General features: G+C 32.2%; 63 protein-coding genes (1 of these 63 cut by a window edge). 30 read left to right on the forward strand and 33 right to left on the reverse strand.

All coding sequences use genetic code 11. The features are described 5' to 3' along the window. Positions 1-229: 229 nt before the first annotated feature. Positions 230-748: a hypothetical protein gene (locus tag ACKGJY_RS06215; RefSeq protein ID WP_413973004.1), complete on the reverse strand. Its 519-nt coding sequence runs from the start codon at positions 746-748 to the stop codon at positions 230-232. A 310-nt stretch (positions 749-1,058) separates the two neighbouring features. Here ACKGJY_RS06215 and ffh point away from each other — a divergent pair, with 310 nt between their 5' ends. The 3 genes from ffh (at position 1,059) to folD (ending at position 3,768) form a co-directional block, all read left to right on the forward strand. After that, positions 1,059-2,387 (forward strand): signal recognition particle protein, encoded by a 1,329-nt coding sequence (gene ffh / locus ACKGJY_RS06220; protein WP_413973005.1) that lies wholly within the window; start codon positions 1,059-1,061, stop codon positions 2,385-2,387. A gap of 43 nt (positions 2,388-2,430) precedes the next feature. Continuing rightward, complete coding sequence (locus tag ACKGJY_RS06225; protein ID WP_413973006.1) at positions 2,431-2,808, forward strand: four helix bundle protein; 378 nt, start codon at positions 2,431-2,433, stop codon at positions 2,806-2,808. A gap of 84 nt (positions 2,809-2,892) precedes the next feature. Beyond that, positions 2,893-3,768, forward strand: a complete 876-nt coding sequence (gene folD, locus ACKGJY_RS06230) for a bifunctional methylenetetrahydrofolate dehydrogenase/methenyltetrahydrofolate cyclohydrolase FolD (protein ID WP_413973007.1) — start codon at positions 2,893-2,895, stop codon at positions 3,766-3,768. A gap of 7 nt (positions 3,769-3,775) precedes the next feature. Here the strand turns inward: folD and ACKGJY_RS06235 are convergent, their stop codons facing one another. The 8 genes from ACKGJY_RS06235 to ACKGJY_RS06270 all read right to left on the reverse strand — a co-directional run bounded on the left by ACKGJY_RS06235 (position 3,776) and on the right by ACKGJY_RS06270 (position 10,247). Then, complete coding sequence (locus ACKGJY_RS06235) at positions 3,776-4,201, reverse strand: VOC family protein (protein WP_413973372.1); 426 nt, start codon at positions 4,199-4,201, stop codon at positions 3,776-3,778. A 4-nt stretch (positions 4,202-4,205) separates the two neighbouring features. Next, positions 4,206-4,967: a pseudouridine synthase gene (locus ACKGJY_RS06240; RefSeq protein WP_413973008.1), complete on the reverse strand. Its 762-nt coding sequence runs from the start codon at positions 4,965-4,967 to the stop codon at positions 4,206-4,208. Between the two features lie 21 nt (positions 4,968-4,988). Next, complete coding sequence (locus ACKGJY_RS06245) at positions 4,989-5,816, reverse strand: alpha/beta fold hydrolase (protein WP_413973009.1); 828 nt, start codon at positions 5,814-5,816, stop codon at positions 4,989-4,991. Continuing rightward, positions 5,817-6,182 (reverse strand): cupin domain-containing protein, encoded by a 366-nt coding sequence (locus tag ACKGJY_RS06250; RefSeq protein ID WP_413973010.1) that lies wholly within the window; start codon positions 6,180-6,182, stop codon positions 5,817-5,819. It lies immediately after the preceding gene. A 1-nt stretch (position 6,183) separates the two neighbouring features. Next, positions 6,184-7,158: a YitT family protein gene (locus ACKGJY_RS06255; RefSeq protein WP_413973011.1), complete on the reverse strand. Its 975-nt coding sequence runs from the start codon at positions 7,156-7,158 to the stop codon at positions 6,184-6,186. 10 nt (positions 7,159-7,168) lie between these two features. Further along, positions 7,169-7,726, reverse strand: coding sequence for a hypothetical protein (locus tag ACKGJY_RS06260; protein WP_413973012.1), 558 nt, complete (start codon positions 7,724-7,726; stop codon positions 7,169-7,171). Between the two features lie 36 nt (positions 7,727-7,762). Further along, positions 7,763-9,307, reverse strand: coding sequence for a helicase HerA-like domain-containing protein (locus tag ACKGJY_RS06265; protein ID WP_413973013.1), 1,545 nt, complete (start codon positions 9,305-9,307; stop codon positions 7,763-7,765). Positions 9,308-9,470: 163 nt separating this feature from the next. After that, positions 9,471-10,247, reverse strand: coding sequence for a hypothetical protein (locus ACKGJY_RS06270; RefSeq protein ID WP_413973014.1), 777 nt, complete (start codon positions 10,245-10,247; stop codon positions 9,471-9,473). Positions 10,248-10,366: 119 nt separating this feature from the next. Between ACKGJY_RS06270 and ACKGJY_RS06275 the strand changes: the two genes are divergently transcribed. Continuing rightward, the gene (locus ACKGJY_RS06275) at positions 10,367-10,996 is read left to right on the forward strand and encodes a 7-carboxy-7-deazaguanine synthase QueE (protein ID WP_413973015.1); all 630 of its coding nucleotides are present in this window, start codon (positions 10,367-10,369) and stop codon (positions 10,994-10,996) included. Positions 10,997-11,046: 50 nt separating this feature from the next. Here the strand turns inward: ACKGJY_RS06275 and ACKGJY_RS06280 are convergent, their stop codons facing one another. Beyond that, on the reverse strand, positions 11,047-11,592 hold the full coding sequence (locus tag ACKGJY_RS06280) for a DUF2911 domain-containing protein (RefSeq protein ID WP_413973016.1): 546 nt from the start codon (positions 11,590-11,592) through the stop codon (positions 11,047-11,049). Positions 11,593-11,789: 197 nt separating this feature from the next. Between ACKGJY_RS06280 and ACKGJY_RS06285 the strand changes: the two genes are divergently transcribed. From ACKGJY_RS06285 to ACKGJY_RS06305, 5 genes are all read left to right on the forward strand, one after another. Then, positions 11,790-12,113 carry a DUF202 domain-containing protein gene (locus ACKGJY_RS06285; protein ID WP_413973017.1) on the forward strand — a complete coding sequence of 108 codons (324 nt, stop codon included), beginning with the start codon at positions 11,790-11,792 and terminating at the stop codon, positions 12,111-12,113. A 349-nt stretch (positions 12,114-12,462) separates the two neighbouring features. Continuing rightward, positions 12,463-13,395 (forward strand): peptidylprolyl isomerase, encoded by a 933-nt coding sequence (locus ACKGJY_RS06290; RefSeq protein WP_413973018.1) that lies wholly within the window; start codon positions 12,463-12,465, stop codon positions 13,393-13,395. A 169-nt stretch (positions 13,396-13,564) separates the two neighbouring features. Next, positions 13,565-13,987: a hypothetical protein gene (locus ACKGJY_RS06295; RefSeq protein WP_413973019.1), complete on the forward strand. Its 423-nt coding sequence runs from the start codon at positions 13,565-13,567 to the stop codon at positions 13,985-13,987. A gap of 45 nt (positions 13,988-14,032) precedes the next feature. Then, positions 14,033-14,578 (forward strand): YfiT family bacillithiol transferase, encoded by a 546-nt coding sequence (locus ACKGJY_RS06300; protein WP_413973020.1) that lies wholly within the window; start codon positions 14,033-14,035, stop codon positions 14,576-14,578. 1 nt (position 14,579) lies between these two features. Beyond that, a complete protein-coding gene (locus ACKGJY_RS06305) occupies positions 14,580-15,065 on the forward strand; it encodes an N-acetyltransferase family protein (protein ID WP_413973021.1) in 486 nt (161 codons plus the stop codon). On the opposite strand, the gene ACKGJY_RS06310 is transcribed toward ACKGJY_RS06305, so the two are convergent. Then, entirely contained in the window at positions 15,062-15,619 is a 558-nt protein-coding gene (locus tag ACKGJY_RS06310; protein ID WP_413973022.1) for a thioredoxin family protein, read from the reverse strand. The two genes, ACKGJY_RS06305 and ACKGJY_RS06310, sit on opposite strands and share 4 nt — an antisense overlap. A 51-nt stretch (positions 15,620-15,670) precedes the next feature. Here ACKGJY_RS06310 and ACKGJY_RS06315 point away from each other — a divergent pair, with 51 nt between their 5' ends. After that, positions 15,671-16,006, forward strand: coding sequence for a tRNA-binding protein (locus ACKGJY_RS06315; protein ID WP_413973023.1), 336 nt, complete (start codon positions 15,671-15,673; stop codon positions 16,004-16,006). A 59-nt stretch (positions 16,007-16,065) separates the two neighbouring features. On the opposite strand, the gene ACKGJY_RS06320 is transcribed toward ACKGJY_RS06315, so the two are convergent. Then, positions 16,066-16,440: a PUR family DNA/RNA-binding protein gene (locus tag ACKGJY_RS06320; RefSeq protein WP_413973024.1), complete on the reverse strand. Its 375-nt coding sequence runs from the start codon at positions 16,438-16,440 to the stop codon at positions 16,066-16,068. A 159-nt stretch (positions 16,441-16,599) separates the two neighbouring features. Further along, positions 16,600-18,360, reverse strand: coding sequence for an ABC transporter ATP-binding protein (locus tag ACKGJY_RS06325; protein ID WP_413973025.1), 1,761 nt, complete (start codon positions 18,358-18,360; stop codon positions 16,600-16,602). A gap of 204 nt (positions 18,361-18,564) precedes the next feature. Here ACKGJY_RS06325 and nusB point away from each other — a divergent pair, with 204 nt between their 5' ends. From nusB to yajC, 3 genes are all read left to right on the forward strand, one after another. After that, positions 18,565-19,512, forward strand: a complete 948-nt coding sequence (gene nusB / locus ACKGJY_RS06330) for a transcription antitermination factor NusB (RefSeq protein WP_413973026.1) — start codon at positions 18,565-18,567, stop codon at positions 19,510-19,512. 87 nt (positions 19,513-19,599) lie between these two features. Further along, the gene (locus tag ACKGJY_RS06335) at positions 19,600-20,073 is read left to right on the forward strand and encodes a DUF1573 domain-containing protein (RefSeq protein WP_413973027.1); all 474 of its coding nucleotides are present in this window, start codon (positions 19,600-19,602) and stop codon (positions 20,071-20,073) included. Between the two features lie 11 nt (positions 20,074-20,084). Beyond that, a complete protein-coding gene (gene yajC / locus ACKGJY_RS06340; RefSeq protein WP_413973028.1) occupies positions 20,085-20,384 on the forward strand; it encodes a preprotein translocase subunit YajC in 300 nt (99 codons plus the stop codon). Positions 20,385-20,469: 85 nt separating this feature from the next. Here yajC and pepT read toward each other — a convergent pair whose 3' ends face one another. Beyond that, positions 20,470-21,714: a peptidase T gene (gene pepT / locus ACKGJY_RS06345; protein ID WP_413973029.1), complete on the reverse strand. Its 1,245-nt coding sequence runs from the start codon at positions 21,712-21,714 to the stop codon at positions 20,470-20,472. 142 nt (positions 21,715-21,856) lie between these two features. Between pepT and ACKGJY_RS06350 the strand changes: the two genes are divergently transcribed. Next, positions 21,857-22,888: a quinone-dependent dihydroorotate dehydrogenase gene (locus ACKGJY_RS06350; protein ID WP_413973373.1), complete on the forward strand. Its 1,032-nt coding sequence runs from the start codon at positions 21,857-21,859 to the stop codon at positions 22,886-22,888. 12 nt (positions 22,889-22,900) lie between these two features. On the opposite strand, the gene ACKGJY_RS06355 is transcribed toward ACKGJY_RS06350, so the two are convergent. After that, entirely contained in the window at positions 22,901-24,910 is a 2,010-nt protein-coding gene (locus ACKGJY_RS06355; RefSeq protein ID WP_413973030.1) for a T9SS type A sorting domain-containing protein, read from the reverse strand. 89 nt (positions 24,911-24,999) lie between these two features. Further along, entirely contained in the window at positions 25,000-25,929 is a 930-nt protein-coding gene (locus ACKGJY_RS06360) for a spondin domain-containing protein (RefSeq protein ID WP_413973031.1), read from the reverse strand. A gap of 108 nt (positions 25,930-26,037) precedes the next feature. On the opposite strand from ACKGJY_RS06360, the gene ACKGJY_RS06365 reads away from it, so the two are divergent. The 6 genes from ACKGJY_RS06365 to guaB all read left to right on the forward strand — a co-directional run bounded on the left by ACKGJY_RS06365 (position 26,038) and on the right by guaB (position 35,140). Continuing rightward, positions 26,038-26,901: a hydroxymethylglutaryl-CoA lyase gene (locus tag ACKGJY_RS06365; protein ID WP_413973032.1), complete on the forward strand. Its 864-nt coding sequence runs from the start codon at positions 26,038-26,040 to the stop codon at positions 26,899-26,901. A gap of 197 nt (positions 26,902-27,098) precedes the next feature. After that, positions 27,099-28,304 carry a DUF4856 domain-containing protein gene (locus ACKGJY_RS06370; RefSeq protein WP_413973033.1) on the forward strand — a complete coding sequence of 402 codons (1,206 nt, stop codon included), beginning with the start codon at positions 27,099-27,101 and terminating at the stop codon, positions 28,302-28,304. 109 nt (positions 28,305-28,413) lie between these two features. After that, complete coding sequence (locus tag ACKGJY_RS06375; protein WP_413973034.1) at positions 28,414-29,544, forward strand: imelysin family protein; 1,131 nt, start codon at positions 28,414-28,416, stop codon at positions 29,542-29,544. A 57-nt stretch (positions 29,545-29,601) separates the two neighbouring features. Next, positions 29,602-30,963, forward strand: coding sequence for an HTTM domain-containing protein (locus tag ACKGJY_RS06380; RefSeq protein WP_413973035.1), 1,362 nt, complete (start codon positions 29,602-29,604; stop codon positions 30,961-30,963). Next, complete coding sequence (locus tag ACKGJY_RS06385) at positions 30,944-33,367, forward strand: TonB-dependent receptor domain-containing protein (RefSeq protein ID WP_413973374.1); 2,424 nt, start codon at positions 30,944-30,946, stop codon at positions 33,365-33,367. Before ACKGJY_RS06380 ends, ACKGJY_RS06385 begins: the two co-directional genes overlap by 20 nt. Before the next feature lie 300 nt (positions 33,368-33,667). Beyond that, entirely contained in the window at positions 33,668-35,140 is a 1,473-nt protein-coding gene (guaB, locus tag ACKGJY_RS06390; protein ID WP_413973036.1) for an IMP dehydrogenase, read from the forward strand. Positions 35,141-35,149: 9 nt separating this feature from the next. On the opposite strand, the gene ACKGJY_RS06395 is transcribed toward guaB, so the two are convergent. The 5 genes from ACKGJY_RS06395 to ACKGJY_RS06415 all read right to left on the reverse strand — a co-directional run bounded on the left by ACKGJY_RS06395 (position 35,150) and on the right by ACKGJY_RS06415 (position 39,429). Continuing rightward, positions 35,150-35,638 carry a DUF192 domain-containing protein gene (locus ACKGJY_RS06395; RefSeq protein ID WP_413973037.1) on the reverse strand — a complete coding sequence of 163 codons (489 nt, stop codon included), beginning with the start codon at positions 35,636-35,638 and terminating at the stop codon, positions 35,150-35,152. A 3-nt stretch (positions 35,639-35,641) separates the two neighbouring features. Continuing rightward, positions 35,642-36,565: a prolipoprotein diacylglyceryl transferase gene (gene lgt, locus ACKGJY_RS06400; protein WP_413973038.1), complete on the reverse strand. Its 924-nt coding sequence runs from the start codon at positions 36,563-36,565 to the stop codon at positions 35,642-35,644. Positions 36,566-36,739: 174 nt separating this feature from the next. Continuing rightward, positions 36,740-37,867, reverse strand: a complete 1,128-nt coding sequence (locus tag ACKGJY_RS06405) for a peptidylprolyl isomerase (protein ID WP_413973039.1) — start codon at positions 37,865-37,867, stop codon at positions 36,740-36,742. A gap of 1 nt (position 37,868) precedes the next feature. Further along, complete coding sequence (gldI, locus tag ACKGJY_RS06410) at positions 37,869-38,417, reverse strand: gliding motility-associated peptidyl-prolyl isomerase GldI (protein WP_413973040.1); 549 nt, start codon at positions 38,415-38,417, stop codon at positions 37,869-37,871. Further along, positions 38,410-39,429 (reverse strand): DHH family phosphoesterase, encoded by a 1,020-nt coding sequence (locus ACKGJY_RS06415; RefSeq protein WP_413973041.1) that lies wholly within the window; start codon positions 39,427-39,429, stop codon positions 38,410-38,412. The genes gldI and ACKGJY_RS06415 overlap by 8 nt, the downstream gene beginning before the upstream one ends. 77 nt (positions 39,430-39,506) lie before the next feature. On the opposite strand from ACKGJY_RS06415, the gene ACKGJY_RS06420 reads away from it, so the two are divergent. After that, entirely contained in the window at positions 39,507-39,926 is a 420-nt protein-coding gene (locus ACKGJY_RS06420) for a nucleoside-diphosphate kinase (protein WP_413973042.1), read from the forward strand. Between the two features lie 84 nt (positions 39,927-40,010). Here the strand turns inward: ACKGJY_RS06420 and ACKGJY_RS06425 are convergent, their stop codons facing one another. The 4 genes from ACKGJY_RS06425 to recF all read right to left on the reverse strand — a co-directional run bounded on the left by ACKGJY_RS06425 (position 40,011) and on the right by recF (position 42,042). After that, positions 40,011-40,202 (reverse strand): cold-shock protein, encoded by a 192-nt coding sequence (locus ACKGJY_RS06425; RefSeq protein WP_413973043.1) that lies wholly within the window; start codon positions 40,200-40,202, stop codon positions 40,011-40,013. A gap of 108 nt (positions 40,203-40,310) precedes the next feature. Next, on the reverse strand, positions 40,311-40,502 hold the full coding sequence (locus ACKGJY_RS06430) for a cold-shock protein (protein WP_092579443.1): 192 nt from the start codon (positions 40,500-40,502) through the stop codon (positions 40,311-40,313). 160 nt (positions 40,503-40,662) lie between these two features. Beyond that, complete coding sequence (locus ACKGJY_RS06435) at positions 40,663-40,959, reverse strand: DUF721 domain-containing protein (protein WP_413973044.1); 297 nt, start codon at positions 40,957-40,959, stop codon at positions 40,663-40,665. Between the two features lie 3 nt (positions 40,960-40,962). Then, positions 40,963-42,042: a DNA replication/repair protein RecF gene (recF, locus tag ACKGJY_RS06440; protein ID WP_413973045.1), complete on the reverse strand. Its 1,080-nt coding sequence runs from the start codon at positions 42,040-42,042 to the stop codon at positions 40,963-40,965. 135 nt (positions 42,043-42,177) lie between these two features. On the opposite strand from recF, the gene ACKGJY_RS06445 reads away from it, so the two are divergent. The 8 genes from ACKGJY_RS06445 (at position 42,178) to ACKGJY_RS06480 (ending at position 48,640) form a co-directional block, all read left to right on the forward strand. After that, positions 42,178-42,948, forward strand: a complete 771-nt coding sequence (locus ACKGJY_RS06445) for a tetratricopeptide repeat protein (protein ID WP_413973046.1) — start codon at positions 42,178-42,180, stop codon at positions 42,946-42,948. Positions 42,949-42,959: 11 nt separating this feature from the next. Then, positions 42,960-43,445: a 6,7-dimethyl-8-ribityllumazine synthase gene (gene ribH / locus ACKGJY_RS06450; RefSeq protein ID WP_413973047.1), complete on the forward strand. Its 486-nt coding sequence runs from the start codon at positions 42,960-42,962 to the stop codon at positions 43,443-43,445. 157 nt (positions 43,446-43,602) lie between these two features. Then, the gene (locus tag ACKGJY_RS06455; RefSeq protein WP_413973048.1) at positions 43,603-43,830 is read left to right on the forward strand and encodes a hypothetical protein; all 228 of its coding nucleotides are present in this window, start codon (positions 43,603-43,605) and stop codon (positions 43,828-43,830) included. A gap of 17 nt (positions 43,831-43,847) precedes the next feature. Continuing rightward, entirely contained in the window at positions 43,848-44,126 is a 279-nt protein-coding gene (locus ACKGJY_RS06460) for a riboflavin synthase subunit beta (protein ID WP_413973049.1), read from the forward strand. Positions 44,127-44,132: 6 nt separating this feature from the next. Beyond that, on the forward strand, positions 44,133-45,983 hold the full coding sequence (mutL, locus tag ACKGJY_RS06465) for a DNA mismatch repair endonuclease MutL (RefSeq protein ID WP_413973050.1): 1,851 nt from the start codon (positions 44,133-44,135) through the stop codon (positions 45,981-45,983). Between the two features lie 6 nt (positions 45,984-45,989). Next, complete coding sequence (locus ACKGJY_RS06470; RefSeq protein WP_413973051.1) at positions 45,990-46,766, forward strand: rhomboid family intramembrane serine protease; 777 nt, start codon at positions 45,990-45,992, stop codon at positions 46,764-46,766. A gap of 1 nt (position 46,767) precedes the next feature. Further along, on the forward strand, positions 46,768-47,613 hold the full coding sequence (locus ACKGJY_RS06475; RefSeq protein ID WP_413973052.1) for a rhomboid family intramembrane serine protease: 846 nt from the start codon (positions 46,768-46,770) through the stop codon (positions 47,611-47,613). A 1-nt stretch (position 47,614) separates the two neighbouring features. Further along, complete coding sequence (locus ACKGJY_RS06480) at positions 47,615-48,640, forward strand: endonuclease/exonuclease/phosphatase family protein (RefSeq protein WP_413973053.1); 1,026 nt, start codon at positions 47,615-47,617, stop codon at positions 48,638-48,640. 45 nt (positions 48,641-48,685) lie between these two features. On the opposite strand, the gene ACKGJY_RS06485 is transcribed toward ACKGJY_RS06480, so the two are convergent. The 7 genes from ACKGJY_RS06485 to ACKGJY_RS06515 all read right to left on the reverse strand — a co-directional run bounded on the left by ACKGJY_RS06485 (position 48,686) and on the right by ACKGJY_RS06515 (position 54,392). Continuing rightward, the gene (locus ACKGJY_RS06485) at positions 48,686-48,994 is read right to left on the reverse strand and encodes a DUF6122 family protein (RefSeq protein ID WP_413973054.1); all 309 of its coding nucleotides are present in this window, start codon (positions 48,992-48,994) and stop codon (positions 48,686-48,688) included. Continuing rightward, a complete protein-coding gene (locus tag ACKGJY_RS06490) occupies positions 48,994-49,617 on the reverse strand; it encodes a WbqC family protein (RefSeq protein WP_413973055.1) in 624 nt (207 codons plus the stop codon). The genes ACKGJY_RS06485 and ACKGJY_RS06490 overlap by 1 nt, the downstream gene beginning before the upstream one ends. Before the next feature lie 99 nt (positions 49,618-49,716). Continuing rightward, positions 49,717-51,303, reverse strand: coding sequence for a signal peptidase I (lepB, locus tag ACKGJY_RS06495; RefSeq protein ID WP_413973056.1), 1,587 nt, complete (start codon positions 51,301-51,303; stop codon positions 49,717-49,719). Positions 51,304-51,372: 69 nt separating this feature from the next. After that, positions 51,373-52,077 (reverse strand): 4-hydroxy-tetrahydrodipicolinate reductase, encoded by a 705-nt coding sequence (gene dapB / locus ACKGJY_RS06500; protein WP_413973057.1) that lies wholly within the window; start codon positions 52,075-52,077, stop codon positions 51,373-51,375. A 26-nt stretch (positions 52,078-52,103) separates the two neighbouring features. Further along, complete coding sequence (locus tag ACKGJY_RS06505) at positions 52,104-52,721, reverse strand: DUF5683 domain-containing protein (RefSeq protein ID WP_413973058.1); 618 nt, start codon at positions 52,719-52,721, stop codon at positions 52,104-52,106. Next, entirely contained in the window at positions 52,711-53,625 is a 915-nt protein-coding gene (locus tag ACKGJY_RS06510; protein WP_413973059.1) for a ParB/RepB/Spo0J family partition protein, read from the reverse strand. Before ACKGJY_RS06510 ends, ACKGJY_RS06505 begins: the two co-directional genes overlap by 11 nt. A 2-nt stretch (positions 53,626-53,627) precedes the next feature. Beyond that, positions 53,628-54,392: a ParA family protein gene (locus ACKGJY_RS06515; protein ID WP_413973060.1), complete on the reverse strand. Its 765-nt coding sequence runs from the start codon at positions 54,390-54,392 to the stop codon at positions 53,628-53,630. A 186-nt stretch (positions 54,393-54,578) separates the two neighbouring features. Between ACKGJY_RS06515 and ACKGJY_RS06520 the strand changes: the two genes are divergently transcribed. Beyond that, positions 54,579-57,347 (forward strand): M16 family metallopeptidase, encoded by a 2,769-nt coding sequence (locus tag ACKGJY_RS06520; protein WP_413973061.1) that lies wholly within the window; start codon positions 54,579-54,581, stop codon positions 57,345-57,347. Positions 57,348-57,423: 76 nt separating this feature from the next. Here the strand turns inward: ACKGJY_RS06520 and ACKGJY_RS06525 are convergent, their stop codons facing one another. Beyond that, positions 57,424-57,490, reverse strand: partial view of a TonB-dependent receptor domain-containing protein gene (locus ACKGJY_RS06525; RefSeq protein WP_413973062.1) — the 3' portion only. The gene runs 2,336 nt beyond the window's last position; the window shows 67 of its 2,403 coding nt (coding positions 2,337-2,403); the start codon falls outside the window, past its right edge; it ends in the stop codon at positions 57,424-57,426.

The raw sequence follows: 57,490 nt of genomic DNA on the forward strand, positions 1-57,490 counted from the left end.
TAAAATAGTCTAATAACGTTCTTTCTTTTGCTACTTTTTTTTCTTTACAACTAATTGTAAATAGAACTAATAATAATGTAATAAAAGTTTTGTTCATTGGTTTGGTTAAATGCACTACAACGTTCTCGGCTAAGAGTAGTTGCGTGGGTTAGTACTAAACTTTTCAAGTACACACCAAGCTGAAAATCCGCGAGGATTTTCAGAAGTAGGCGAGAACAAGCAATTACTTTTAGCCATTGTTGTGCATAGTTTTTTTATTCATTAATATTTTTATCACGTAGAAAATAGGAAGTCCAATCAATAAAATTGGAAAAAGCGGTCCAAGATATTTGTCAAGTCCATTTTCAATTTCAAGTCCGTCTAAAACTGACATTAAAGTCAGCGATATGCATAAAAATCCAATAAGCAAGTTTAAAATCCGCAGCATTTGTGTTGCTTGTCGGTAATTATATTCCGCATTATTTTCATTTATTTCGGTGGGATAGTTAAAAATCCACGGATATTGATTCAGTTTGTGAAGTCCGATTCCAATTAACCCACAAATTATTGGACTTGCCCAAAGCAAGTCTTTTGTCCCAAATCCATTTTTGTCCTTTGAAGGCCAATTAAAGTGAATGGGTAATTTTTCAGGTAATTGGCTGTAATAAATTCCGATTAAAATTCCCGAACCTACAATCAATAGAAAAGTCAAAATCTCGATTGACTTGTCAAAAACAGTTTTTTCTATTTTATTTTTCGGACGGTTCATTTTTTAAATTATGCACAACTTATTTATATGCCCAAGTTTCAATTAAAAAACATAAACATTTCAAATTTATAATTTTTTCTCACAAAACAACGCGTATAATATTATGTATTCTGTATTTGCTACAAAGATTACTGGTAAATAGTTTTATTTAAAGTACTCAAAACCGTATAGCTTTTATACTTTAGCTTAGTTTTAGTAAAAGGCAAATACTAAGGCATTAAAACGAAATATTTCTTTATTTTTGCAATTCAAAATTTAACATAAGGAGGTACACTGCGTGCTGCAAACTACCTACTGAATACTGAAAAACATGTTTAATAATTTAAGCGATAAATTAGATAAAGCGCTACACGTACTAAAAGGACACGGTAGTATTACTGAAGTAAACGTAGCTGAAACTTTAAAAGAAGTAAGACGTGCGTTACTGGACGCCGATGTTAATTTTAAAATAGCAAAACAATTTACCAACACTGTTAAAGAAAAAGCATTAGGGCAAAATGTGTTAACAACGCTACAGCCAGGGCAATTAATGGTGAAAATTGTTAAAGATGAGCTTACCCAATTAATGGGAGGAGATGCAGAAGGTATTAATTTATCGGGAACACCAAGTGTTATTTTAATGTCTGGTTTACAAGGTTCTGGTAAAACTACTTTTTCTGGTAAACTTGCTAATTATTTAAAAAATAAAAAAACTAAAAAACCTTTATTAGTAGCTTGTGATGTGTATCGTCCTGCAGCTATAGATCAGCTGCATGTTGTTGGAGATCAAATAGGGGTTGAGGTGTTTAGTGATAGAGGTAATAACGATCCCGTAGCGATTTCTAAAGCTGGTATTGCACATGCTAAAGCAAACGGACATAATGTGGTAATTATTGATACTGCGGGTCGTTTAGCGGTAGATGAGGCGATGATGACCGAAATCTCTAATATTCACGCAGCAATTCAACCACAGGAAACATTATTTGTGGTGGATTCCATGACAGGTCAAGATGCCGTTAATACAGCTAAAGCTTTTAACGATGTATTAAATTTTGATGGTGTTATCCTTACTAAATTAGATGGTGATACACGTGGTGGTGCAGCCATTTCTATTAAGTCGGTTGTAAATAAACCAATTAAATTTATTGGTACAGGTGAGAAGATGGAAGCGATAGATGTATTCTATCCATCTCGTATGGCAGATCGAATCTTAGGGATGGGAGATGTAGTATCTCTTGTGGAAAGGGCTCAAGAACAATTTGATGAAGAAGAAGCTAGAAAATTGCAAAAGAAAATAGCCAAAAATCAGTTTGGTTTTGATGATTTCTTAAAGCAAATTCAGCAAATTAAGAAAATGGGGAACATGAAGGATCTTGTAGGTATGATTCCCGGTGCTGGTAAAATGATGAAGGATGTTGATATTGATGATGATGCTTTTAAAGGGATTGAAGCCATAATCCATTCTATGACACCTAAAGAGCGCACTAATCCATCTGTTTTAAATGCTAGTAGAAAAAAACGAGTTGCTAAAGGCTCTGGCACATCTGTTCAAGAGGTAAATCAGTTACTAAAGCAATTTAACCAAATGAGTAAAATGATGAAGATGATGCAAGGTGGCGGCGGTAAAAAGATGATGCAGATGATGAAGAATATGCGATAACTTAGTTTGCAGTCTCAGTCTCAGTCTCATTTTACAGTGGTTTATGGATTTTAAAGAGTTGTTGGCTTATAAAAAAGCATTTGATTTATCAATGAAAATTTTTCATGAATCTAAATCTTTTCCTAAAGCAGAAACATATGCGTTGACAGATCAAATACGACGAAGCTCGCGTTCAGTTTGTGCTAATATTTCAGAAGCATATAGAAAACGAAGGTATCCAAAGCATTTTATAAGTAAATTAACTGATGCCGACGGCGAGAATTCAGAAACTAATACTTGGCTAGATTTTGCTTTTGCTTTTGAATATTTAACGAAGGAAGTACATGCTGATCTTTCTAATCAAGGGAAAGAAATCGGAAAATTGATTAATTACATGATAAATAATCCAAGTAAATTTGGTGTTAAAACTGAAGGTAGATAACTAGTAAATTAAGAATTGTAACTCAAAACTAAACACGCAAGAGTAAGCCCTGAGACTGCGACTGCGACTGAAAACTATTTTATAATGACAATATTAGACGGTAAAAAGGTAAGTAACGATATAAAAAACGAAATTGCAGACCATGTAAAAGCCATGGTTGCCAAAGGTGAAAAGGTACCGCATTTAGCTGCAATTTTGGTAGGATCAGATGGTGCGAGTATGACATACGTTGGTGCTAAAGTAAAGGCATGCGAACGTATCGGTTTTAAGTCTACACTTATTGAAATGCCAGAATATACCTCAGAAGAAGAATTACTTGAAAAAATACAGCAACTAAATACTGATGATGCTATAGATGGATTTATCGTGCAATTACCACTGCCAGATCAAATTGATGAGCAAAAGGTATTAATGGCCGTAGATCCTGATAAGGATGTTGACGGATTTCATCCTACAAATGTGGGTAGAATGGCGTTAGATTTACCTACGTTTTTACCAGCTACACCATATGGTATTATGGAATTACTAGAGCGTTACCAAATAGAAACTTCTGGTAAAAATGTGGTGATTATGGGGCGTAGTCATATTGTTGGTCGTCCAATGAGTATTTTAATGAGCCAAAAACGTCCTGCAGGAGATGCTACGGTTACTGTGGTGCACAGTCGTTCTAAAAATTTAAAGGAGATTACTAAAGCTGCAGATATTGTTGTAGCTGCTATTGGAATTTCAGAATTTTTAACTGGAGATATGGTCAAAGAAGATGCCGTTATAATTGATGTAGGTATTACCCGTGTGCCAGATCAAACTAAAAAGAATGGTTATAGGCTTGCAGGTGATGTGCATTTTGAGAGTGTAAGTAAAAAGGCAAGTTACATCACCCCGGTTCCTGGAGGAGTGGGACCAATGACGATTGCTATGCTACTTAAAAACACGCTATTGGCTAGAGAACGTCACGGTTAGATTTTTTTTATTTAGCAAATAATTGCGTCTGATCTTTAAAGGCTTTAAACTCTAAGGCATTACCAGAAGGGTCATAAAAAAACATGGTGGCTTGTTCGCCAACCAAACCTTCAAATCTAATGTATGGCTCAATCACAAAGTCTACATGTTTGTTTTTTAAATGATTTGCAAAGTCTTGAAAATCGTCCCAAGCTAGAACAACCCCAAAATGTGGTACAGGAACAGCTTTTCCATCTACAGCATTAGTGTGTGTATCTCGAGTGTCTTCTTTTGGTTTATAATGAATAACTAATTGGTGTCCAAAGAAATTGAAATCTACCCAATGGTCACTACTTCTACCTTCTTCACAACCTAAAATATCTCTGTAAAAATTTCTACATTCATCTAAATTGTAAACAGGTACTGCCAAATGGAATGGTTGAATACGACGCATAGTATTACGATTTTCTATCATTTTTTTTAGGTTGAAATACTTTTGAAGAACTACTTATTAAGTTGCTAAGTTCCTTAAACTCATTATTAGTTAATTCTCTGTAAGTACCAACAGCTGTATCTAATTTAATATTCATAATGCGCACACGTTTAAGAGTTTGTACTTCATAATTTAAATAATCACACATGCGACGAATTTGCCTATTTAAACCTTGTGTTAGTATGATTTTAAATGTGGTGCTGTTCAACCTTTCAACTTTACATTTTTTAGTAGTTTGTTTTAATTCTTCTAAATAAATACCACCAGACATTCTTTGTATAAAAGTCTGCGAAATTGGCTTATCAACCGTAACTAAATATTCTTTTTCGTGATTGTTACTGGCACGAAGAATTTTATTTACTATATCACCATCATCAGTTAATAAAATTAGTCCTTCACTAGGTTTGTCTAACCTTCCAATAGGAAAAATTCGTTTTGGATAATTTATAAAATCAATAATATTATTTTTTTCAACTGTTGTATCGGTAGTACATACAATACCTACGGGCTTATTAAATGCTATGTAAACAAACGCTTCTTTGGTGTTTTTTATAATTTCTCCATCTACAGCAACAACATCGTTAGGTGCTATTTTAGTCCCCATTTCTGGAACTATTCCGTTTATAGTTACTCTGCCTGCTTCAATAAGTTTATCAGCAGCTCTTCTAGAGCAATAACCAGCTTCACTTAAAAATTTATTAATACGTTTTAATGGTGTTTCAGACATGTGAGCAAAAGTACAATAAACTTAATCGTTTAAAAATTCTATAATGTATTGATATACTTCTTCAGATTTTAAACCGTGTCCGTACCCTTTTGTTGCTATAAAAGTACTATTAGTATAGTTTTGTTTAAATTTTAGACCATCTTTGTAAGGAATAATTCTATCTTTTTTGTCGTGAATAATGAGTCCTTTTGCAGTTATTTCTTTTGAAAAGTTAGCAGGAGAAAAGTACTCAGGTAAATGGTTATAGTGTTTTAAAATATAGGCTTTAAGTGCTTTAGAGACTCTATTGTTATACCCCATAATAATTTCATAACGATCAAAAATACCAATAAAATCAGCAGGTGCGCCTAACAGAATCAACTTTTTAATATGTTTTAATTGGTACTTGTGTTGAAAAAATATAGCAGACATGCCACCAACTGAGTGTCCAATTATAGTTTGAATATCAAACTTTTGGGCAACATTATTTATGCACTCAGCATAAAGAAGTGCATTAAAAAACTTTCCTCCAGAGGCGCCATGAGCGGGCGCATCTAAAGCTACGATATTATAGTTTTTAGTTTTTAATAATTGTATTAGTGCTTTCCATCTAAACGTATTACTTTCCCAACCATGTACTAGTAATATAGTTTCCTTATCACCTTGCCAATGGTATGTTTTAATGGGTATATTATCAAAACGTATAGTGTCTTGATGTGCTGAATTTAAAAAAGAGACTTCCTCATTTTTAATCTTGCCCTTTCTAGGTATTGAAAATAAATCTATGGCTAGTTTAGCTGCGAAATGTGATGAAAAGTAGCTTAAAAAATTAATTAGGCTGCCAATAATTTTTGGAATATATTTTTCCATTTAGGCTTCTCTATTAACTAAGTCCATCGAAAAAGCAGGTGTGCAAATAGCAATGTATTCGCAAACTTCAGTAAATGGATTAGAGTATTGTACTCTCGTGTTTTTATCAATTTTAATAGATTGGCCAGCTTCTAAAATTACGGTATCATCTTCAATGATAAACTGTTTTTTACCTTTAATAATAAAAGTATATTCATCAAATTCTGGTGTTTGAAACGGTTCGCTCCAACCAGCAGGAGCAACCATATGTGCAATACTTATTTTTGAATTACCATCGGTAGTATTACCAAAATGTTCTTTTATAATTTTACCATCGTTAGTTGGTACAATAAACGGACTGGTTTGTATTGTATATTTCTTCTTCATCTTAATCCTTAAAAGGTTTTCGTTTTATCATACCACCTTTGATATCCTTTACAATGCCCATGATTAAAAAGGCTTTACGGTCTATTTTGTCAATTTCGGTTTTTACTTTAGGTAATTCTAAGCGCGTAATTACAGTATAAATAATATCTTTTTCTGCACTATCGCCTTGCGACCCGTATCCTCCTTTACCCTTGTAAACTGTGCAAGCGCGCCCAAGTTTTTTTGTTAACATCAATTTAATGTCATCATGTTTTGTTGAAATTACAGTAAGCCCAACATATTCTTCCACACCATCTACTACAAAATCTACAGTTTTTGCAGCTGCTAAATAGGTTAAAATAGCATATAATGCGGTTTCTATAGATAACACATATGCACCAAAAGCAAAAATGAAAATATTGATTATTAATAATACATCACCAACTGTAACTGATAATTTTCTACTTAAAAAAATAGCTAATACTTCTGTACCATCAATAACACTTCTTCCTCGCATAGACATGCCAATACCCAAACCTAAAAAGAAACCACCAAATATTGCGATAAGCAACTTGTCTTCAGTAATAGTTGGGTAATGTACAAAGTGAACTACAAAAGCCAGTAACGAAATAGCCACAACACTTCTAAGGGCAAATTTTAAGCTTATTGTTTTAGAGGCTAAAAAAATAAAGGGAATATTTACTATAATTAAAAGAATACCTAATTTTAAGGATGTAATATTTTCTAGTAATAGTGAAATACCAGTGGCACCACCATCAATAAAATTATTTGGTAATAAAAATCCTTTTAAACCAAAACCAGCAGAAAATACGCCAATTAGAATAAAGATATATTCGCTTATGGTATGCGTTAGTTCTACCTGTAACCTGCGAACTAAAGGCACAATTTCTTTTTGGCTTACTGGTTTGCCTATATGTTTTTTTTGCAGTCTTTTACGAGCTACATCTACGAGTATTTTAGATAAAAATGGATTCAATAATTTTAAATTAGTGCCAGTTTATAAAGAAATATTTGATTTTTGCGTTATCAGGAATATGGGTGGCTTCAATTTGCAAATCCATATCTACTCTTAAATTTGATGGTAATTCTTTTTTATCAATCGTAAAACTAGCGTTTAAATTATTAACAGTAACTACAATAGAGTTAATTAAATTATCAATTCTAGAAATTTTATAATTATCTGCAATTTCTTTAAAAGTACTTAGGGTTGTAATGGTTTTATTGGTTTTAAAACGCTCATCAATAATTTGTACAGTTTCAATTACTGATGTAGAATCTAAGGCCTCAGCTGGTTCTAGTATTAATAGTTGTTTTCCTGCTTTATCTAAAATTTCGATATTATTTTTATTTCCAATAAACTCATCACCTGCAATACGTTTTACAATAGAATCATTTGGAAATGCCAACTTTAAATCTTTAACCTGAGTAGAATCTGTTAGTAAGCCAACATGTTGCTTAGATATTTCAAATGGATTTTGCTCTTTTTTACATGCATAGCAAAAACATAATACAAGTAATAGTGTATATAAAGATATTTTATTCATAGTAATCAAAATTAAGTTGGGGGTGATTTTTGTAAACTATTTACGCATTACTTTGGTAAGAATACCAAATACGCTTCTAATAAAAGTAGCACTAGTAAGTACTTTTACAACGGGATTCATACGCGTGCTTTTACGTCGTGTTCTAGTAGTTGTTTTTCTTTTAGATTCGGCCTTTTTAAGGGCCTCTTTTTCTTCGCGTGCCTTTTCCTTAGCTTCATCAGCTTCGGCTTTTTTAATTTTATCGTTTAGCATTTCGTAGGCACTTTCTCTATCTACAGTTTCGTTGTATTTTTTTGCTAGTTTTGATTTTGAAAGTAAAGCAGCTAATTCTGTACTTGTTAATACATCCATTCTGCTCATTGGTGCACGCATCATGGTTGCTGCCAATGGGGTAGGGCGTCCTTTTTCATCCAAAGCAGACACTAAAGCTTCGCCAATACCTAATGAAGTTAAAACTTCTGTGGTATCATAATATTCAGAATCTGGATAATTTTGTGCTGTTAATTTAATTGCTTTTCTGTCTTTAGCAGTAAATGCTCTTAAGGCATGTTGTACTTTTAAACCTAACTGCCCTAAAACTTCTTCGGGCACATCAGTTGGGTTTTGGGTTACAAAATATAAACCAACACCTTTACTACGTATAAGCTTAACAATACTTTCAATTTGATTTAAAAGTGCTTTTGATGCTTCATTAAAAATTAAATGTGCTTCGTCTATAAATAATATAAGTTCTGGTCTACCACTATCTCCTTGTTCTGGGAAGGTAGAATATATTTCTGCCAACAAGCTCAACATAAAGGTTGAAAATAATTTAGGCTTATCTTGGATATCGGTAAGCCTTAAAATATTAATATACCCACGGCCATTATCATCAACTCTTAATAAATCATCAACCTCAAAAGAAGTTTCGCCAAAAAATAAGTCAGCACCTTGCTGTTCTAATTCAATAATTTTTCGAAGAATTGCTCCCGTAGAAGCTGTTGAAATACGCCCATAAGACTCTGTAAATTCAGCCTTTCCTTCTTGGGTGGCATATTGTAATATTTTTTTAAAATCTTTTAAATCTAATAACGGTAGTTTATTATCATCACAATACTTAAAAATTACGGCAACAATACCTGATTGTGTTTCAGTTAAATCTAAAATACGTGATAATAATACAGGTCCAAATTCGCTTACCGTAGCTCTTAATCTTACACCATCCTGTTCTGATAGTGTTAATACTTCTACAGGAAATTGTGTTGCATTAAAGGGTAATCCTATTTTTTTATGACGTTCGTCAATTTTTGGATGCCCAGGGCTTGGTTGTGCCAACCCACTTAAATCTCCTTTAATATCCATAAGTAATACAGGAATACCTTTGTCGCTTAGGTTTTCAGCAAGTACTTGTAAAGATTTGGTTTTACCTGTACCAGTTGCTCCAGCAATTAAACCATGGCGATTCATGGTTTTTAAGGGAATATTTACGTGCGCTCCCGTTACGGTTTCACCATCTAACATGGCCGCTCCAAGTGTTATAGAGTCTCCTTTAAATGTATTGCTGTCTATTATGATTTTAGAAAATTCGTCTGTCTTACTCATTATCAAAGTTTTGATAAAAATAGTGTAATTTTAGTCAACTTGAAAATGACTGGTATGTACTAAAAGAAACAACTGATACTATTAGTTTGATATAGAAGATGTAATATGATAAATAAAAATAGCAGTTTAATTTAACATTATAGAATAGTTGTTTTTGCAAGTATTATCTATGCGCTTCAAAAATAACAACTATAGCTTCTGTTAAATCTGTAACATTTATAGTAAATCCATTGGTATTAAAAGCTGTTACTTCTGCTGCTGTAAACCCTAAAAAGTCACCATTTTGATTAGAATACCTAATACCTATAGCTCTTAAGTCGGATGCGTATCTTGATATATCATTAATAGAAGTTCCGTTTCCTCCAATATAAATAGCCTGCTGTAAAATACTGCCTCCATAATTAGTAGCAAAGCCTTGCATAGAACCAAAAGCATTTTGGAATGTGTTCGTATTATTGCCAAAACCATTGTCTCCATCAACATTATAACTTTCTACATTTGCGTGTGCAGAAAACATTATCGAGGAGGGTTGAAATGGCAACCCAACAATAGTTTGAGAGCCTGTGGCAGAAATTATAAATTTGCCAATATACGTTGTAGATTCTAAAAACGAACCACCATCAGATCCAGAAGTAATTATATTATTTGCATCTGAACTTACATTTGGATTGGCGTTTAAAATACGCCACACAGGTGATAAGGATGTGCCAGAATTAAATTCAAATTGTTGTGTTGTAATATTAAATATTAATAAACTGGTAGCTGGATTACTAATAGCATTTCTCTCCGCTGTAGTTAATCTAGGCACTAAAACGCCTTTATCTGTAGCTTCAATATCTAATATAGATGACCCATCGGGATTGGTTGTTCCAATTCCTACTTGGGCATTACTTATACTGTTAAAAAAAAACAATAACAGTACACAAACTATTTTATTCATTCGGGAGATTATTCATTAACAATTGTGTTGTAAATTTATAAAATTTCGACCAAACACAAAAAACATGATAAAATTCAAAATAGTATTAAATTATTTTGAATTTGTACCTTTGCGCGCTTATGAATAAAAAAATACTACAATTAGTAGAAAAAGGGGTTATGTTACCTTTAATGGAAGAGTTTTATACCATACAAGGAGAAGGCTTTCATAAAGGAACTGCAGCATACTTTGTGCGTATAGGTGGTTGCGATGTTGGTTGTCATTGGTGTGATGTTAAAGAAAGTTGGAATGCTAATTTACATCCGCCAACTGAAACGGCTAAAATTGTTGAGAATGCTAAAAAGTATAGCGATACTATAGTGGTTACAGGAGGAGAGCCATTAACTTGGGACATGACAGAACTAACAAAGCAACTTAAAGCCGAAAATTTACAAATACACATAGAAACCTCGGGAGCTTACAAATTAACAGGTACTTGGGATTGGATTTGTTTATCGCCTAAGAAAATGAAATTGCCTACTCAAGAGATATACAATAAAGCAAATGAGTTAAAAGTTATCATTTATAATAATGATGACTTTCGTTTTGCTGAAGAGCAAGCTGCTAAAGTTAATGATAACTGTATTTTGTATTTGCAACCAGAATGGAGTAAAAGCGATAAAGTTATTCCTGAAATTGTAGATTATGTAATGAAGCATCCAAAATGGAAAGTTTCACTACAAACCCACAAATATTTAAATATTCCATAAAAAAAATACCTTGAGATATCAAGGCATTTTTTGATCAAAAAAAATTTTTATTATTTCGAGAACGGTACAGCTATTCTTGCATTACCCCAACCTAAGTGCATATGTACACCATTATCCGCTTCACTAAATGCTATCGAAAACGCTTCTAATGCTTCCTCACCTGAAGTTACAGGAACCGATAGGCGAGCCACATCATTCTTTTCATCATAAAAGTAAGAACCCCAAACATTTAAGTCTGTACTTATTATAGCAGTCCATTCTGTCTCACCAGGAATAACGTAAAATGTGTAAGTACCAGTTTTTATTTTAGTATCTCCCAACATCATGTCTGTGTAAAGCGTTAATTCTGCAGCTTCATTTGCGCCAGTTCTCCACACTTTACCATTAGGCGCTAATTTTGATAAGGCTCTACCTTTAAGTTGAGGTCTACTGTATACTATTTTTATTAATTTATCTGATACTTTGTAATCTCTAGGAAATGCAGCAGCATCCATAGGACTTTTGTCCATTTTAGAGAATTTTTGTGCATTCATGTTAGTGCTTAACAATAAGATGAATACAAAAGCAATAGATGAAATAATTGTTGATTTTTTCATAATTAATTTTTAAGATTTTTAATTTCTTCAAATTTAAGGTTGATTTTCCTTAAAGTTTTGATAAAAGTCGTTGTGCAATGTTAAAGTTTACAATAATTTCATGTTATTTAATTTGATTGATCGATAAATTTATAATATGATGTATAATATTTTAATGTTTTGACTAAAATTTTATCTAAAAAAGGTTAATATTGAATATGAAAAGAAAGAAACTATTAAAATTTAGTAGAGACTTTAAACCAGATAAAAAAGTAATACTTAGAGACTATCTGGCTATTGAAAGAACACGACTTGCTAACGAGCGTACATTACTCTCTTACATTAGGTCTTCTTTATATTTACTTTTAGGTAGTATTGCTTTTTTTCAACTCAAAGATTTCCCCAATTTTAAATATTTAGCTTTAGCGGCATTGTTTTTTAGTGCTGTATTTTTTATCATTGGTATATATAGGTTTACCTCATTAAAGAGAAGTTTAAAGAAACTATACTACATGTCTGAAGCTCATAAAGACGATTTATAGACTTAGTTAAGTTTTGTGTTTTACTAATTATAGTTTAGCGTTTATACTACTATAACCTGTTGTGCATTTTGAAAAAATTCTGTCTATTCGAGTGAATTTCACGATTGAAATGAGTGAAATTTGTGTCGAGAATAAGAATTTTTAATATGAATTGGTTTTCGATACGATTTTTTATCAAAAAAATCACTCGAACAGATATTATACTGTTTATTTCAACTCAAAATGCATAACGGGTTACTATGCTTTATTTGCATATTTTGTTATTAAAAGTGAATTGAAACTATAATAAAGCTATAAAACTTAATCTTAAATCATTTCCTATATTTGCACTTCAATTAAAATCAATACAATGCAAGACGGATTATACGCAAAATTCAACACACCAAAAGGTGAAATATTAGTTGCTTTAGAATATAAAAAAACACCAGGTACAGTAGGTAACTTTGTGGCTTTAGCCGAGGGGAATTTAGAAAACTCAGTAAAACCACAAGGCACACCTTATTATGATGGTTTAAAGTTTCATAGAGTTATTCCAGATTTTATGATACAAGGTGGTTGCCCTCAAGGTTCTGGAGGCGGTAACCCAGGGTATCAGTTTGATGATGAGTTTCATCCAGATTTAAAACATGATGCTCCAGGAGTATTATCTATGGCAAATGCAGGACCAGGTACAAATGGTAGTCAGTTTTTTATCACGCATACAGAGACTGCTTGGTTAGATGGTAAACATACTGTTTTTGGAAAAGTTGTAGAAGGGCAAGATGTAGTTGATGCCATTGCACAAGGTGATAATATTAAAAGCTTAGAAATTGTACGCGTAGGTGCAGATGCTGAAGCATTTACTGCTGTTGAAGCGTTTAGAACTTTTGAAGGCTCTAGAGAAAAAAGATTGGCCGAGGAAAAAGCAAAACAAGAAGCGGCACTTGACGAAGTGGCTACTGGTTTTGAAAAAACAGATAGTGGTTTACGTTACCAAATCATCCAAAAAGGAGATGGTGTAAAAGCTGAAAAAGGTAAAACAGTTTCTGTACATTATAAAGGGCAGCTTATAGACGGTACAGTTTTCGATTCTTCATACAAAAGAAACGAACCAATTGATTTTCCTTTAGGTGTTGGTCAGGTTATTCCAGGTTGGGATGAAGGTATTAGTTTATTAAATGTGGGTGATAAAGCACGCTTAGTAATCCCTAGTCACTTAGGCTATGGTAGTCGTGGTGCTGGAGGCGTTATCCCACCAGATGCTAATTTAATTTTTGATGTAGAATTGGTAGGTGTAAAATAACAAGCCAAAACAATCTTACTTGATATAATAAAAAAGCATCTTATTTTAAGATGCTTTTTTATTGTATATATTTTGGTATTCTCCTAAGGTTAATAGTTTAGTTAGCTAGTATTGTAGATATAATTTTGTATATTACATTGAGTTCCCCTAAATTAACTATAGACCAACAATGATTAGTGTAAAAGATTCAAATATATATAAAGATGTAATAAAAGAATTAAATTACAATTTTGCCGACGTTTTTGTTTTTGAGAATTTTGTAATTTCTGAGATTAAAGAAGGCATTGTTTTTAATTGGGAAGACCATGCAAAATTAATAATAAAAGATGTAATAGCTGTTTTAGATACAGATGGTAGCGATTTAACCTATGTTTCAAATCGTATACATTCTTACTCAGTAATGCCGCAAGATTGGGTTAAGTTTTTTAAGAATGAATATAGCTTAAAAGGATATTGTGTTATTTCTGATAAGAAAACTTCAATGTTAAGTTTCATGGTTGAAAGTTTGTTTTTTAACAACAGAATGAAACGTTTTACAAACATATATGAAGCCGTCAATTATCTGCAAAAAGGTGTGAATGAAGTTGCTTAAATTGAGTGTTATTTCGTAATTTTACTTTTATATAAAGGTATAAGTTTGAATATAAAAGCACTAGAAAAGTTAAAATACCCTATTGGGCAATTTGTATGTCCAAATCCCATAACAGACGCTCAAATCTCAGAGTGGATTAGAATATTAGAAGAATTCCCTATTAAATTTGAAGCTTTAGTAAAACACTTAACTAAGTCTCAGTTAGATACGCCATACAGGCCAGAGGGTTGGACGATACGGCAAACAGTACATCACGTTTCTGATAGTCACCATCATAGTTACACACGTTTTAAATGGGCATTAACTGAAAATAAACCTTTAATTAAAGCATACAACGAAGCAGAATGGGCAGAACTTTTTGATAGTAAAACAGCACCAATACAAATGTCTATAGAGCATTTAAAAGCCATTCATTATAAATTGGTGTATGTATTAAAAGGGCTCTCAAATGACGATTTAAGAAAAAGTTTTATACATCCAGAAACTAATACTGAAGTTTTTTTAGACTATAATATCGGTAATTATGCATGGCATAGTAATCACCATTATGCACACATAAAAAACGTATTAAAAACTAAAGGTTGGTTGTAGCATGTTGAGACACTTTACTAAGGATGATACAGCTGCTTTATTGGATATTTATAACTATTATGTTACAAATACCGTTGCTACTTTTGATATTAAGCCTTTAACATACCAGACATTTAGCAAAAAGTTAAATGATATAAACTCAGAGTATCCCTTTTTAGTTTTTGAAGAAGATAAACAAATTTTAGGTTTTGCATACGCCAGTAAATTTCGTCCAAAACCTGCTTATAAATTTACAGTAGAAGCAACTGTTTATGTAAAGCATACAGCTCATGGAAAGCATATTGGGTCACAATTATACAAAGCGTTAATACATGAGTTAAATCAAACAGATACACACACAATACTAGGTGTATTAACCATACCAAATGAAGCAAGCATTAAACTTCACCAAAAATTTGGATTTGAAGAAGTAGCACATTTAAAAGAGTTGGGTTTTAAATTTGACGCATGGCATGATGTGGCCATCTATCAACTAAGGCTAACTTAAACCATCCATTTTATATTACAACCAATACTTGGATTTTGAGGTTTTGTGTTTTCCGTATTTTCAACTAAACAATCCAACGCATGTCTTAAATCTTCACCTGTTACTGGTATGCCGTTTCCAGGTCTAGAATTATCTAATTGCCCTCTGTAAGTTAATTTTAATTCTGAATTAAATAGATAAAAATCTGGCGTGCAAGCCGCATCATAAGCTTTGGCTACATTTTGTGTTTCATCATATAAATATGGAAAGGGATAACCTTCAGTTTCGGCATGAAGCTTCATTTTTTCAGGACTATCTTGCGGATAGTTTTCGGCATCATTACTGGAAATAGCGATACATGAAATGCCTTTAGATTGATAAGCTTTAGAGATGGCAACTAGTTGAGAATTAACATGAATTACAAAAGGACAGTGGTTACAAATAAACATAATTACAGTACCATTTTCTCCTTTTACATCTTCTAATCGCAAACTAGTATCAGATACAGTATCTAAAAGTGAAAAATCTGGTGCTGTTGTTCCTAACGGAAGCATATTTGATGGTGTTCTTGCCATAAGAGTTAAGATGTTTTTTTCAAATTTCGGAATAATTTATATCTTTAAAAAATGACTAACATAATATCTTTTGAAGATTTTACTAAAATAGATTTAAGAGTAGGTACAATTACAAAAGTGAAGGACTTTCCAGAAGCTAGAAATGCCGCATACCAACTTACTGTAGATTTCGGAGATTTGGGTGTAAAAAAAACATCAGCTCAAATTACATCGCTTTACAAAAAGGAAGATTTATTAAATAGGCAAATAGTAGCAGTTGTTAATTTTCCTAAAAAGCAAATTGCTAACTTTATGAGCGAATGCTTAGTTTTAGGAGCAGTAAATGGTAAAGATGTTATTTTACTTAACCCTGAAAGCAAAATAACTAACGGAACAATTGTTAGTTAAAAATCATAAAAAAGCCTTTGTATTGCAACAAAGGCTAAAATTTCATTAAAATATTTTAATTAAATATCATCAAAATCTATATCGGTAAAGTTTTCAGTAGATTTAGATGCGTCTGCAACTGGTGTTTCAGTTTCCGTTTTTTCATATTCTTTTTTAAAGTCTTTTTGGTGACGCTCGCTAATCACTTCATTTCCTTTTTCAGAAATGATATAATCTGTCATTTCAGCTAAAATTTCTTTAAATTCTGCAAAGTCTTCTTTATATAAATAAATTTTATGTTTTTTGTAGTGATACGAACCATCATCATTTGTAAACTTTTTACTCTCAGTAATTGTTAAATAATAGTCATCTGCTTTAGTAGCTCTAACGTCAAAAAAATACGTGCGTCTTCCTGCACGTAATACTTTCGAAAAAATTTCCTCGTTCTCCATCATTCCGTGGTTATTGGTTTTTTAGTTTTAACTTAATACATGTTATTACTTTCAAAAATCTAAAAAAAAACCGAAACTTACCAAGATTTTTTAAAGTTTCTTTTTAAAATCTGAAATTTTATTGCATTAAATTAAAAAATCACTTATAAAAATGTGTAGTGTTTATTGTGATTTAGTATCATTTGTTTCACTAAGTTGCTTTAAGTACAAATGTTGATAATACCCATCTGTATCTATAAGTGTATCATGTGTGCCTTTTTGAACTATTTTACCATCATCCAATACAATAATTTTATCAGCATTTTTAGCAGAGGATACACGGTGGCTAACAATAATTGTTGTTTTGCCTTGAGAAATCTTAAATAAATTATTTAAAATTTTCTCTTCAGTTTCAGTATCAACGGCAGATAGGCAATCATCGAATAATAAAATTTTAGGAGATTTAATAATGGCTCTAGCAATAGATACACGCTGTTTTTGACCACCAGAAAGGGTGATACCACGTTCTCCTAAAACAGTGTCATAACCTTTGTTAAATTTTGAAATGTTTTTATGAACCTGAGCATTTTTTGCAGCAGCTATCACATCATCATCTGTAGCATCTTCTTTTCCAAATTTAATGTTGTTTTTTATAGAATCAGAAAACAAAAAAGCATCTTGCGGTACGTAACCTATGTTTTTTCTTAAGTCTGTTAAATTATGTTTGTTAATTTCAATTTGATTTAAAATAATTTGGCCTTCATCTATATCGTAAAGTCTACCAACTAAATCTAATATAGTAGATTTTCCAGATCCTGTTTTTCCTAAAATAGCCAATGTTTCTCCAGCTTTAATATTAAAAGAAACATCTTTTAATGCCTGAATATTGGTATCATCATATGTAAAAGATACATTTTTAAACGTAATATCACCAGTTATTTTTGTGTGCTCATTTATCTCGTTTTTTATTTCTGGTTCAATCTTTAAAAACTCATTTATTCTTTTTTGAGACGCTTCGGCTTGTTGTACAATAGAGGTTACCCAACCAACTGTGGCTACTGGCCATGTAAGCATGTTTACATAAATTATAAACTCTGCAATAGTACCTAAACTTTCAATTTCACCATTAATATATTGCATACCGCCAATGTAAATAACCAAAAGGTTACTGGTGCCTATAAGTAATATCATTGTTGGAAAAAATAAGGCTTGTACCTTAACTAGGTGTAATTGTTTTTCTTTGCTGGTAGTAGATAAACTATCAAAATCTGCTGAGGTTTTAGGCTCTATACCATAAGCTTTAATTACCGAAATACCACTAAAAGACTCTTGTGTAAACGTTGAGAGTTTAGATAAATACTCTTGAACAACTGTACTGCGTTTATGAATTTCTTTACTTAACTTATAAATAATTACTGATAAAATTGGTAATGGTACAATAGTGTAGAGTGTTAATGTTGGCGCTTGGTTATACATGTAAATTAATGCAATAGCAAAAAGTGTTATAGTATTTATACTATACATTATTGCGGGTCCAGCATACATGCGTACTCTACCTACGTCTTCGCTAATGCGATTCATTAAATCTCCCGTTCTATTTTTTTTATAGAAATTAAGCGATAGTTTTTGATACTGCGCGTAAATTTCATTTTTTAAATCATATTCAATATAACGAGATACATTAATTATAGTTTGTCGCATTAAAAAGGTGAAAATTCCAGCAATAATAGCTGCCCCGACTATGTAAAGAATGGCTTCTAACAATTCGCCTTTAATTTCAACCTCGCTTAATCCCGATTTATTTTCAATAATTTCAAAAATACGCCTAATATAACGTGGTGTAAAGAGTAAAAAAATACGGGCTATAATGGTAATTACAATCCCAATTAGTAAATGAGTTTTGTATTTAAAAAAGTATTTATTAAGGTGCTTGAGTTCTTTCACTTAAACCTAGAAAAAATGAGCTGCAAATATACATCAATAAAAATATAAACAAGTCGCGATACTTATGGCAATGTGTTAAATAATAGCCAAAAGAAATTACTGTAACAAAAGTTGGTTTTAGAATCTGTTTTAGCAAAATAATCTTATTTTTGCCAACGTAAAAAGTAAAAAACTAAATATACGTTTTAACTTAAGTTCTTTGTAATGATGCTAAACAGACGCCATATTCGTGTAAAAGTAATGCAAACCATTTATGCTTTTAATGGTAGCGAGAGTGATGATTTAAAAAAAGACGAAAAATTTCTATTGTTTAGTATTGAAAACATGTATAGTCTTTACTTACTTATCATATCACTTTTAATAGAAGTACAAAAAAGAGCTGCTCAGGATTTAGAGAAAAAGCAAAAAAAACACTTAGCTACTTCTGAAGATAAAAATCCTAACAGAAAGTTTGTAAACAATCAAGTATTTAAATTGCTTGCGCAGAATGAGTTATTAGAAGCGCAATTAAAAAATAATAAATCGATTAATTGGGAGCTAGATAGCGAGTATGTAGATATCATCTTTAAATCTATTTTGAAAAGTGATACATACGAAGACTACATGCAGACAAAAACATCTGATTTTAAAGAGGATAAGGATTTTTTTGTTGATATATTTAAAGAGGTGATTGCGCCTAATGAAAAATTATACGACTATATTGAAGACAAAAATTTGACTTGGTTGGATGATTTACCAACAGTAAATACAACTATTTTAAAATTGTTTAGAAAGTTAAAGTCTAAAACAGCGGATACACATTTTGCACCAAAGCTATATAAAGATATAGATGACAAACAATTTGCTATTGATTTATTCAAAAAAACTATTTTAAATACGGCGACCATAAATACTGAAATTTCAAAGAAAACTACAAATTGGGATGCTGATAGAATTGCGAGTTTAGATTATATATTATTACAAATGGGTATTTGTGAAATACAACAATTTCCATCAATACCTGTTAAAGTAACTATAAATGAATATTTAGAAATTGCAAAGGAATATTCTACACCAAAAAGTAGCATTTTTATTAACGGTATTTTAGATAAATTAGTTAAAGAATATAAAGCAGAAGGCGCTTTAAATAAAGTGGGGCGTGGTTTAATATAAACCAAACCTTATTAAGAAACTATTAAAAGTTTTTAAAGCGTTAAATTATTGCTACTTTTGCTTATCAAATTACAAAAACAATTAATTATGAAAAAAATTATATTAGGGTTAAGCGCGTTATGCTTAATAGCTTTTACAAGTTGTAAAGAAGATGCTACTAAAAAAATTAGTGAAACAAACGTAGCTAAAGCTGCAGAAAGAGATGCTGTAGCATCTAAATTTCCAGTGTTAACTTTTGATAAAAAGGAACATGACTTTGGAGAAATAGAATCTAAAACTCAGGTGGAGACTGTATTTAAATATACAAACACAGGAGATGCTCCTTTAGTAATTACTGATATAAAAAGTACTTGTGGGTGTACAGTGCCTAAAGATTGGAGTAGAGAACCATTAGCGCCAGGTGCAGAGGGACAATTTTCTGTAAAATTTAATGGAAGCGGTTCTAATAAGGTTTCTAAAACCATTAATATAACTGCTAATACCGAAAATGGTAGAGAAAGTGTAAAAATTACAGCATTTGTTAAGCCAGATCCTAACAAACCTAAACCAGCGCAAAGCTAAATATATAACCAATGGGAGACGGAGGATTCGGCAGTTTATTGCCATATTTATTAATATTTGTGGTTATCTATTTTTTTATGATAGCACCACAAATGAAACGCGCAAAGAAAGAAAAGAAATTTGCTGCTGAATTAAAAAAAGGAGATAGAATTATTACTAAAAGTGGTTTGCATGGTAAGGTTGCAGAGTTAAATGATAAAGACAACTCATGTGTAATTGAAACCTTAGCAGGTAAGTTAAAGTTTGATCGTTCTGCTATTTCTATGGAAATGAGTACTAAGCTTAATACGCCAGCTACAGCTAAAAAGTAAAGTTTTATTTAATTTATCTTATAAAAAAAGGCTTTCCAATGATATTTGGAAAGCCTTTTTATGTTGTTACATAGTTTTATTTAAATTAACTTTTTGCGTTTTCGCAAGTTATCTCAGCGATTTTACAAATTACTTCGGTTGCTTTTATCATACTTTCTACAGGCACATATTCGTAGCGCCCATGAAAATTATGGCCTCCTGCAAAAATATTAGGGCATGGTAATCCCATATAGCTTAGTTGAGAGCCATCAGTACCTCCTCTTATGGCTTTAATTAGTGGTTCAATATCTAATTGTTTCATGGCTTCTTCAGCAATATCTACTATATGCATTACGGGTTCAATTTTTTCACGCATGTTAAAATACTGATCTTTAATTTCTGTAGTAACAACCTCTCTTTCGTATTGCGAATTTAATTCGTTGGTTAATTTTTGCAGAACCTCTTTACGAGCTTCAAAATGTTGTTTATCATGATCGCGAATAATATAATGTAGCGTAGTTTGTTCTACATCACCTTTTATATCATGCAAATGAAAAAAACCTTGATAACCATCGGTATGCTCTGGAGTTTCAATTCTTGGTAGAGAATTTAAAAACTCGGTGGCTATATACATAGAGTTTATCATTTTTCCTTTAGCGTATCCTGGGTGTACAATTTTGCCTTTTATTTTTACAACAGCACTTGCAGCATTAAAATTTTCATATTCTAATTCTCCAATTTGGCTACCATCCATAGTGTATGCCCATTCAGCTCCAAATTTATCTACATCAAATTTATGTGCACCTCTGCCAATTTCTTCGTCGGGTGTAAACCCTACCTTAATAGTTCCATGTTTTATTTCAGGATGATTAATTAGATATTCCATAGCAGAAATAATTTCGCAAATACCCGCTTTATCATCTGCACCTAAAAGTGTAGTACCATCAGTTGTAATTAAGGTTTGACCTATATACAATTTTAAATCTTCAAAATAATCGGGAGATAGTATGATGTTTTCTTCTTTATTTAAAACAATATCTCCACCGTGATAATTCTCAATAATTTGTGGTTTTACATTAGCACCAGTAAAATCAGGCGACGTATCAAAATGCGATATAAATCCTATAGTTGGCACATCATAATCTACATTACTTGGTAGTGTAGCCATAATGTAAGCATTGTTATCAATAGATACATCTTGCATGCCGATAGCTTTTAATTCATCAGCAAGTTTATTGGCCAAATCCCATTGTTTTTTTGTGCTAGGTGTGGTGTTAGAATTTGGGTCAGATTCTGTGTCTATAGTAACATAACCTGTAAAACGTTTTATTATCTTTTCTTTTGAAATCATTTAAATGAATTTTGCAATTATTTTGTGCAATTTAAGTAACCCTAATTTACGATTATTTATTAATATTAATGTTGAATTATACGTACTTAATGTCAATTTTTTATTTACAGTATTTACACCTATTTTTGCACAAATATTACAGATGTATAAAGCTCTTCTTAGACCAATATTTTTCGCATTCGATCCCGAAAAAATTCATTATTTTACTTTTGATGTTATAAAAGTTGTTTCTAAAATCCCTGGATTTCCAGCACTATTTAGAAGTTTGTATTTGGTAAATGATAAGAGGTTGGAACGCGAAGTTTTTGGTTTAAAATTTAAAAACCCCGTAGGTTTAGCTGCAGGATTTGATAAAAATGCAGTGTTGTATAATGAACTTTCAAATTTTGGATTTGGTTTTATAGAAATAGGCACAGTTACACCACAAGGACAAGCTGGAAACCCAAAAAAGCGTTTGTTTCGGCTAAAAGATGATAAAGGCATTATAAATAGAATGGGATTTAATAATGAAGGTCTACAAGCTGCTATTAGTCAATTAAAAAAAAATAAAGGACAACTTATTATTGGCGGCAATATTGGTAAAAATACAGCTACCAAACCTGAAGATTATACCAAGGATTATTTAGAATGTTTTAATGCACTTCATCCTTATGTAGATTATTTTGTATTAAATGTGAGTTGCCCGAATGTTGGGAGTCATGCTAAATTAAATGATAAAGATTACCTAGAAGAATTAATTGGTGCTGTACAAAATGCTAATAAAACTTTTGAAAACCAAAAACCAATTGTTTTAAAAATTGCTCCAGATTTAAATAATGGTCAGTTAGACGAAATTATAACCTTAGTAAAAAACACAAATCTTGATGGTGTTATTGCTAGTAACACATCTACAGATAGACGTGATTTAAAAGCTTCAAAAGAAAAATTAGACACTATTGGTAATGGTGGATTGAGTGGGCAACCTATTAAAGAAAAAAGTACAAAAGTGATTAAATACCTCTCTGAAAAAAGTAATAAAGCATTTCCTATAATTGGAGTAGGTGGCATACATTCTGCAGAAGATGCTCTAGAAAAATTAAATGCAGGTGCAGACTTAGTACAAATTTATACAGGTTTTATTTATGAAGGACCTAGTTTGATAAAACGGATTAATAAAGCAATTTTAGAACATTAAATAGAATATCTATTATTTAATAAATTGTTTTACCTCTATGTTGTCTCCACTTACAATAGTAACTATGTAAGACCCCTTTGGCAATTTTGATACATCTATTCGTTCATTACCGGTTAATTGTCCCATTAAAAATACTTGACCAACTAGATTTGAAATGGTATAATAATCATCATTAGAAGCTTTCTTTTCAGAGGTCGTAGCAATATTTAAAATGCCATTGGTTACAGGGTTAGGAAATAATTTTAAAGTAGATTTAGAATCGCTTTTATTAGCTAAAGTATTCTCTTTAATACTAACACCATCAATTGCGATATCGCCAGCCCAACCATTTCCACGAATGGCTCTAAAATGGATGTTTATGGTTTGCCCATAAAACTGAGAAAGGTTAACTAACTGTGCTATAAAGTCGTCTGTTTGATTTATTTGTTGTTCACCGATAAGTGGTGGTATGATATCATAGATATAATCATCTTGCGTTTCTATGTCCACATGAAGTTCTCCAATATTATCACCAAACATATGATAAAAGAATTCTAATTGTACATTATTTTTATTTATAGAGATACATGGAGATACAAATTCAGTAACATCACCTTCTTTTGATCCAGATGCTTCTGTATAAATATAATTACCAGAACTCTTATGGCTTGTTTTGTCAATAACAGGACCAGTATTAGAAGATACGGTTTCACCAGAATTTGTTAACCAATTATAGCCATTGCCAGATACGTCAATAGCAGACCAACCGTTAGAACTCGCAAAATCAAATGCATCAAAATTTACATTTAGAGAGGTGTCTTCTTTAGTACCTACTTTAATTATTTGAGAGAATGTTTTACTAATTGTGCCATAAATATCCTCGTTAGTATCTTCGTCTGTTTTAAAAACAACGTTTCTGGTAGATATGGTTAAAGTTACATCGTAAATACCCTTAGTAAAGGTATGCGTTGGGTGTTGTGTGGTGTAGTCTATAACATGATCGCCATCAACATCCCACTGCCATGATATAGCACCAACACTTAAGTCTGTAAACGTAACAGTCAACTCATCATCACATTCTTGAAAAGTATCTGCAGTAAACTCTACATTAGCAGAGGGACAAGCTAAATATTGTCTTGCAGACTTATAAAACGCGTATATTCTAGCTAATTGTAGTTTAGAAAAATGAGATTTACATGTAGAGCGAGCGTAAGACATTATATTTCTCGTATCAGGATTAAAATCGTCTCCGTTAGCATCTTTTAAATTACCAATATATTCACAATCACTTGTCACGTTGCCTATACTTAGCTTGGGGTCAGCAGGAGTGTCACAAATCATATCGCCATCAGTGTCACAATTAGAGCCGTTTACCAGCTCAGTAGTAAGTGTATGATTATCTCTACCATGTGTATGCAACAACGAAAAGAAATGCCCTATTTCGTGCGCTAACGACGCACCGTTTGTAACACAATTATTTTTCATTACTATAACATCAGATCCTCCAAAAGTATTAGAGTACCCGCACAGACTTTCGCCTAATCTTACTTCAACGTTATTAGTAAAATAAATATTTATAACACCAGGGATATAATTTTGTTCTGTTAATTCTGCCTCATCAGTTCTATTAAAATTGTAAAACAAGTCGTCGTTGTTTATGTAATTTATACCATCGCATAGAAAAAACTCCATGTAAGCATCTGCATATGTAGCGTTTAAATCTGCAATTGCAGTGTATAAAGCATCTAAACTTAACCCATTTTTTCCTGCTGTTGTACGCATTATGTGTGCTTTAAGAGGAATTGAGTTTAAAGGCTGTGGAATAGTGTTTTTATTTTTTGAAGTTTTACTGAGTTTATCTGAGATTGCTATAAACTCATCCTCATACTTTTTAATATCGTCTTGAAAACTTTGATAATATGATAAGGCTTCATCTGTAATTTCTGTACCACAAAAAGATGATGAATTTTGTCCAGACATAGATAACCCAAACGATAGTAAAATCGAAAGTAAGGTTAAATTAAAATCTGAATAAAACTTCATGGGGCGTTTAGTTTAAACCAAACATACCCCATTGTATTAAGGCATTGAAATAAAAACGTTAACAGTAATTATTTATCGATAACATGTGATTATTGTACTATTAATTTTTGAGTTTTACTATCACCAGCTTCATTATTAAGCTTTAAAAGGTAGATGCCTGAGGTTAAATTAGATGTATCAACTTGAATAGTAGTTATTACATCTTTTATTAAAATTTTTCTATTTAGATTGCCTAATACAGTGAAAATTTCAATACTTTCTAAATTAATGTTATTAAGGTTTGATATTGTTAATTTATCAGTTACAGGATTAGGAAAAATTGAAATACCTTCTAAAGTATTTAAATTTTCTGACCCTAATGTAGAAGAGTTAAATGTGAAAGTAACTGTAGCCATTCTATTCCCATTAATCGGAAATCCAGAAACCATACTTATTGATGTTCTTGGAGATGTTACAGCATTACCAGAAGTATAATCTGTACCAGAGTCTGTACCAGAATCGTAAGCAAACACATCAATAGTAAATGTATCTCTCCATCCATTGTTGATAGATGGGTCTCCAGATTTTAGGTCTAAACTATTAATAGCTATAAACCAATCTGGACTTGGTGCAACCATAGACACTAAAGTAATTAAAGGGAAATCTTCGTTAACAGTAATACTATTTATATTAGAAGTACTAGCGTTTCCAGCAAAAGGAGCAAACCCTTGTTGTAAATATTGATTTGCCTCACCAGATGTAATTAAAGCACTTATTTCACTACTAAAAGCACTTGTGTTACCTGTTTCAGCTATATTTTTTATGCCATTAGTAGTAGGTGCACTAGTGCCAAACTCTAAAATAGTATTTGCAGTTTTATGGGTAGCGCCAGCAAGAGGAGACCAATGAGCACTTTCAGGAACTGATGTGTGATCTGTTGTATTCCAAATTGTAGTTACTGAAATATCATAATTTGCAGTACTTTGCGAAAAAGAAAATGTGCAGGTTAAAAAAGACAAAATAAAAGTAATTTTTTTCATACGATGATTATATTGAGTATTTTATAATTAAAGTAAGTCGAAAAAATATCAAAACCTTACATTCTTAAAAATAATAGTAATTTTAGCTTTAAAATTTTTGAATATATAATGTTAAAACCCATAAAAATAATTGAATGTCCACGAGATGCGATGCAGGGTATAAAGCAGTTTATCCCTACAGCCCAAAAAGTGCAATATATTCAGTCCTTATTACGTGTGGGTTACGATACGATTGATATTGGGAGTTTTGTGTCACCTAAAGCTATTCCTCAAATGGTTGATACTGCTGAGCTGCTTTCGCAACTGGATCTATCTAAAACTACAAGTAAGTTATTGGCAATTATTGCCAATGTTAGGGGTGCAAATGATGCTTGTAAACATGAAATGATTGACTATTTGGGTTATCCATTTTCAATTTCAGAAAATTTTCAAATGCGTAATACGCATAAAACGATTTCTCAATCGGTAGAAGTGCTATCAGAGATACTCGAAATTGCACAAAATGCAGATAAACAACTGGTAGTTTATATTTCTATGGGTTTTGGGAATCCGTATGGAGACCCTTGGAATGTGGATATAGTAGGCGAGTGGACCGAAAAATTGGCGAACATGGGTGTTAAAATACTGTCTCTAAGTGATACCGTTGGAACTTCTAACGCTGAAAACATCAATTATCTGTTTTCAAATTTGATTCCAAAATATCCCAATATTGAATTTGGGGCGCATTTGCACACCACTCCAAGTACATGGTTTGAAAAAGTGGATGCAGCATATAAGGCTGGATGTTATCGTTTTGATGGCGCTATTCAAGGCTTTGGGGGTTGCCCCATGGCTAAAGACGAGCTTACTGGAAATATGCCTACCGAGAAATTGTTATCCTATTTTACTTCACAAGGAAAAAACAATTTAAATGCTATGAGTTTTGAGAGCGCTTATAATGAAGCAAGTAAAATTTTCAATCATTTTCATTGATTAGTTACTTTACCTAAATGTTAAATTTTCAACTTATAGTTTCTTCAAATATCTAAAAATAAGTTAATTACAAATTGGTAAAAATCTTTATTTAAATTTAATCTAAATAAACTTTGTGTAAGTAATTTTCAGTTTTATATTTGCAAATGAAAACCTATTTGTAATAAGTCTAAATAAAAAGACGCCAAAAAAACATAATGAAAAAATTAATTTTAAGTGCATGTGTTGTAGCTACTTTATTCCAATCATGTTCTAATGACGATGATAACACTGTAAACCCAGTTAGTGTAGTTGCACCGGCAACGTTTGAGTTTACAAGAGATGGTAGCTCTACAGTAAGTTTTAGTGGGCAAACTACTAGAATTGAAATGGGAGAGGAATTAATTGATGCGTTAAAGGACACATCAAAATCTGAAGCTCAAATAGATGGTATGTTTACCAATACAGGCGATAATTTTGCGGATGCTGATTTAAATGCCTCAAGTAAAAGCATTAGAAGTAAAACTGCAGCTTCTGCAGATTACTTTTCTGCAAACACTACAGATGCTAATGCTATAAAAGCAGATTTTGAAAGCTGGATAGCTGCGCAAGTAGATGAGGTTTACCCAAACTGGGATGTTGATGCAGCAGCAGGTATTGCTGGAAAAATACAAGAAGCTGGTGGTGGCTCAACAAGATATGTAAATGCTAAAGGCTTAGAGTATAACCAAGCAGTAAATAAAGGGCTAATTGGTGCTTTAATGGTAGACCAAACACTAAATAATTACCTAAGTCCTGCTGTTTTAGATGCAGGTTCTAACGTAACAGATAATGATAACGATGTTGTTGCAGAGGGTAAACCTTACACTAACATGGAGCATAAGTGGGATGAAGCTTATGGTTATACTTATGGTTTAAATGCAGACCCAGCTAATCCAAATTTAGATTTAGGTGCAGATAGTTTCCTTAATAAATACATAGGTCGTGTAGAAGGCGATCCTGATTTTGCTGGAATTGCAGAAGAGATTTACCAAGCGTTTAAGTTAGGGAGAGCTGCAATTGTTGCCAAAAATTATGAAGTTAGAGACGCACAAGCTGCCTTTTTAAGAGAAAAAATATCAGAGGTTATTGGTATAAGAGCTGTGTATTATTTACAACAAGGCAAAAATATATTAGACACTGATAAAGGTGCTGCATTTCATGATTTATCAGAAGGATTCGGATTTATTTACAGTTTGCAATTTACAAGACAACCCAATACTGATGCACCATATTTTACAAAAGCTGAAGTTGATGGATTTATCACAACCTTAACAGCAGGAAATGGGTTTTGGGATATTAGCGAAGATGCCTTAGATACAATGTCTAACACTATAGCAGCTAAATTTAATTTTACAGTTGCCCAAGCAGGAAGTACAAATTAATATGAGTTTAATTTAGTTATTATTTATAAAAAAGTAGTTGTTTCATGATGAATTGGAGCAACTGCTTTTTGTATTTTTGCAAAAAAAGAAAAGGAATAAATTTTAGATTATGAAAAAGTTTTTTTTAGGATTAATTTGTCTAGGTATTATTGTGGCGTGTAGCTCGTCATCTACAGATGATGATTCAACAGGAGGTAATGATAATTTTGATAGAGGTGCTTTATTAACCAATGTAGCCGATAATATTATAATTCCTGCTTTTGAAGATTTACAAACTAAACTTTCTGCTCTAGATGTTGCCAGAGGAAACTTTGTTAACGACATGTCTCAAAGTAATCTTGATGCTTTAAGTGATGCTTGGTTAGAGGCCTATAAAGTTTGGCAATATGTAGAAATGTTTAATATTGGTAAAGCCGAAGGTATAGATAATACAAACTTTATAGGTTTTGTGTCTTTCTTTAATATCTATCCTTTAGAAGTATCAGATATTGAAAATGGAGCAGGAACAGGAAATTACGACTTAACAACTGGAAACTATCACGACGGACAAGGTTTTCCTGCATTGGATTTTCTAATTCATGGTGTAGCAGATAGTGATGCTACGGCATTAGACAAATTCACTTCAAATTCAAAAAAAGAGGGTTATGTTACTTATTTAGATAATGTTGTGGCAAGAATGAATACCCTAAATAATACCATTCTTAATGATTGGAAAAATAACTATAGAGACACTTTTGTAACTAATCTTTCTAGTTCTACAACAGGTTCGATTAGTAAGATTGTTAATGATTTTGTCTTTTATTATGAGAGAGGTTTAAGAGCAAATAAGATAGGAATTCCTGCTGGTAACTTTTCTAATGAGCCTTTACCGAATAAGGTAGAAGCGTTTTACAAGAAGGACGTGTCCAAGTTATTGGCCTTAGAAGCTCTAACCGCAGTACAGGACTTTTTCAATGGAAAAACTTATAACGAATCAAGCACTGGAGAAAGTTTTAAAACCTATTTAGAAGCTTTAGGTAGAAATGATTTAGCTACTACAATTACATCTAAATTTAATGAAGCTAAACAGAAACTTGAGGTTTTAGATGATAGTTTTTACAATCAAGTAGACACAGATAATACTAAGATGACTCAAGCTTATGATGCTTTACAAACTGCTGTTGTGTCTTTAAAAGTAGATATGATGGGAGTATTTCAAGTATCCTTGGATGAAGGTTTTGTAGATAGTGATGGCGATTAAAACACAAAAAAACACTCAAAAGGTTGTCTTAAAAAAAGACAACCTTTTTTATTTTATATGAATTTCAATTTTAAAACATACATAAACCAAACTGCACACGCAGCACCGTTAGCTGTTTTTAGGATAGCTTTTGGTATTATGATGTGTTTTAGTATCCTTCGCTTTTGGTATCATGGTTGGATTGAAACCTTATACTTAGAGCCAAAATTTCATTTTTCTTATTATGGGTTCGAGTGGGTAAAACCAATTGGGAATTACACTTACGTATTATTTGTTATTTGCGCTATTGCTTCCATATGTATAGCCATAGGTTTTAAATACAGAATAGCAATCATTATCTTTTTTCTGACTTTTACATATATAGAGTTGATGGATAAAACCACTTATCTCAATCATTATTATTTTGTAAGCCTCTTAAGTTTTTTAATGATTTTTTTACCTGCAAATGCCTATTATTCTTTAGATAATATTCTTAGAAAAAAAAGTTACGAGACTATTCCTAAATGGACGATTGATAGTTTAAAACTCCTGTTAGGTATTGTCTATTTTTATGCAGGATTGGCAAAACTGAATAGCGATTGGTTATTTAGAGCGCAACCCTTAAAAATATGGCTCACTTCAAAATACGATATCCCATTAATTGGTGAAGCTTTTATGCATCAAAATTGGTTTCATTATGCCATGAGTTGGGGTGGTATGCTGTACGATTTAACCATACCGTTTTTATTATTATACAGAAAAACAAGAGTTTTTGCTTTCGTAGCTGTTGTGTTTTTTCATGTATTTACTCGAGTGTTGTTTCCAATCGGGATGTTTCCGTTTATCATGATTGTATCTACATTAATTTTCTTTGATGCAGGTTTTCATCAAAAAATAATCAATGCCCTAAAAAAACTATTCTCCTTTTCAAAATCAAAATATATTCATGTAAGAGAAAGATATATTTTTCAATCTAGAACACCAGTTATTTTGTTGTTATCTATATTTTTTATCATTCAATTTATCTTACCATTTAGATATCTTTTATACCCAGGAGAGTTGTTTTGGACAGAAGAAGGCTACCGCTTTTCTTGGCGCGTGATGCTTATGGAAAAAATGGGAATCTCAACCTTTAAAATTGTAGATGGAGACACAGGCGCATTTTTTTATGTAGATAATAAAGATTTCTTAACAACGTTTCAAGAAAAACAAATGAGTTTTCAACCTGATTTTATATTAGAATATGCACATTATCTGGGAGATCATTTCACCCAACAAGGGCACAAAAATGTACAAGTATTTGTGGAAAGTTATGTGGCACTAAATGGAAGATTAAGCAGCCTATATGTAGATAAAAGTGTAAATTTGTACGCCGAAAAAAAATCGTTTAAACCCAAGCTTTGGCTATTGCCTTTTAATGATGAGATTAAAGGATTGTAATTTACTTATAGCACTTTTAGTAAGTGTTTCGTTATATGCCCAAAATACAGTAAAAGGTGTTGTATTATTTGCAAAAACAAATACGCCTATAGCTAATATTGAGGTGTACGATAAAAGCTCCGGATTACTCACAACTACAGATAGTGTTGGTAATTTTCAATTTGAAACTTCAAAAGAAACCATAAGCTTACTGTTTTTTTCTTCGGAATACGAGATAAAAGAAATAGAAATCTCTACTACAAATTCTAAGTCTTTAAAAATCATATTAGAGTCTTCAACTACTGAATTATCCGAAGTTGTTATTAACGCACGTAAACGACGTGTTTTTGAATTAAAGCGCTTAAGAGATGTAGAGGAAACCGCTATTTATGCTGGTAAAAAAACAGAGGTGGTTTTGGTAGAACAATCTTTGGCTAATTTGGCATCTAATAATGCAAGACAAATTTACAGCCAAGTAGCGGGTTTAAATATTTTTCAAAATGACGATGCAGGTTTGCAGCTAAATGTTGGTGGGCGTGGTTTAGACCCTAATAGAACGGCAAATTTTAATACCAGACAAAACGGTTATGATATCAGCGCCGATGTGTTGGGCTATCCCGAAAGTTATTACACACCTGCTGCCGAAGGACTTTCAGAAATTCAAGTCATTCGCGGTGCAGCGTCTTTACAATACGGTACGCAGTTTGGCGGTTTAATCAACTTTAAACTAAAAGCACCAAACCCTGATAAAACGATAGAGCTAATTACTAGAAACACCTTAGGCAGTTTTGGGTTATATACCAATTTTACGAGTGTAAGTGGTACCAAAAATAAATGGAGTTACTACACTTATTTTAATTACAAAAAAGGGGATGGATTTAGACCAAATTCTGAGTTTGAATCTAAAAATATTTTTACGCATATTGGCTATCAATTCAACAAGAACACAAAATTAGAAGGAGAAGTCACCTATCTAAATTATTTAGCGCAACAAGCAGGAGGTTTAACGGACGATATGTTTAACGATAACCCGTTTCAAAGCAATCGTGCTCGTAACTGGTTTAAGGTAAATTGGTTATTGTATAACTTAAAATTTGCACATAAATTTTCAGAGAACACCAACTTCACATTTAATATTTTTGGTTTAAATGCCTCAAGAGATGCACTAGGTTTTAGAACCAATCGTGTAAACCAATCAGATCCAGGGAATGAGCGCGATTTAATTGTGGGCGATTTTAATAATTTTGGTTTCGAAACACGACTATTAAGCAAATACAAAATACAAGATAAAAACGCCACATTTCTTATAGGTGGTAAGTTTTATAAAGCAGATAATTACCAAAAACAAGGCCCTGGAAGTGATGGTTTAGGTGCTGATTTTAATTTTGCAGAAGACGAATTTCCAAACTATCCAGACCAATCAGAATTTGATTTGCCAAACCTAAACGTTGCCCTTTTTGGTGAAAATATATTTTACCTGTCAGATCAATTTTCAGTAACGCCAGGGTTTAGATTCGAATATATAAAAACCCAAAGCGAAGGCTTTTTTAGGCGTATAAATACAGACGGTGCGGGCAATGTTATTTTAAACGAAGAGATTAGAGACGATCGTAATTTTGAACGTTCCTTCGTATTGCTTGGTGTAGGTTTAAGCTACAAACCAAATAAAAGCCTAGAGTTTTATGGTAATATTTCTCAAAACTACCGCTCGGTAACATTTTCAGATATTAATATTATCAATCCTGCGTTTTCAATTAATCCTGATATTACCGACGAAAAAGGGTTTACTGCCGATTTAGGAATTCGTGGTAATTTCAAGAGATACGTATCTTACGATTTAGGCGTTTTCGGTTTATTCTATAACGATCGTATTGGCTTCATTCAAAAAGGTTTACCCGATGGTAGAGTAACTAGCGAAAGGGGTAATGTGGGAGACGCTGTAATGTATGGCATAGAATCTTTGTTCGATTTCAATCTTAAAAAAATAGTAAACCTAAGTAACGATTTTCAATTGAATTATTTTGTAAATACCTCCATTATCAATTCTCAATATACAGTGTCTCAACAAGCTGGAATAGAAGGTAACCAAGTTGAGTTTGTGCCAGATTTAAACCTTAAAACAGGGCTTAATGGTGGGTATAAAAACCTTTTAGCAAGCATTCAATACACTTATTTAGGAAGGCAATTTACAGATGCTACCAACTCTACCCAAGCAAGCTTAAGTGGCGTTATTGGTGAAATTCCAGAGTACGATATTTTAGATGTGTCTTTATCGTACACTTTCAAAAATTTCAAATTAGAAACAGGTATAAATAACGTTTTAGACAATGCCTATTTTACTAGAAGAGCAACTGGTTATCCAGGGCCAGGAATTATTCCATCAGCTCCAAGAAATTGGTATACAACTTTACAGATTAAATTTTAAAATTTTTTGGGCGTGCCCCTAAAGGGTCGGGCTTTCCGTTATATCTTTTGTTTTTGTCCTGCTATTAAGGTGAGATAATTTTAATAAAATTGGTAGTATTAATAAGTAGCTATAGCATCTTATCATACAAAACAAAAGGATGCCACTGCAATCCCTCACGCACGCATCTGCTCAGGTCAATCCTTACTAAATTATAGCACGTATTTTTGCAAACGTATGTATTTTTTAATTCTTGCATCATAATAATTAATCTATAAATTAAATCGTATATTTGCACGCAATTATAACTGTAATTGCAACATGACTGCACACGAAAACAAAATTCTAGGTGAAGGTTTAACTTACGACGATGTACTTCTAGTACCAGCCTTTTCAGAAGTATTACCAAGAGAGGTAAGTATTCAAACAAAATTCACAAAAAACATTACCATTAACGTACCGATTATTTCGGCGGCAATGGATACCGTAACCGAAAGTAAAATGGCCATAGCTATGGCGCAAGAAGGTGGTATTGGTGTACTTCATAAAAACATGAGTATAGAAGCTCAAGCTATGAAAGTACGTCGTGTTAAGCGTGCAGAAAGCGGTATGATCATAGATCCTGTTACTTTACCACTCACCGCAACAGTTGCAGATGCTAAACAAAACATGGCAGAACATAGCATTGGTGGTATACCAATTGTAGATAAAGATGGTACCCTTAAAGGTATAGTTACTAATCGTGATTTACGTTTTGAGCATGAAAACAAAAAATCTATCGCTGAGGTTATGACCTCTGAAAATTTAGTAACAGCAGCAGTGGGTACGTCGTTAAATGATGCCGAAAGCATACTTCAAGAACATAAAATAGAAAAGCTATTGATAGTTGACGATAACTATAAATTATCTGGCTTAATAACGTTTAGAGACATTACAAAGCTAAGTCAGAAACCAAATGCCAATAAAGATAAATATGGGCGTTTACGTGTAGCTGCAGCTATTGGTGTTACTGGTGATGCTGTAGATAGGGCAGAAGCCTTAGTTAATGCTAGTGTTGATGCTGTAGTAATTGATACCGCTCACGGGCATACTAAAGGCGTAGTAAGTATATTAAAAGAAATAAAGAAAAAGTTTCCGCAGCTCGATGTTATTGTTGGTAATATAGCCACAGGTGCTGCAGCTAAATATTTAGTAGAAGCTGGCGCAGATGCTGTTAAAGTTGGTATTGGTCCAGGTTCTATATGTACTACACGCGTTGTTGCAGGTGTTGGTTTTCCACAATTTTCAGCAGTATTAGAAGTTGCTGCGGCTATAAAAGGTACAGGTGTTCCTGTAATTGCAGATGGTGGTATTCGTTACACAGGTGATATTCCAAAAGCTATTGCAGCGGGTGCAGATACCGTAATGTTAGGGTCGCTTTTAGCAGGTACAAAAGAATCTCCAGGAGAAACCATTATTTACGAAGGGCGTAAATTTAAGTCTTACCGTGGCATGGGTTCTGTAGAAGCTATGAAGCAAGGGAGTAAAGACCGTTATTTCCAAGATGTAGAAGACGATATTAAAAAACTAGTACCAGAGGGTATTGTTGGTCGTGTGCCTTACAAAGGCGAATTAAACGAAAGTATCCATCAGTTTGTTGGTGGTTTACGTGCAGGTATGGGCTATTGCGGCGCTAAAGATATTGCTACTTTAAAAGAAACGGGTCAGTTTGTAAAAATTACAGCAAGTGGTATTAATGAGAGTCATCCACATGATGTAACCATTACTAAAGAATCACCTAATTATTCTAGATAGTAGTTTTTGTTATAGTTTTGAAAAGTAGACTGCATCACCAACTTTTAACCCCCAAGTATCAGTTAATCCTGCATTAATTTCTAAAACATATTTAGCAGGAATTTCTGATGGTAATGACGTTTCATTAAAGGGTTTTGCATTTTTTTGAAAGCTCACAATAGTTGTATCCGAATTCATATAGATAATATCTAATGGTATTCTTGTGTTTTTCATGTAGAAAAAGCGTTGTTGCTCATCTTCAAAAATAAATAGCATGCCTTGTTTTTTTGCCATGGTATTGCGGTACATTAATCCTGTTTGGATATCAAAATCTGTATCTGCAACTTCAATATCTAATGCAATTTTTAAAGTATCTTTTTCAGAATTAAAAATAGATAATTTACCTTCTTTTTTAAATGTAACTTCGGTTTGGGAAACAGCCTTTGTTTCTTTCTTACAAGAATAAAAAGCGACACTTATAAGCAGTGAGATATAGAAAGGACTTAAAAAACGTTTCATGTTTTAACGTACCACCGTTTTAGGTTTATAAATAAACATAAAATATAAGCCTATTACAATGAAAGGAATACTTAGCCATTGACCAGTATTTAAATTGAACCAATTTATATATTCGTCTCCTTGCGGCTCTTTTACGTATTCTACAAAGAACCTTACTGTCCATAATAACACTAAAAACAAACCAAAAAGAAAACCAGTTTGGTTTTTTTTAGGAGTTTTAGAATAGAAATACCACAATAAAAGAAAAACAAAAATATAACAAAATGATTCGTATAGTTGAGAAGGGTGACGATAGGGTACCGCTTCTAATAATTCTGGATTGCTAGCAATAGCGTTATAGGCATCTTGTACATCTTTAACTCCTGTTTTTCTAACAACTTCGTATTTATTATAATAATCTTGAATAAAACGTACACCAAGCGGAAAATCGCCTGAGGCTTTTCCGATAATTTCAGAATTAATAAAATTACCAATTCTTACAAATACAGCACCTGAAGCTACAGGAATCACTATACGATCTAAAATCCAAAGTAACGATTTGTAATTGTATTTTTTACGGTATAGATACATACCAACAATAATACCTATTGCAGCGCCATGACTTGCTAATCCTTGAAAACCAGTAAATTGTATACCATCTTTAAAACTAAAAGGTAAAAATATGCTAAAAAAGTCTTGCTTTATAAGTTCAGATTGATAAAAGAGCACATGACCTAAACGCGCACCTAGCATGGTAGATAATACCACGTATATAAACATAGGGTCTAAATACTCTAGGTTAATCTTTTCTTTTGTGTAGATACGCTTCATAATGTACCAACCCAAAATAAAAGCTATAACCCACATAAGGCTATAAAAATGTAGTTTAAAATCGCCTACGATATCAATTCCTGTTACAGGATTCCAGTTAAACTTTAATGCGTGCATGAATATTATTTTACTGCGTAAATATAAAGGTTTAACACCACTTTAGTGTTAAATTTTTGTTTACCTATTTTAAAAACAACTCACTAAATTTTTGCTTTAGTGTATTAATAATTTGTTATCTCAGACTCCATTTGAATTTAATAAAAAAGTTTATAAATCAAATTTGATATATACTTATTTGGCTAAACTCAAAATTTCAACCTCAAAAATAAGATTTGTTTTAGGCGGTATACCTCGGTTTCCTGCTTCTCCATATCCTAAGTGATAAGGAACAAATAGAGTAGCCTTATCTCCAACTCTTAAGTGTTGTAAGCCTTCTTTAAAACCTGCTATCATGGTAGCATCGGGACTTAAATCTGCTTTTATAGGTTTATAAGCATTTGCTGCTTTTTTTCTTTGATTAACAGCTTCTAAAGCTTCAGCTAATGATAAATCGCTTGTGTCAAGTAATTTTCCGTCTTCAAAAAATAGAGCATAGTGCGCCATAGCTTTTGAGAATACTTTGAGTGGTTCACCATCTCCAGCTTTAGAAATATAATATTTTAGACCAGACTCTAAAGTTGTAGCTTTTTCTTTTTGTAAACGATGCTTTTCAACAGTTTTATTTTTTATGTTTTCTTTACGCGCTTTTTCAGCTTTTTCTCTTTTTTCGCGTTCAGCAAAATGACTTTCAAAAACATAAGGGGCATTAAATTTTTTAGCATCACTACCTTTTCTAATTATCTTTAGTTGGTTAATAACTACGCTGTCTATTGGTTTATCTCTAGCATCGGTTTCAATATTAGAAATAGAATCTTGCACATCTAAGCCAAAAACCAATTCGCCAAAAACGCTATAACGATTATCTAAATCTGGACGCGGTACTTCGGTAATATAAAATTGACTACCGTTAGTGTTTGATCCAGAATTTGCCATGGCTAAAATGCCTGGTTTATCATGTTTTAAGTCAGGATGAAATTCATCCATAAAACGATAACCAGGGTTTCCAGCGCCAGTACCCAAAGGATCGCCACCTTGTACCATAAATTTATCAATAATACGATGAAAAATTAAACCATCGTAAAACTTTTCTTTTTTGTATTTCTCATTAACTAAAGTGTTTGTGCCTTCTGCTAGTGCAATAAAATTTGCTGAAGTAACTGGTGCCTTTTTATAATTTAATTTAGCTACCATTTTTCCTTTTGTGGTATTTATTTCGGCGTAAATACCATCTTCTAATTCTGGGTATTGCGATTTACAACCCGAAAGCGCTAGTGTAAAAACCGTTACAATACAAACGGTTATAGTATTCAATTTTAACATGCTAATTATCTTCTGTTTTTGTGATAGAATTTACAGTAACTTCTGCAATAAGAGGAATATTTGTACCAATTTTATTCTCATCACCATAATAGCCGTAAGCTTTTTGAGAAGGGAATAAAAACGTAACGGTTTCACCAGGTTTCATAAGTTTTAAACCTTCACGTAAACCAGTAAATAACTCTTGTCTATCCATAGTATAGTTTAAATTTTTAAAATTATCAACTGGATAGATAAGGTTTCCCTTTAAATCTTTTAATGTATAAGAGTAATTTACAATATCACCATAGTTAGGCGTAGGAGCAATAGCTTCATTAGTTTTAGTATTATAGTAGTACCAAAATCCGTTTTCAGAGGCTAAATATTCATTACTAGAATTAGCAGACATTATTTGGTTAAACTGTGCTTGTTCTTTTGCATTCAGTTTTTTATTGCGTTCTACAGATTGATCTATAAACGAACCCGTTTTTACAGAAACAGGTTTTCGAGCTTCGGGCGTTTTGCACGCAAAGCAAAAAAGCAAAATAGTTATTAAAGTTAAAGATTTATTCATGATGTAGGGCGTCTTTATATTGAGGTAATATACTAAGAAATTTTTCAATTGTAGCGGGTAGCGATGTTTCACTTCGTCCGCCTGCAGCATTATTATGGCCACCACCACTAAAATGTGCTCTTGAAAATTCGTTTACAGAAAAACTACCTTTTGAGCGTAATGAAATTTTAATAATTCCCTCTTGCCTGTCTTCTATAAAAATAGCGGCAAAAATAACATTATCTAAAGAGAGTGCATAATTTACTACACCTTCAGTATCTCCTTTTTTATAGTCGAATTTGCGTAATTCGTTTTGTGTTAGCGTAATATAGGCAGTTTTTAACTCTGGAATAATTTTTAAATTTGTTAACGCACAACCTAACAACTGTAACCTATTGTAGCTATTTGTATCGTAAACGTTATTGTGTATCTCTGAGTTTTTTGCACCTTTTTCAATCAATTCTGCTACAATACGATGTGTAGTACTTGTAGTAGCAGCAAACCTGAAAGATCCTGTGTCTGTCATGATACCTAAATAAAGACATGTTGCAATATTTGTATCAATTTTATCAGTATCGCTTAGCATATTTATAAAATGATATATCATTTCACAAGTAGAACTCATACTTACATCGCTATATGTGTAAGTAGCATAATCATCAGGTTCTTGATGGTGATCGATTAAAATTTTTGTTGCTTTCGTGGTTTCAAGTATAGCTTGCATTTGCCCTGTTCTATGAAAGGCATTAAAATCTAAAGTAAAAATAATATCAGCAGCATTAATGGTTTTATCACTTATTTCAGTTTGCACGTCGTATTTATAAATAGTATCCTCACCAGGTACCCATTTTAAAAATTCTGGATAATCATTTGGTGTTATTACTTGTAAATTATGATGGTACTTTTTAAGATAATGATATAGGCCTAACGTTGAGCCAATAGCATCACCATCAGGATTTTTATGGCAAACTATAACTATATGTTTTGGTGTGCTTAATAATGCTTTTACTGCATTAATATCGTTTGTATTCATAGGAAACGAATATACAATTTTTTAAACTTGCTATTTGTTGAAAATGCGTTACTTTTGCGGCAAATAAAAAAAACGAAATGGCAACAAATAGAACATTTACAATGCTTAAACCAGATGCAGTTGAAAAAGGGCATATTGGTGCAATATTAGAAAAAATTACAGCTTCAGGGTTTAGAATTGTAGCAATGAAGTTAACGCAGATGACTACAGCTGATGCTGAAACATTTTATGCAATACACAATGAGCGCCCATTTTTTCCAGATTTAGTGGAATATATGACACGTGGCCCTATTGTAGCTGCTATTTTAGAAAAGGAAAATGCGGTTGAAGATTTTAGAACCTTAATAGGTGCTACAAATCCTGATGATGCTGCAGATGGTACAATTAGAAAAATGTATGCTGCTTCAATAAGTGAAAATGCAGTACATGGTAGTGATAGTGATGACAATGCAGCTATTGAAGGTGCTTTTCACTTTTCTGGAAGAGAGCAGTTTTAAAAAAAACCTTTATAATAGTATACGAAAAAGCCCGAAACATTGTTTCGGGCTTTTTGTGTTTAAAAAAAGTGAAATAATTATATATTAGATTACTTTTACGTTTACTGCGTTTAAACCTTTTCTACCTTCTTGAAGATCGAACTCAACGTTATCGCCTTCGCGAACCTCGTCTACCAATCCAGAAATGTGAACAAAATGTTCTTTTCCTGATCCTTCTTCTGTTATGAATCCGAATCCTTTAGAATCGTTGAAAAATTTTACTGTACCTGTACTCATTGTATTTGTATTAAATTAATATATGTTAATGTTAGCAAAGTTCGTACCACAAAAAAAGTCTATCAAGAAACTGATAGACTCTTTGTTGTAATTGTTCAAGTATATATATTAAATTACTTTTACGTTTACTGCGTTTAAACCTTTTCTACCTTCCTGTAGATCGAATTCAACGTTGTCACCTTCGCGAACTTCGTCAATTAATCCAGAAATGTGAACAAAATGTTCTTTGTTTGAACCTTCTTCGATGATAAATCCAAATCCTTTTGAATCGTTGAAGAATTTTACTGTTCCTGTACTCATACTATAAAAATTAAATTATTAAAGCCACAAAGGTAATATGTAAAAACTTTAAAAATCAATTAATTACGATTTTTTTTTAATAATTTTAGGGATGACTGTTAAAAAGCTTATTAACAGTAGTGTTAGCTTATAAGTGATTTTAAATAATATTATCTTTTAATTATCGTAAAACAAGCTTTTTTATTAGGTTTTGTCCTAATTCTTCATTTAGCATGTCAATAATTTTTTGTTTACCATAGCTTAGTTCTTCTCTTAAAACACTGGAATTTAACTGTATATAAAGTGTTTCGCGTTCTAACTTCACAGAAGTGGTATAATTATTAACGCCATTACCCATAAGTTTAGCCCAAGCTTCTGCGGCATTTACTTTGTTAAGACCTTTTTCTAGTTTATTGGTTTCTACAAACTCTTTTAAAGCGTCTTTAATACTAAGGTGTTCGTTGTTGCGTTTGGGCATGGTTTAAAGTTTAAAAATTTCATAAGATTGATGTACTTGCTTTACAGCATTTTCAGTTCTATCGGCGTGTGTATCGCTTATAAATAACTGCCCAAAGTTTTCATCATCAACTAATTTAATAATTTGTGCTACGCGATGTTCGTCTAGTTTATCAAAAATATCATCTAATAATAAAATAGGATTTACACCACTTTGTGCTTTAATAAAATCAAATTGTGCTAGTTTTAGTGCAATTAAAAACGATTTTTGCTGTCCTTGGCTTCCAAATTTCTTTACTGGATGACCTTCTATATTAAATATTAAATCATCTTTATGTATGCCAACGCTAGTATATTGTAACGCTTTGTCCTTATTTATGTTAGTCTTTAAGAGGTTTAATAAAGTGTCATCGGTTAAATGACTCTGGTATATTAAATTCACTTGCTCTTTACTATTACTTATAGCATCGTATCTAGATTTAAAAATTGGTATAAATTCTTCTAAAAATAGATGTCGTTTTTCATAAATAATAGTACCATATTCACTAAGCTGTTCGTTATAAACTTCTAAAGTATCTGCATTAAAAGTATGGTTTAGCGCAAAGTATTTTAGTAAAGCATTACGTTGTGCTATTACTTTATTATAGTTTATTAAATTTTTTAAATAGCTTTTATCACTTTGCGAAATTACGCTGTCTATAAATTTTCGTCGCGTGCTACTACCCTCAATAATTAAATCTCTATCAGCTGGAGAAATAATAACAAGAGGCAAAAAACCTATATGTTGGCTAAATTTCTCATAGGCTTTTCCGTTGCGTTTTATTACTTTTTTTTGTCCGCGTTTTAGGCTAATTACAATTGTTTCGGCTTTTTCGGCTTTTTCATAATCACCATTCACCACAAAAAAGGCTTCATCATGTTTTATATTTTGAAGTGCCACAGGATTAAAATAGCTTTTACCAAAAGAGAGGTGGTAAATAGCATCTAAAATATTGGTTTTGCCAACACCATTATTGCCAACGAAACAATTAATTTTTTCGTTGAAGCTAAAGGATTGACTTTCAAAATTTTTATAGTTGACTAACGAAAGTGATTTTAAAATCATTAAAAGCGTAACTTAAATCGTGTGTAATTTAAAAATATAGTAAAAAGAAGTGCAAATTATTGAAAAATAACAAATAAATAGCCTTTTAAATCACAAGAAAAATTATATTTTTGCGCGATATTAATTTTAGAATTTATGGCAACTTATAATAAAAGAGGATACAAACCTAAAACCAAAGCGGAGAAGGAGCAAAATATTGAAGAGGGATCTACAACTGCCGAAGTTTTTAATACTCTAGATGAATCAGCATCTAAAACTGAAGCCTTTATAGCAAAAAACCAAAAGTATATTTTTATTATTGTTGGGGTAGTTGCTGCAGCAGTTTTAGGCTCATTGGCTTACAAAGAATATGTTGCTAAGCCAAAGCAATTAAATGCTATGAATGATATGTTTCAAGCACAAAAATTCTTTAATGAAGCTGTTAATGGTGTTGCAAAAGATTCATTATTTAATTTAGCACTTAATGGTGGTGAAGGTAAATTTGGAATGTTAGATATTATTAATGAGTATAGTGGCACTCCAGCAGCAAACTTAGCAAATTATTATGCGGGTACTGCATATTTAAGATTGAAGGACTACAAAAATGCGGTAGCTTATTTAGGTGAGTTTGAAAGCGATGATGAAGTTTTAGCACCTTTAGCTAAAGGGAATATAGGTGATGCTTTTGTACAACTTGACCAAAAAGAAGATGCTTTAGATTATTATGAGGCTGCCATAGCGTTGAGAAATAATGGTTATACTACCCCAATGTATCTTTACAAAGCTGGTGCATTAGCATTAGATTTAGGACAAGCCGATAAAGCATTAGGATATTTTGAAAGAATAAAAGAAGAGTATCCAGAGTCTAGTGAAGCTTCAACTATAGACGTATTTATAGGTAAAGCACAAGTTTTAGCTAGCAAGTAACCCCATATTATATGGCAACTGCAAATAAAAATTTATCAAATTACGATAAAACAACAATCCCAGACGCGAGTAATTTTCGGTTTGGGATTGTTGTTTCAGAGTGGAACGACACCATAACAGAAGGGCTTTATAAGGGTGCGTATAATGCTTTAATAGAAAATGGTGTTGATGCAAATAATATTATCCGTTGGGATGTTCCTGGGAGTTTTGAGTTAATTTACGGTTGCAAAAAAATGCAAGAACAAATGGTAAATGCTGTTATTGCCATTGGTAGTGTAATACAAGGTGAAACCAAGCATTTTGATTTTGTATGTGAAGGTGTTACTCAAGGCATTAAAGATTTAAATGTTACTGCCGAAACACCAGTAATTTTTTGTGTACTTACTGATAATAATATGCAACAGGCTATTGATCGTTCTGGTGGTAAACATGGAAATAAAGGGACAGAAGCTGCTATAGCTGCTATTAAAATGGCAGCACTTCGTGATAATAGCTAACTTTAAATACCCAAATTTAAACTAAACATTTATAGTTGAATTTTATAACTTTTATGTTTTTTTGACTTTACGCTGATGCTTTGTTAACAATTTTTAGGTATTCAATCTAAACTTTCTATCCATTTTTAAGTATTTTTGAGAGATAAGCGAAACAAACTTGTTTAAGCAACGAAAACATAAAACTTTTAAATACAAATCGCGGTTTTCAGAAGATGGAGATAGTGTTGATACGCAGGAGGACAAAAAAGAATTTGTTTCAAAATGGCGTCGTGAAAGCATCAAAAGTGATACAAAAATTAAAGGTGGTATGTCTATGCGCTTTTTAATATTGGCTTTGGTATTATTATTGATTTGTATGTATCTATTAGAAAAAAGATATATGTAACTTAAACGCTAGAACTTATGGGAATATTAAAGGTTAGAAAAAATAAGAAATTTAGTTATACACCAAGACATTACAAAGGTGATGGTAACCCATACGAAATTAAACATAAGTTTGATGAGCATAGGGTTACAGTGGGTAATAACAATGGCTTAAAATCAAAGTTTATTAATGCAATAAACGATTATAAAACCAATGAGAATCACGAAGCAAATAAACGCGTACTAATTATTGTTGCAGTTTTAGTTTTAGTGTTTTTATTTATCATTGGTTTCGATTTATCTATATTCTTTTCATAATATTTTATGGCAGATATTATACAACTTTTACCAGATCATGTGGCAAACCAAATAGCTGCGGGAGAAGTTGTACAACGTCCCGCGTCTGTAGTAAAAGAATTATTAGAAAATGCTATCGATGCAGGCTCTGATACCATTAAACTCATCATAAAAGACGCAGGCAAAACCTTAATACAAGTAATAGACAACGGTAAGGGTATGAGTGTTACTGATGCCCGTTTGAGTTTTGAGCGTCATGCCACTTCAAAGATTAGAAATGCAGAAGATTTATTTCAATTAAATACCAAAGGTTTTCGTGGTGAAGCTTTAGCAAGTATTGCAGCTATTGCGCATGTAGCGCTTAAAACTAAGCAAGCGCTTGATGATGTTGGTACTTCAATAGAAATAGAAGGCAGTGAAGTTGTATCCCAAGAGGTGGTAGTTACACCAAAAGGTACTTCTATTTCTGTAAAAAACCTTTTTTTTAATATTCCTGCAAGACGTAATTTTTTAAAATCTGATACTGTAGAGTTGCGCCATGTTATAGATGAGTTTCATCGTGTAGCATTAGCACACCCCAACATAAGTTTTTTGTTTTACAATAATGGTAGCGAAAATTTTAATTTACCAGTTAGTAATTACCGCCAGCGTATTGTTAATATTTTTGGAAATAAAACCAATGAAAAATTAGTGCCCGTTGAAGAGGATACAGAAGTATTAAAAATTTCGGGTTTTGTGGGTAAACCAGAGTTTGCTAAAAAAACAAGAAGCGAACAGTATTTTTTTGTAAATAATCGTTTTATTAAAAGTGCATATTTAAATCACGCCATTTTATCGGCGTTTGAAGGGTTATTGAAAACTGGCACGCACCCAAGTTATTTTTTAAATCTAACGGTAGATCCACAAACTATAGATATCAATATTCATCCTACTAAAACAGAAATAAAGTTTGATGATGAACATACGCTATATGCCATATTACGTTCTGCTGTAAAACATAGTTTAGGGCAGTTTAATATAGCACCAGTTTTAGATTTTGAGCGCGATGCTACTTTAGATACGCCATATAGCTTAAAAGGCTCTAAAACCGAAACACCAAAAATAGAGGTAGATAGTAACTTTAATCCATTTCAAGAAGCTAAAACACCCTCCACAACGCAATCAGCATCTTATAAAAAACCACCAACCGAAAATTGGGAAAGTCTTTATGTAGGTTTAGAATCTAAAAGCAATGAGGCGTCAAGTTTTAAAGAAATTACATTTGAAAGCGACTCAAAAATAAGTGCTTTATTTGAAGACACCGAAACTTCTGAAGCAGTAAATACTACGTACCAATTTCATAATAAATACATCATTAGTTCTATAAAATCAGGGATGTTAGTTATCGATCAAAGTCGTGCTCACCAACGGATTTTATACGAAGATTTTTTAAAAGATATTACGGTAAAAGTTGGTGTAAGTCAGCAATTATTGTTTCCGTTAGAACTTCATTTTACATCGCAAGAGCTAGATATTATAAAACAGTTACAAGAAGATTTAGAGCATACAGGTTTTGTGTTTTCAAATAGTACTGAGGAGTCTTTAGAAATAAAAGGCGTTCCGGTGATGGTACCAGAGAGTGAGATTTCTATCATATTAGAACAATTAATTAGCGATGTACAAAATGAAGTTCCTGATGCTAATTTTAGTGCTACCGATTTATTGGCAAAATCTATGGCAAAAAGTTTAGCAATTAAAACAGGTCAGTCTTTAAAAAAGGATGAGCAAGAGCATATCGTTAATAAATTATTTGCGTGTAAAGAACCCAATGTATCTCCTACTAACCGTATAACCTTTATTACGGTTGGTGTTGATGAATTAGATAAAAAGTTTATTTAGAAGATTATGATGAGGATTTCAGATACAGTAAAGCATTTAATTATCATTAATGTGATAATGTTTGTGGGAACGATATTTATAAGTAATAGAGCATTTTATGAATGGTTTGCAATGCACCTTCCAAAAAATGAATCTTTTCAACCTTGGCAGATTTTCACACATATGTTTATGCATGGCGGTGGAGATTTACAAAATTTAAGTATTACACACCTTTTATTCAATATGTTTGGGTTATGGATGTTTGGTACACCAGTAGAACAAGTTTTAGGTGCTAAACGCTTTATATTTATTTATATATCAGCTGGTTTAGGAGCTGTAGCACTGCAAATTGGTGTAAATTATTTTGAATTTTATAATGTATTATCTTTATTAGAAAGCGCAGGGTTTGATCAAAATGAAATTTATGAAACTTTAAAATCAGGATTTAATACTTATGATAAGCGTTGGGAAGCTACTTTATCTCAAGATCAACTTAGAGATATTGTTGGTAATTTTAATGGCATTATGGTAGGTGCATCAGGATGTTTAATGGGTATAATGGCTGCTTTTGGAATGATGAATCCTAATGCAGAATTGATGCTGATATTTTTACCAATACCAGTAAAAGCTAAGTATTTTATACCAGCTGTTATTTTAATTGATTTGATTTCTGGACTAAGCGGGCAATCCATTTTTGGTTATGGAAATATAGCACACTTTGCCCACGTAGGTGGCGCAATTACTGGTGCAATTATTATGTGGTATTGGAAAAAAACACAATTTAATAATAACCGTTGGAATTAATATGACCTCATTACTACAAGATATAAAAGAGAAACTAGCTAGACTAAACGTACTTGAAAAGGTAATTGTAGTTAATGTTCTTATTTTTGTTGTGGGATTACTATTCACAACAATATTATCGTTTCTTGAGTTACCTAGCGAGTTTAGTAAATTCATTGTTAAACCTTGGACAATCGTTACTTATGCCTTTGTACATTATGGTTGGTTACATTTGGCGTTAAACATGCTATTGCTTTACTTTTTAGCGCGTATGTTTCTGAATTTATTTTCTTCAAAAATGGCATTGAATATTTATTTTTTAGGTGCTATTTCTGGAGCGATTCTATATTTATTATTTTATGAATTTTTACCAAAGAGTCGAGTAGGTGTTCCATTAGTTGGAGCTTCTGCCTCAGTTAGAGCACTACTTATTTTCCTTTGTGCTTACATGCCTAATAAGGAAATAAGCATAATAACTTTTAATATTAAGCTATGGTATATTGGAGTTGCAATATTGGCAATTGATCTATTAAGTCTTTTTGGAGGTAATGGGGGAGGAGCGCTAGCGCATCTTGGAGGTGTATTATTAGGTTATATTTATGCAAAACAACTCACTAAAGGAAATGATATAGGTAAGGGTTTTGAAAAAGTGATGGACAGCATTATAGAGTTTTTTAAATTCAAAAAGAAAAGTCCACTTAAAACAGTTCATAAAAATAAAAGTAAAGTTGGTGGCTATACTAAAGCCGATTTTAATGAGTTTAACAATCAGAAAAAGATTGATGTTATTTTAGATAAAATAAGTAAAAGCGGTTATGATAGTTTAACAGCCGCAGAAAAAGATTTTTTATTTAGAGCTGGCAAGTAGTATGAAAAAACTAAAATTCTTTGATAAAATCTTGTGGTTCATCAATAGAGTATTAGCAGTTGTGCTATTATTATCATTTGTTTTGCCTTTTTTACCTCCAAAAACATTTTCTGTATTATCTGTATTAAGCTTAGGTGTAGCACTGCTTATCTTAGTAAATGTTTTATTCTTTTTGTATTGGTTAGTTAAGCTTAAAAAACAATTTATACTATCTCTTGTTGTTTTGGCTATCGGCTATTTTTCATTTGGGTCGTTATATAAGTTTTCATCTTCTACTCATATTGAAGCGCCAAATAATTTTAAAGTGATGAATTATAATGTGCGTTTATTCAACCTTTATAAATGGATTCCTAAAGATAGTATCGAAACTAAAATTATAGATTTAATTAAAAACGAGAGTCCTGATATTTTAAGCCTTCAAGAATATCACCCTCATAAAAATATAGATTTATCTTTTTTTAAATATAAATACGAGAAGCTCTCTGGTAAAAAAACAAAATACGGACAAGCTATTTTTTCAAACTTTCCTATAGTAAATTCTGGTTCAGTAGAGTTTCCTGATACTTCTAATAATGCTATTTATGCTGATGTTGTTATACAAAAAGATACGGTAAGAGTTTATAACATACATCTGGAATCTATGCGTATTGATACTAAGGTGGAAAATCTAAAAAAAGAAAACTCAGAACGTTTGTTTAAACGTATTGGTAAAACTTTTAGAATGCAACAGTTTCAATCAGAGTTGTTTTTGATTCATAAAAAGCAGTGTACCTATAAAATGATTATTTGTGGAGATTTTAATAATACGGCGTTTTCATATGTTTACAGAACCATAAAAGGGGATTTAAATGATGCATTTATAGAAGCTGGAAATGGTTTTGGACGTACTTATGATTTTAAATTTTTTCCCATACGTATTGATTTTATTTTTTCAGATGAAGCGTTCTCTGTAAATGGTTTTAAAGCGTTTAATGAGCATTACTCAGACCATTATCCGATTATGACAACTTTTGCTATACGTAATTAGATAACAAGCTTTAACTAATAAAAAGGTTGTTTAAGTTTTTAACCACTACATAAAAGCGCAATCCACAGTATCAGAAATAATGTGAATAACCAAGCCTAAGCCCACAAGTCTAGATGTTTTTTTAAAGCATAAAAACACATAGCATAAAATTGCAAATGATGAATGTAAGGGATGAAACCCAATACTACATCTTGTAGGGTCAAAAATTGGTGTAGCTAACACATGATCTATATCTATCAACAAACCAGCTAGCATGATGAAGTAGGCTGTTTTCCAATTTGATTTAAAAAACAAAAGCGCTACTACTAAAGGTAATAGCAAATGACATCCATAATGCGCTAAACTTTGTATCATTATTGCGTAGAAATTGTTTGCGATTCTAAATAATTTAAGGCGTTAGGGCCTTCATTACATAATACATCTAATATGCTTAAGTTTGGTATAAACCCGTATTTATTTTCAAAAACCTGTGTGTAAGGTTTAACGTGTTGCAAGGTGTTGTCTTTAGCATTTACAAGATGCCTTAAATCTAAAACACCATCTGCGTTTTTTTCAAAAGTTGAAGTGATAGAGGTTTCTACTTCTAGTTGTAGACAATCACAGATAACTTTAAAGCATTTAAGGTTAAAGGCTAATAATGTGTCTGTTTCTTCAAAAAAAAGAGGTTTTAATTCATCTTCATAAAATTCAAAAAAAGGAGAAGTACGGTAGGCAGATTCTAGAGATTTCCAATGTTGTATTTGCCATTTTTCACCATTAAAAACTTTTACATTTTTATAGTTTTGGCGGTTTTTTTGAGAATGTATTACAGGAATATTTAGTGATAATTTACCATTGGCACCATATATATAAGCGCGGTTGCGATACGTTTGTTTTACAAAATTATCTTCCATTTCCCATACTACATATTCCGTTTTAGCTATTGCTATAAAGTGCGCAATAGTTGGGAAATATGTAGGATGGATAAGTATCTTCATAGACGTATTTTTAACCTTCGAAAAGCGGGGTATCTAAAATTAAATAATTGATTAGTCAATTTTAGATTCTTAATCCAGCTTGGGTAGCAATTTTTGTCTTTATTTTTTTGTTGCTTTTCTCTTTTTCCATTGATTAAAACCAATCCAACCAAAAAGTAAAACTAAAAATGGAATAAAATATGAAGTAGCTTTCCCTTCGCCATGAACAGTAGTAAAGAAACGTTCTAATCTAGGATTTGGGAAACCATCCCAACTCATCCAGATGAATACGGCTTTTCCAAATACATGATTATAAGGTATAAAGCCCCAACGTCTAGCATCCACAGAATTATGGCGGTTATCGCCCATCATCCAGTAGTAATCTTGTTTAAAGGTATATGTATTTACTACTTCACCATTAATTAAAATTTGATTGCCTTTCACGTTTAGTGTGTTACCTTCATATTCGGTAATTACACGTTTATAAAGTGGTAAAACTTTTAAGTTAATATCTATTGTAGCACCTTTTTGAGGAATATATAGCGGTCCGAAAAAATCTACATTCCAAGGGTAATCTGGATGATGCGGGAATGTATCTGGATTAGGGTTACCCTTTTTTTGTTTATTAATAGCTATATCTACAACATTAGGATTGTCTTTAAATTTGGCTAAAGCCTCATCAGACATTGCTGGAATATAATAACTAGAAATTTGACGATCTATAGGATAGGCACCATCAGTGATATCATATCGTGTTGCTAAAAAGTTTGAATCAAACTGATGTGTTTTTGGTTTCACATAATAGCTAAATTGCAACTTAGCTCTATCTGGTAATTCATTTTGTTTTCCGTTTATAAAAACATATCCGTTACGAACTTCAAGAGAATCTCCAGGTAAACCAACACAACGCTTTACTAAGTTTGTTTTTTTATCAATTGGCTTATAGTAGTTTCTGTCTGGTTTAAAAATGTTCATGTCTCGTAGCGTATCAGCTGGTTGATTAAACACCACAATATCGTTTCGCTTTATCTTTTGAAACCCAGGGATACGCATATAGGGTAATTGAAGCTTGTTTATCCAAGTGGTTTTTCGCTCCTCATACTTGTCATTAAATGCATACGATTTTATATTTAGCCCAGGTATTGTATCATGTACCATAGGTGCAGCAATGGTTGTCATAGGTACTCTAGCACCATAATGAAACTTACTTACAAATAAAAAATCGCCAACTAATAATGACTTTTCTAAAGATGACGAGGGTATAGTAAATGGCTGCATAAAATAAGTATGCACAATGGTTGCAGCTACTATAGCAAATAAGATAGAGCTCGTCCACTCTCCAGAACCAGATTTTGGCATCAAATCTCGCCCTTTAACATAATTTACATCGGCTACATAATTTAAATAGTAATTATAAAAGCCTAAGCTTACTACGGCTAAAAATGTATCTAAATAGGTGTTTTTACCAAAACTTCTTGCGGTTTCTACCCACACTACCATAAGCATTATAAGATTTACTATAGGTAAGAACAATAAAATAATCCACCACCAAGGACGATTTATTATTTTCATTAAAATAACACCGTTGTAGATAGGAATAAATGCTTCCCAGGCTTGCCTGCCCGCTTTTTGGTATAGCTTCCATGTGCCTAAGCCATGAATAATTTGTATAATGAGTAAAAAAATAAGCCACTGTGTAATAGTCATTGTTCTATTGTTTTATTTTAAAGCCGGTTAGAACCAAAAGCTTAAGTTTTGTTACAATTATAAAAAGGGTTAACCAATATTTAACACATCATTCATAGAAAACACACCTGTTTTATTTACAAGCCATTCTGCCGCAACAACAGCACCTAAGGCAAAACCTTGACGGTTATGTGCAATATGTTCTATGGTTATAGTATCTACCTCACTTTCGTAATTTACAGTATGTGTACCTGGTACATCTTCAATACGTTTTGCAACTATTGGGATGGTTTTGTTACCATTTTCATCTAATTTCCAACTGTTATAGTTGTCATTATTGTTTATAACACCTTCAGCCAAAGTTATAGCAGTACCACTTGGCGCATCTAATTTTTTAGTATGATGAATTTCTTCCATAGAAACATTGTATTGTTTCAAATTACTCATCATTTTAGCCAGTGTTTGATTCAATTCAAAAAAAATATTTACCCCTAAACTAAAGTTTGATGCATATATAAATGCACCATTATTTTCATTACATAACGCTACGGCATTGTCGTAATTATGTAACCATCCTGTTGTGCCAGAAACCACAGGTATACCGTTTTTAAAACATTTAGAAATATTATCAAATGCAACTGATGGAATACTAAAATCTATAGCAACATCTGCTTTAGTAATATCATAATCGGTATCATCTTTATCAACTTTAAGCACAATAGTATGGCCACGTTTTATTGCAATTTTTTCAATGGTTTGTCCCATTCTACCGTATCCTAGTAAAGCTATTTTCATATGTTTTATTTAATGACTGTTAAGGATTAAAATTTCCAGTTTAAACTTAATCCAACGGTGCTACTTCTATCTATATCATTAAGTTCATAATGTGGCGCTAAGGTAAGATTTTCGTCAACATTATATTGTAATAAATGTGCATCTACATTAGCATCAATAATGTTTAATGCGTATAAACCAATAGTAACTAAAAGTGATATTTCTTTATTCCGTCTAAACAACTGTTGCGCGCGCCTTAAACCATCTTCAGATACACGCTCAGATATTGCATTACCATTCTCATCAAAATTGAAAAACTCATCATCTTCAAAACCTGCTAAACGTCTTCTAAACGCATCTCTATAGCGTCTATATTCTCTATCATTATTTAAATAAAAGTACATACCCGTTCCTAAGGCGCCGTAAACAATTGGTATTTTCCAATATTTTTTATTGTAAGCTTGCCCTAATCCGGGTAAAACTGCTGATAAAAATGCAGCTTTTGCAGGACGTAGTGGGTCTATAGTTTTTGAGTTAACAATAGTATCCGTAATTACTATTGGTGGAGGAATACTGTCTGTAGGTGCTTTTTCTTTTTCTTGCGAAAAAGATGAAAAACAACAACATATAACAGTAACAAGTGCTATTAAAAATTTATTTGGCACGTTGTACTAATTTTTTAATTCGATTAAAATCTTCTTCAGAATGAAAAGGAATTACAATTTTTCCTTTCCCATTTTTAGACACTTTAACGTCAATTTTATGGCCAAAGTATTCTGAAAACTCTTTTATGCCTTTTTTAACATGCTTTGGAACATCATCTAAATCTTCATTTTTTGATGTGTTTTGAGAACTTTTGGTGGGGTTATTATGTGCTCTTACCAGTTGTTCCGTTTCTCTAACAGATAATTTTTTTGATAAAATAGTTTCGTAGATATCTAATTGATCGCTTTGGTCTTCAATAGTTATTAAAGCACGCCCGTGTCCCATGGAGATAAAATTATCTCGCATTCCTGTTTGAATAATGGGATCTAATTTTAAAAGTCTTAAATAATTTGCAATAGTAGAACGTTTTTTGCCAACACGCTCACTCATTTGCTCTTGGGTTAGGTTTATTTCGTCAATTAAGCGTTGATAGGATAATGCAATTTCAATAGGGTCTAAATCTTGGCGTTGAATATTTTCAACCAAAGCCATTTCTAAAGATTCTTGGTCGTTTGCAATCCTTATATAGGCAGGAATAGTTTTTAAACCTATTAATTTAGAAGCACGATAACGTCTTTCTCCGGAAACTAATTGATATTTATTAAACTCTAGTTTTCTAACCGTTATGGGTTGTATAATACCAAGTTCTTTAATAGAAGAGGCAAGCTCTTGCAAAGACTCTTCACTAAAATTGGTACGTGGCTGAAACGGGTTAACCTCAATAGATGTTACATCTAGTTCTACAATATTACCAATAACCTTATCGGCATCTTTGTCTTGAACAGATTTAATATCATTACTCGGGTCTTTTAAAAGTGCAGATAAACCTCTACCTAAAGCCTGTTTCTTTGTTGCCTTTGCCATAATTAGGAGTTTTTAGTAATAATTTCTTCAGCTAAACTCAAGTAATTACTAGCACCCTTACTGGCAGCATCATAATTAATAATACTTTCGCCATAGCTTGGTGCTTCACTTAAACGAACATTTCGCTGTATTATAGTATCAAAAACCATATCGTTAAAATGTTTCTGTACCTCTTCTACAACTTGGTTTGATAAGCGCAATCTAGAATCGTACATAGTGAGTAATAAGCCCTCATAATCTAAAGCGGGATTATGTACTTTCTGTACACTCTTAATCGTGTTTAATAATTTGCCTAAACCTTCTAAAGCAAAATATTCACATTGTATAGGGATTAAAACAGAATCTGCAGCAGTTAAGGCATTTAATGTTAATAAGCCTAAAGAGGGTGCGCAGTCTATCAAAATAAAGTCGTAGTCGTTCTTTATATCTACTAATGCTTTTTTTAGCATGTATTCACGCTCATCTTTATCTACCAATTCAATTTCAATGGCAACTAAATCAATATGCGCAGGTATAATATCTAAGTTTGGTGTGTCTGTAGCTATTATAGATTCTTTAGCTGTGTTTGTATGTTCTAAAAGTTGGTATGTGCCAATTTCTACATCCTCAACTTGTATACCTAAACCAGAGCTAGCATTAGCTTGAGGATCGGCATCTATTAACAATACTTTTTTTTCTAAAACACCTAAGGAAGCCGCTAAGTTTACCGATGTTGTAGTTTTACCTACACCTCCTTTTTGGTTAGCAATTGCAATAATTTTCCCCATTGACTGATTTGGTTTTAATGTGTAAAAATACAATTATTTGCGAGTAATAAAAACCTAACTTGTTAACACAGGTTTAATAACTTAAAGGTAATGTTAGCAGCTTAGTAAGTGTTAAAGTTTAACACTTTATTATGAGGAACTATTAGATGTAAATTAGAAATTTGAAAAAATTAAAATTACTATACCATGAAAAGTAGCCACACCTTTTTTAAAACTATGATGATTTTTCTAGTCATCACAACATTTTCTTTACAAATTAACTCACAGATAAAAAAAACTGCTGAGGTTGAAGGGATTTCAGAATACATGCTTAATAATGGCTTAAAAGTACTCTTGTTTAAAGACAATTCCTCTCAAACTATAACTGTAAATATTACGTATTTGGTAGGTTCTAAACATGAGGGCTATGGCGAAAAAGGAATGGCGCATCTTTTGGAACATATGGTATTTAAAGGCACACCTAACCATCCTGATATACCCAAAGAATTAACTGAAAGAGGTGCGAGACCTAATGGAACAACCTATTTTGATAGAACAAATTATTATGAAACATTTAATGCAACTGATGAAAATTTAGAATGGGCGCTCGATTTAGAAGCAGATAGAATGTTAAATTCTTATATTTCTAACGAGGATTTACAATCTGAGTTTTCTGTTGTTAGAAATGAATTTGAAAGTGGTGAAAATTCACCAGCAAACGTTTTACGCTTAAAAGTTATAAATACAGCCTATTTATGGCATAACTATGGTAACGCCACTATTGGAAACCGTTCAGATATAGAACGTGTACCTATTAAAAATTTACAAGCATTTTATAAAAAATATTACAGACCAGATAATGCTGTATTAATGGTAACGGGTAAGTTTGATACAGATAAAACATTAACACTTATTGAAGAGAAGTTTGGAGACTTAAAAAATCCTGAGCAACCCTTAAACAGTGTGCCAACTATTGAGCCAGCACAAGATGGAGAACGTAGAGTAACTTTAAGTCGTGTTGGAGAATTACAAATAGTTTCTGCTTTATACCATTTACCTGCAGGTTCTCACGAGGAATATGCAGCTATGGCTGTTGCTGAAGAAATTTTAACTGATAACCCTTCCGGAAGATTATACAAAGCTTTAGTGGATGGTAAAAAGGCCTCAACAGTTTGGTCTTATTCACCTTTTACTAAAGAGCCTTCATTTTTATACATTAATGTAGATGTGCCTTCTGATAAATCGTTAACAGATGCAGAAAGTACAATGTTTAATCTGTTAGATGGGTTAAAAGAAAATCCTGTTACTGATGAAGAGGTAAATCGTGCAAAGGCTAATATTTTAAAACAATTTGATCAAATAAGTAGAAACTCTGCATTTTTAGGTACGTTTATGAGTGAGTTTATCGGTGCAGGCGATTGGAGATTATCATTTATACAAAGAGATAGAGTAGAGGCAATGACTGCTGAAACTGTAAATGCAGCCATCCAACGCTATCTAATTCCTACTAATAGAACAGTTGGTAATTTTATGCCATCTGAAAAACCAATGCGTATTGCTATTGAGCATACTGAAGGTTTAGATGCTTTAGTTACAAATTATAAAGGAAAAAAGGGTTTAGGAGAAGGCGAAGCTTTTGATGTTTCTTACGAGAATATTCAAAATAGATTGAATACCGGCGCGCTTAATAAACTACCAATAGAATATGGATTTATTAAGAAAAATAATCGTGGTAATACCGTTAATTTATCATTTGTGATTCGTAACGGAAATCTAGACGATTTTATGAATAAAGGAAAGTTGGCAACTTATACTGCGCGAATGCTAAATAAAGGAACAACCAATAATACGAGACAAGAGATTGAAGATAAGTTAAGTGCTTTAAAATCTACCATACGTTTTTCTGGTTCTAACGGAAGGATTAGTGCAAACATAAGTACTACCGAAGCGCATTTGATGGGAACATTAGAGTTGATGACAGATATATTAAAAAACCCGACGTTTGATGCAGCAGAATTAGAAAAATTAAAAACTCAAGAACTTGCAGGTATAGAGAGAAATAAATCTGAACCCCAATTTTTGGCTAGTAAAAATTTAGGGTTAATCAATCAACGTTTTGAGAAAGGGCATCCTTTATATACTAATACTATTGAAGAAGATATTGAAGATATAAAATCTGTAAATACTGAAGCTTTAAAAGCTTACTATAATGAGTTTTATGGAATTTCAGATAACGCTAGATTAGTAGCTATTGGAAATATTGATGAAACTATGCTAAAAAATTACTTTGAAACTGAATTTTCAGATTTTAAAGTTAATAAGCCTTTTAAGCCTATTTTAGATCCTCATACACTAAACAAGGCAGTTAATAAACAAATTAGTACACCAGACAAGAAAAATGCAATAAGTATAGGTGTGATGTCTTTTAAAGGCAGTCAAGAAGATGAAGATTATGCAGCATTACAAGTGGCTAGTACTATTTTTGGAGGTGGTACTTTAAGCTCAAGAATTAGTACAAGATTAAGACAAAATGATGGTGTGAGTTATGGCGCTGGAGGTTATGTAAATGTAGATGCTAACCCAAATACAGCAAATTCTAATATTGTAGTTTATGCTATTTATGCACCAGAGAATGGAAGTAAAGTCCAAAAAGGGTTTAAAGAAGAAATTGAACGTTTTATAACTGATGGTATTACTGAAGAAGAACTTAAAGTAGCTGTAACCAACTGGGTACAAGGGCAAAGTGTTTCTAGAGCAAAAGACAATGAACTATCAAGAACTATAAACAATAACTTGTATTATGATAGAGATATGATGTTTTATAAGGCTATAGAAGAAAATGTAACGTCTTTAACAGTTAAAGATGTAAATAAAGCCATTAAAAAATACTTTAAAACTTTTGATACTTGGACGGTTGTAAACGCAGGAGATTTTGAAAAACAACCAGAAATAAAAAGTGATAAAAAAATAGATTAATTAGTATCTACATATAATTTTAAAGCCAAATCAAATTATTTCGATTTGGCTTTTTTTATTTTTTCTGATACAGCAATTAATTTACCCTATTCGTTTCTTCTTCATTACCAAACTTTCTATTTTTTGAACTTATTTTTTTGTTT

Origin of the sequence: Hyunsoonleella sp. 2307UL5-6, assembly GCF_047345485.1 — a bacterium.
Classification (GTDB): domain Bacteria; phylum Bacteroidota; class Bacteroidia; order Flavobacteriales; family Flavobacteriaceae; genus Jejuia.

Excerpts from the sequence above, each read along its gene's own strand:
- ACKGJY_RS06245 (WP_413973009.1), bottom strand. The coding sequence starts at position 5,816 with ATGGAAAAATATATTCCAAAAATTATTGGCAGCCTAATTAATTTTTTA.
- nusB (WP_413973026.1), top strand. The coding sequence starts at position 18,565 with ATGATGCTAAACAGACGCCATATTCGTGTAAAAGTAATGCAAACCATT.
- lepB (WP_413973056.1), bottom strand. The coding sequence starts at position 51,303 with ATGACTATTACACAGTGGCTTATTTTTTTACTCATTATACAAATTATT.
- ACKGJY_RS06515 (WP_413973060.1), bottom strand. The coding sequence starts at position 54,392 with ATGGGGAAAATTATTGCAATTGCTAACCAAAAAGGAGGTGTAGGTAAA.
- ACKGJY_RS06435 (WP_413973044.1), bottom strand. The coding sequence starts at position 40,959 with ATGCCCAAACGCAACAACGAACACCTTAGTATTAAAGACGCTTTAAAA.
- ACKGJY_RS06415 (WP_413973041.1), bottom strand. The coding sequence starts at position 39,429 with ATGAATACAAACGATATTAATGCAGTAAAAGCATTATTAAGCACACCA.
- ACKGJY_RS06365 (WP_413973032.1), top strand. The coding sequence starts at position 26,038 with ATGTTAAAACCCATAAAAATAATTGAATGTCCACGAGATGCGATGCAG.
- ffh (WP_413973005.1), top strand. The coding sequence starts at position 1,059 with ATGTTTAATAATTTAAGCGATAAATTAGATAAAGCGCTACACGTACTA.
- ACKGJY_RS06520 (WP_413973061.1), top strand. The coding sequence starts at position 54,579 with ATGAAAAGTAGCCACACCTTTTTTAAAACTATGATGATTTTTCTAGTC.
- dapB (WP_413973057.1), bottom strand. The coding sequence starts at position 52,077 with ATGAAAATAGCTTTACTAGGATACGGTAGAATGGGACAAACCATTGAA.
- ACKGJY_RS06395 (WP_413973037.1), bottom strand. The coding sequence starts at position 35,638 with ATGAAACGTTTTTTAAGTCCTTTCTATATCTCACTGCTTATAAGTGTC.
- recF (WP_413973045.1), bottom strand. The coding sequence starts at position 42,042 with ATGATTTTAAAATCACTTTCGTTAGTCAACTATAAAAATTTTGAAAGT.
- ACKGJY_RS06360 (WP_413973031.1), bottom strand. The coding sequence starts at position 25,929 with ATGAAAAAAATTACTTTTATTTTGTCTTTTTTAACCTGCACATTTTCT.
- ACKGJY_RS06385 (WP_413973374.1), top strand. The coding sequence starts at position 30,944 with ATGAGATTAAAGGATTGTAATTTACTTATAGCACTTTTAGTAAGTGTT.
- lgt (WP_413973038.1), bottom strand. The coding sequence starts at position 36,565 with ATGCACGCATTAAAGTTTAACTGGAATCCTGTAACAGGAATTGATATC.
- ACKGJY_RS06215 (WP_413973004.1), bottom strand. The coding sequence starts at position 748 with ATGAACCGTCCGAAAAATAAAATAGAAAAAACTGTTTTTGACAAGTCA.
- ACKGJY_RS06420 (WP_413973042.1), top strand. The coding sequence starts at position 39,507 with ATGGCAACAAATAGAACATTTACAATGCTTAAACCAGATGCAGTTGAA.
- ACKGJY_RS06275 (WP_413973015.1), top strand. The coding sequence starts at position 10,367 with ATGAATAAAAAAATACTACAATTAGTAGAAAAAGGGGTTATGTTACCT.
- ACKGJY_RS06260 (WP_413973012.1), bottom strand. The coding sequence starts at position 7,726 with ATGAATAAAATATCTTTATATACACTATTACTTGTATTATGTTTTTGC.
- ACKGJY_RS06270 (WP_413973014.1), bottom strand. The coding sequence starts at position 10,247 with ATGAATAAAATAGTTTGTGTACTGTTATTGTTTTTTTTTAACAGTATA.
- ACKGJY_RS06295 (WP_413973019.1), top strand. The coding sequence starts at position 13,565 with ATGATTAGTGTAAAAGATTCAAATATATATAAAGATGTAATAAAAGAA.
- ribH (WP_413973047.1), top strand. The coding sequence starts at position 42,960 with ATGGCAACTGCAAATAAAAATTTATCAAATTACGATAAAACAACAATC.
- ACKGJY_RS06510 (WP_413973059.1), bottom strand. The coding sequence starts at position 53,625 with ATGGCAAAGGCAACAAAGAAACAGGCTTTAGGTAGAGGTTTATCTGCA.
- ACKGJY_RS06225 (WP_413973006.1), top strand. The coding sequence starts at position 2,431 with ATGGATTTTAAAGAGTTGTTGGCTTATAAAAAAGCATTTGATTTATCA.
- ACKGJY_RS06445 (WP_413973046.1), top strand. The coding sequence starts at position 42,178 with ATGGCAACTTATAATAAAAGAGGATACAAACCTAAAACCAAAGCGGAG.
- ACKGJY_RS06315 (WP_413973023.1), top strand. The coding sequence starts at position 15,671 with ATGACTAACATAATATCTTTTGAAGATTTTACTAAAATAGATTTAAGA.
- ACKGJY_RS06335 (WP_413973027.1), top strand. The coding sequence starts at position 19,600 with ATGAAAAAAATTATATTAGGGTTAAGCGCGTTATGCTTAATAGCTTTT.
- mutL (WP_413973050.1), top strand. The coding sequence starts at position 44,133 with ATGGCAGATATTATACAACTTTTACCAGATCATGTGGCAAACCAAATA.
- ACKGJY_RS06460 (WP_413973049.1), top strand. The coding sequence starts at position 43,848 with ATGGGAATATTAAAGGTTAGAAAAAATAAGAAATTTAGTTATACACCA.
- ACKGJY_RS06285 (WP_413973017.1), top strand. The coding sequence starts at position 11,790 with ATGAAAAGAAAGAAACTATTAAAATTTAGTAGAGACTTTAAACCAGAT.
- ACKGJY_RS06375 (WP_413973034.1), top strand. The coding sequence starts at position 28,414 with ATGAAAAAGTTTTTTTTAGGATTAATTTGTCTAGGTATTATTGTGGCG.
- ACKGJY_RS06475 (WP_413973052.1), top strand. The coding sequence starts at position 46,768 with ATGACCTCATTACTACAAGATATAAAAGAGAAACTAGCTAGACTAAAC.
- ACKGJY_RS06380 (WP_413973035.1), top strand. The coding sequence starts at position 29,602 with ATGAATTTCAATTTTAAAACATACATAAACCAAACTGCACACGCAGCA.
- ACKGJY_RS06490 (WP_413973055.1), bottom strand. The coding sequence starts at position 49,617 with ATGAAGATACTTATCCATCCTACATATTTCCCAACTATTGCGCACTTT.
- ACKGJY_RS06425 (WP_413973043.1), bottom strand. The coding sequence starts at position 40,202 with ATGAGTACAGGTACAGTAAAATTTTTCAACGATTCTAAAGGATTCGGA.
- ACKGJY_RS06350 (WP_413973373.1), top strand. The coding sequence starts at position 21,857 with ATGTATAAAGCTCTTCTTAGACCAATATTTTTCGCATTCGATCCCGAA.
- ACKGJY_RS06480 (WP_413973053.1), top strand. The coding sequence starts at position 47,615 with ATGAAAAAACTAAAATTCTTTGATAAAATCTTGTGGTTCATCAATAGA.
- ACKGJY_RS06310 (WP_413973022.1), bottom strand. The coding sequence starts at position 15,619 with ATGGCAAGAACACCATCAAATATGCTTCCGTTAGGAACAACAGCACCA.
- ACKGJY_RS06485 (WP_413973054.1), bottom strand. The coding sequence starts at position 48,994 with ATGATACAAAGTTTAGCGCATTATGGATGTCATTTGCTATTACCTTTA.
- ACKGJY_RS06280 (WP_413973016.1), bottom strand. The coding sequence starts at position 11,592 with ATGAAAAAATCAACAATTATTTCATCTATTGCTTTTGTATTCATCTTA.
- ACKGJY_RS06250 (WP_413973010.1), bottom strand. The coding sequence starts at position 6,182 with ATGAAGAAGAAATATACAATACAAACCAGTCCGTTTATTGTACCAACT.
- folD (WP_413973007.1), top strand. The coding sequence starts at position 2,893 with ATGACAATATTAGACGGTAAAAAGGTAAGTAACGATATAAAAAACGAA.
- gldI (WP_413973040.1), bottom strand. The coding sequence starts at position 38,417 with ATGAATAAATCTTTAACTTTAATAACTATTTTGCTTTTTTGCTTTGCG.
- pepT (WP_413973029.1), bottom strand. The coding sequence starts at position 21,714 with ATGATTTCAAAAGAAAAGATAATAAAACGTTTTACAGGTTATGTTACT.
- ACKGJY_RS06290 (WP_413973018.1), top strand. The coding sequence starts at position 12,463 with ATGCAAGACGGATTATACGCAAAATTCAACACACCAAAAGGTGAAATA.
- ACKGJY_RS06470 (WP_413973051.1), top strand. The coding sequence starts at position 45,990 with ATGATGAGGATTTCAGATACAGTAAAGCATTTAATTATCATTAATGTG.
- ACKGJY_RS06265 (WP_413973013.1), bottom strand. The coding sequence starts at position 9,307 with ATGAGTAAGACAGACGAATTTTCTAAAATCATAATAGACAGCAATACA.
- ACKGJY_RS06235 (WP_413973372.1), bottom strand. The coding sequence starts at position 4,201 with ATGCGTCGTATTCAACCATTCCATTTGGCAGTACCTGTTTACAATTTA.
- ACKGJY_RS06320 (WP_413973024.1), bottom strand. The coding sequence starts at position 16,440 with ATGATGGAGAACGAGGAAATTTTTTCGAAAGTATTACGTGCAGGAAGA.
- ACKGJY_RS06355 (WP_413973030.1), bottom strand. The coding sequence starts at position 24,910 with ATGAAGTTTTATTCAGATTTTAATTTAACCTTACTTTCGATTTTACTA.
- ACKGJY_RS06240 (WP_413973008.1), bottom strand. The coding sequence starts at position 4,967 with ATGTCTGAAACACCATTAAAACGTATTAATAAATTTTTAAGTGAAGCT.
- ACKGJY_RS06305 (WP_413973021.1), top strand. The coding sequence starts at position 14,580 with ATGTTGAGACACTTTACTAAGGATGATACAGCTGCTTTATTGGATATT.
- yajC (WP_413973028.1), top strand. The coding sequence starts at position 20,085 with ATGGGAGACGGAGGATTCGGCAGTTTATTGCCATATTTATTAATATTT.
- ACKGJY_RS06430 (WP_092579443.1), bottom strand. The coding sequence starts at position 40,502 with ATGAGTACAGGAACAGTAAAATTCTTCAACGATTCAAAAGGATTTGGA.
- ACKGJY_RS06370 (WP_413973033.1), top strand. The coding sequence starts at position 27,099 with ATGAAAAAATTAATTTTAAGTGCATGTGTTGTAGCTACTTTATTCCAA.
- ACKGJY_RS06405 (WP_413973039.1), bottom strand. The coding sequence starts at position 37,867 with ATGTTAAAATTGAATACTATAACCGTTTGTATTGTAACGGTTTTTACA.
- guaB (WP_413973036.1), top strand. The coding sequence starts at position 33,668 with ATGACTGCACACGAAAACAAAATTCTAGGTGAAGGTTTAACTTACGAC.